The 56,592-nt window shown below is 61.5% G+C and carries 55 protein-coding genes, 4 pseudogenes and 1 riboswitch (2 of these 60 only partly in view); of the genes and pseudogenes, 31 read left to right on the forward strand and 28 right to left on the reverse strand.

Going from position 1 to position 56,592, the window contains the following annotated elements; translation table 11 throughout:
* From ACZ1G0_RS12485 to ACZ1G0_RS12505, 5 genes are all read left to right on the forward strand, one after another.
* A protein-coding gene (locus tag ACZ1G0_RS12485) for a YeeE/YedE family protein (RefSeq protein WP_472737234.1) crosses the window boundary here: on the forward strand, positions 1–44 show its 3' end. It extends 379 nt beyond the left edge of the window; only the last 44 of its 423 coding nucleotides appear in the window; its start codon lies beyond the left edge, outside the window; the stop codon is at positions 42–44.
* The gene (locus ACZ1G0_RS12490; RefSeq protein ID WP_472737235.1) at positions 44–499 is read left to right on the forward strand and encodes a DUF6691 family protein; all 456 of its coding nucleotides are present in this window, start codon (positions 44–46) and stop codon (positions 497–499) included. Before ACZ1G0_RS12485 ends, ACZ1G0_RS12490 begins: the two co-directional genes overlap by 1 nt.
* Positions 490–918 carry a protein tyrosine phosphatase family protein gene (locus ACZ1G0_RS12495; RefSeq protein ID WP_472737236.1) on the forward strand — a complete coding sequence of 143 codons (429 nt, stop codon included), beginning with the start codon at positions 490–492 and terminating at the stop codon, positions 916–918. The genes ACZ1G0_RS12490 and ACZ1G0_RS12495 overlap by 10 nt, the downstream gene beginning before the upstream one ends.
* Positions 919–1,019: 101 nt before the next feature.
* Entirely contained in the window at positions 1,020–1,325 is a 306-nt protein-coding gene (locus ACZ1G0_RS12500; protein WP_472737237.1) for a ScnB-like protein, read from the forward strand.
* Complete coding sequence (locus tag ACZ1G0_RS12505; protein ID WP_472737238.1) at positions 1,303–1,581, forward strand: SH3-like domain-containing protein; 279 nt, start codon at positions 1,303–1,305, stop codon at positions 1,579–1,581. The genes ACZ1G0_RS12500 and ACZ1G0_RS12505 overlap by 23 nt, the downstream gene beginning before the upstream one ends.
* A 63-nt stretch (positions 1,582–1,644) precedes the next feature.
* On the opposite strand, the gene ACZ1G0_RS12510 is transcribed toward ACZ1G0_RS12505, so the two are convergent.
* The 5 genes from ACZ1G0_RS12510 to metZ form a co-directional block, all read right to left on the reverse strand.
* Positions 1,645–3,210, reverse strand: a complete 1,566-nt coding sequence (locus ACZ1G0_RS12510; RefSeq protein ID WP_472737239.1) for a thiamine pyrophosphate-binding protein — start codon at positions 3,208–3,210, stop codon at positions 1,645–1,647.
* A gap of 2 nt (positions 3,211–3,212) precedes the next feature.
* The gene (locus ACZ1G0_RS12515; RefSeq protein ID WP_472737240.1) at positions 3,213–4,658 is read right to left on the reverse strand and encodes a TrkH family potassium uptake protein; all 1,446 of its coding nucleotides are present in this window, start codon (positions 4,656–4,658) and stop codon (positions 3,213–3,215) included.
* Between the two features lie 32 nt (positions 4,659–4,690).
* Positions 4,691–5,914 carry a chromate efflux transporter gene (gene chrA / locus ACZ1G0_RS12520; protein WP_472737241.1) on the reverse strand — a complete coding sequence of 408 codons (1,224 nt, stop codon included), beginning with the start codon at positions 5,912–5,914 and terminating at the stop codon, positions 4,691–4,693.
* A 129-nt stretch (positions 5,915–6,043) separates the two neighbouring features.
* On the reverse strand, positions 6,044–7,141 hold the full coding sequence (folE2, locus tag ACZ1G0_RS12525) for a GTP cyclohydrolase FolE2 (RefSeq protein WP_472737242.1): 1,098 nt from the start codon (positions 7,139–7,141) through the stop codon (positions 6,044–6,046).
* A gap of 219 nt (positions 7,142–7,360) precedes the next feature.
* On the reverse strand, positions 7,361–8,557 hold the full coding sequence (metZ, locus tag ACZ1G0_RS12530) for an O-succinylhomoserine sulfhydrylase (RefSeq protein WP_472737243.1): 1,197 nt from the start codon (positions 8,555–8,557) through the stop codon (positions 7,361–7,363).
* Between the two features lie 53 nt (positions 8,558–8,610).
* Positions 8,611–8,686, reverse strand: a riboswitch (SAM riboswitch).
* A gap of 261 nt (positions 8,687–8,947) precedes the next feature.
* On the opposite strand from metZ, the gene ACZ1G0_RS12535 reads away from it, so the two are divergent.
* The 9 genes from ACZ1G0_RS12535 to speD all read left to right on the forward strand — a co-directional run bounded on the left by ACZ1G0_RS12535 (position 8,948) and on the right by speD (position 16,424).
* Positions 8,948–9,838, forward strand: a complete 891-nt coding sequence (locus ACZ1G0_RS12535) for a 5-bromo-4-chloroindolyl phosphate hydrolysis family protein (protein WP_472737244.1) — start codon at positions 8,948–8,950, stop codon at positions 9,836–9,838.
* Entirely contained in the window at positions 9,835–11,019 is a 1,185-nt protein-coding gene (locus ACZ1G0_RS12540) for a toxic anion resistance protein (RefSeq protein ID WP_472737245.1), read from the forward strand. The genes ACZ1G0_RS12535 and ACZ1G0_RS12540 overlap by 4 nt, the downstream gene beginning before the upstream one ends.
* 5 nt (positions 11,020–11,024) lie before the next feature.
* Positions 11,025–11,981, forward strand: coding sequence for a DUF2927 domain-containing protein (locus ACZ1G0_RS12545; protein WP_472737246.1), 957 nt, complete (start codon positions 11,025–11,027; stop codon positions 11,979–11,981).
* 15 nt (positions 11,982–11,996) lie between these two features.
* Positions 11,997–13,106 carry an SPFH domain-containing protein gene (locus ACZ1G0_RS12550; protein ID WP_472737247.1) on the forward strand — a complete coding sequence of 370 codons (1,110 nt, stop codon included), beginning with the start codon at positions 11,997–11,999 and terminating at the stop codon, positions 13,104–13,106.
* 75 nt (positions 13,107–13,181) lie between these two features.
* The gene (locus tag ACZ1G0_RS12555) at positions 13,182–13,652 is read left to right on the forward strand and encodes a hypothetical protein (protein WP_472737248.1); all 471 of its coding nucleotides are present in this window, start codon (positions 13,182–13,184) and stop codon (positions 13,650–13,652) included.
* On the forward strand, positions 13,649–14,737 hold the full coding sequence (locus tag ACZ1G0_RS12560; protein ID WP_472737249.1) for a TFIIB-type zinc ribbon-containing protein: 1,089 nt from the start codon (positions 13,649–13,651) through the stop codon (positions 14,735–14,737). The genes ACZ1G0_RS12555 and ACZ1G0_RS12560 overlap by 4 nt, the downstream gene beginning before the upstream one ends.
* 3 nt (positions 14,738–14,740) lie before the next feature.
* Positions 14,741–15,640, forward strand: a complete 900-nt coding sequence (locus ACZ1G0_RS12565) for a carbohydrate kinase family protein (protein WP_472737250.1) — start codon at positions 14,741–14,743, stop codon at positions 15,638–15,640.
* Positions 15,637–16,074, forward strand: a complete 438-nt coding sequence (dtd, locus tag ACZ1G0_RS12570) for a D-aminoacyl-tRNA deacylase (protein ID WP_472737251.1) — start codon at positions 15,637–15,639, stop codon at positions 16,072–16,074. Before ACZ1G0_RS12565 ends, dtd begins: the two co-directional genes overlap by 4 nt.
* Positions 16,071–16,424: an adenosylmethionine decarboxylase gene (gene speD / locus ACZ1G0_RS12575; RefSeq protein WP_472737252.1), complete on the forward strand. Its 354-nt coding sequence runs from the start codon at positions 16,071–16,073 to the stop codon at positions 16,422–16,424. The genes dtd and speD overlap by 4 nt, the downstream gene beginning before the upstream one ends.
* 41 nt (positions 16,425–16,465) lie before the next feature.
* Here speD and ACZ1G0_RS12580 read toward each other — a convergent pair whose 3' ends face one another.
* The 13 genes from ACZ1G0_RS12580 to ACZ1G0_RS12640 form a co-directional block, all read right to left on the reverse strand.
* Positions 16,466–18,001 carry a polyamine aminopropyltransferase gene (locus tag ACZ1G0_RS12580; protein ID WP_472737253.1) on the reverse strand — a complete coding sequence of 512 codons (1,536 nt, stop codon included), beginning with the start codon at positions 17,999–18,001 and terminating at the stop codon, positions 16,466–16,468.
* A 1-nt stretch (position 18,002) separates the two neighbouring features.
* On the reverse strand, positions 18,003–18,227 hold the full coding sequence (locus ACZ1G0_RS12585) for a DUF350 domain-containing protein (protein WP_472737254.1): 225 nt from the start codon (positions 18,225–18,227) through the stop codon (positions 18,003–18,005).
* Between the two features lie 22 nt (positions 18,228–18,249).
* Positions 18,250–18,420 carry a hypothetical protein gene (locus ACZ1G0_RS12590; protein ID WP_472737255.1) on the reverse strand — a complete coding sequence of 57 codons (171 nt, stop codon included), beginning with the start codon at positions 18,418–18,420 and terminating at the stop codon, positions 18,250–18,252.
* Positions 18,420–19,682: a DUF4178 domain-containing protein gene (locus ACZ1G0_RS12595; RefSeq protein ID WP_472737256.1), complete on the reverse strand. Its 1,263-nt coding sequence runs from the start codon at positions 19,680–19,682 to the stop codon at positions 18,420–18,422. Before ACZ1G0_RS12595 ends, ACZ1G0_RS12590 begins: the two co-directional genes overlap by 1 nt.
* The gene (locus tag ACZ1G0_RS12600) at positions 19,679–20,227 is read right to left on the reverse strand and encodes a DUF4178 domain-containing protein (protein WP_472737257.1); all 549 of its coding nucleotides are present in this window, start codon (positions 20,225–20,227) and stop codon (positions 19,679–19,681) included. The genes ACZ1G0_RS12595 and ACZ1G0_RS12600 overlap by 4 nt, the downstream gene beginning before the upstream one ends.
* Before the next feature lie 63 nt (positions 20,228–20,290).
* Positions 20,291–22,183, reverse strand: a complete 1,893-nt coding sequence (locus ACZ1G0_RS12605) for a glycosyltransferase family 2 protein (protein WP_472737258.1) — start codon at positions 22,181–22,183, stop codon at positions 20,291–20,293.
* Positions 22,184–22,187: 4 nt separating this feature from the next.
* Complete coding sequence (locus ACZ1G0_RS12610; RefSeq protein ID WP_472737259.1) at positions 22,188–24,419, reverse strand: hypothetical protein; 2,232 nt, start codon at positions 24,417–24,419, stop codon at positions 22,188–22,190.
* A gap of 78 nt (positions 24,420–24,497) precedes the next feature.
* The gene (locus ACZ1G0_RS12615; RefSeq protein WP_472737260.1) at positions 24,498–25,736 is read right to left on the reverse strand and encodes an NAD-dependent epimerase/dehydratase family protein; all 1,239 of its coding nucleotides are present in this window, start codon (positions 25,734–25,736) and stop codon (positions 24,498–24,500) included.
* 206 nt (positions 25,737–25,942) lie between these two features.
* A complete protein-coding gene (gene otnC, locus ACZ1G0_RS12620) occupies positions 25,943–26,587 on the reverse strand; it encodes a 3-oxo-tetronate 4-phosphate decarboxylase (RefSeq protein ID WP_472737261.1) in 645 nt (214 codons plus the stop codon).
* A complete protein-coding gene (gene otnK, locus ACZ1G0_RS12625; RefSeq protein WP_472737262.1) occupies positions 26,584–27,849 on the reverse strand; it encodes a 3-oxo-tetronate kinase in 1,266 nt (421 codons plus the stop codon). The genes otnC and otnK overlap by 4 nt, the downstream gene beginning before the upstream one ends.
* A gap of 125 nt (positions 27,850–27,974) precedes the next feature.
* A complete protein-coding gene (gene phaR, locus ACZ1G0_RS12630) occupies positions 27,975–28,541 on the reverse strand; it encodes a polyhydroxyalkanoate synthesis repressor PhaR (RefSeq protein ID WP_472737263.1) in 567 nt (188 codons plus the stop codon).
* Between the two features lie 145 nt (positions 28,542–28,686).
* A complete protein-coding gene (locus tag ACZ1G0_RS12635) occupies positions 28,687–29,133 on the reverse strand; it encodes a phasin family protein (RefSeq protein WP_472737264.1) in 447 nt (148 codons plus the stop codon).
* A gap of 135 nt (positions 29,134–29,268) precedes the next feature.
* Positions 29,269–31,065 (reverse strand): PHA/PHB synthase family protein, encoded by a 1,797-nt coding sequence (locus tag ACZ1G0_RS12640; RefSeq protein WP_472737265.1) that lies wholly within the window; start codon positions 31,063–31,065, stop codon positions 29,269–29,271.
* A 146-nt stretch (positions 31,066–31,211) separates the two neighbouring features.
* On the opposite strand from ACZ1G0_RS12640, the gene phaZ reads away from it, so the two are divergent.
* Both phaZ and ACZ1G0_RS12650 read left to right on the forward strand, forming a co-directional pair.
* Positions 31,212–32,480, forward strand: coding sequence for a polyhydroxyalkanoate depolymerase (gene phaZ / locus ACZ1G0_RS12645; protein WP_472737811.1), 1,269 nt, complete (start codon positions 31,212–31,214; stop codon positions 32,478–32,480).
* A 2-nt stretch (positions 32,481–32,482) separates the two neighbouring features.
* Positions 32,483–33,061: a DUF6151 family protein gene (locus ACZ1G0_RS12650; RefSeq protein ID WP_472737266.1), complete on the forward strand. Its 579-nt coding sequence runs from the start codon at positions 32,483–32,485 to the stop codon at positions 33,059–33,061.
* Here ACZ1G0_RS12650 and ACZ1G0_RS12655 read toward each other — a convergent pair.
* A complete protein-coding gene (locus ACZ1G0_RS12655) occupies positions 33,047–33,805 on the reverse strand; it encodes an EcsC family protein (protein ID WP_472737267.1) in 759 nt (252 codons plus the stop codon). The two genes, ACZ1G0_RS12650 and ACZ1G0_RS12655, sit on opposite strands and share 15 nt — an antisense overlap.
* The gene (locus tag ACZ1G0_RS12660) at positions 33,802–34,314 is read right to left on the reverse strand and encodes a GNAT family N-acetyltransferase (RefSeq protein ID WP_472737813.1); all 513 of its coding nucleotides are present in this window, start codon (positions 34,312–34,314) and stop codon (positions 33,802–33,804) included. Before ACZ1G0_RS12660 ends, ACZ1G0_RS12655 begins: the two co-directional genes overlap by 4 nt.
* Before the next feature lie 68 nt (positions 34,315–34,382).
* Between ACZ1G0_RS12660 and ACZ1G0_RS12665 the strand changes: the two genes are divergently transcribed.
* Positions 34,383–34,988, forward strand: coding sequence for a flavin reductase family protein (locus ACZ1G0_RS12665; RefSeq protein WP_472737268.1), 606 nt, complete (start codon positions 34,383–34,385; stop codon positions 34,986–34,988).
* On the opposite strand, the gene dprA is transcribed toward ACZ1G0_RS12665, so the two are convergent.
* Together dprA and tldD are read right to left on the reverse strand one after the other, a co-directional pair.
* A complete protein-coding gene (gene dprA / locus ACZ1G0_RS12670; RefSeq protein WP_472737269.1) occupies positions 34,985–36,145 on the reverse strand; it encodes a DNA-processing protein DprA in 1,161 nt (386 codons plus the stop codon). The genes ACZ1G0_RS12665 and dprA overlap by 4 nt on opposite strands.
* A gap of 35 nt (positions 36,146–36,180) precedes the next feature.
* Complete coding sequence (gene tldD, locus ACZ1G0_RS12675; RefSeq protein WP_472737270.1) at positions 36,181–37,611, reverse strand: metalloprotease TldD; 1,431 nt, start codon at positions 37,609–37,611, stop codon at positions 36,181–36,183.
* 167 nt (positions 37,612–37,778) lie between these two features.
* Between tldD and coxB the strand changes: the two genes are divergently transcribed.
* From coxB to ACZ1G0_RS12725, 10 genes and pseudogenes are all read left to right on the forward strand, one after another.
* Positions 37,779–38,645: a cytochrome c oxidase subunit II gene (gene coxB / locus ACZ1G0_RS12680; protein WP_472737271.1), complete on the forward strand. Its 867-nt coding sequence runs from the start codon at positions 37,779–37,781 to the stop codon at positions 38,643–38,645.
* Between the two features lie 182 nt (positions 38,646–38,827).
* Positions 38,828–39,843 (forward strand): annotated as a pseudogene (gene cyoE / locus ACZ1G0_RS12685) (heme o synthase).
* On the forward strand, positions 39,840–40,436 hold the full coding sequence (locus ACZ1G0_RS12690; RefSeq protein WP_472737272.1) for a cytochrome c oxidase assembly protein: 597 nt from the start codon (positions 39,840–39,842) through the stop codon (positions 40,434–40,436). The pseudogene cyoE and the gene ACZ1G0_RS12690 overlap by 4 nt, the downstream one beginning before the upstream one ends.
* A gap of 13 nt (positions 40,437–40,449) precedes the next feature.
* Positions 40,450–41,265: a cytochrome c oxidase subunit 3 gene (locus ACZ1G0_RS12695; protein WP_472737273.1), complete on the forward strand. Its 816-nt coding sequence runs from the start codon at positions 40,450–40,452 to the stop codon at positions 41,263–41,265.
* A gap of 69 nt (positions 41,266–41,334) precedes the next feature.
* The gene (locus ACZ1G0_RS12700; RefSeq protein WP_472737274.1) at positions 41,335–42,018 is read left to right on the forward strand and encodes an SURF1 family protein; all 684 of its coding nucleotides are present in this window, start codon (positions 41,335–41,337) and stop codon (positions 42,016–42,018) included.
* 1 nt (position 42,019) lies between these two features.
* Positions 42,020–43,405, forward strand: a complete 1,386-nt coding sequence (gene thrC, locus ACZ1G0_RS12705; protein WP_472737275.1) for a threonine synthase — start codon at positions 42,020–42,022, stop codon at positions 43,403–43,405.
* Positions 43,402–44,662: pseudogene (locus ACZ1G0_RS12710) on the forward strand (M16 family metallopeptidase). The gene thrC and the pseudogene ACZ1G0_RS12710 overlap by 4 nt, the downstream one beginning before the upstream one ends.
* The gene (locus ACZ1G0_RS12715; protein WP_472737276.1) at positions 44,662–45,246 is read left to right on the forward strand and encodes a GNAT family N-acetyltransferase; all 585 of its coding nucleotides are present in this window, start codon (positions 44,662–44,664) and stop codon (positions 45,244–45,246) included. Before ACZ1G0_RS12710 ends, ACZ1G0_RS12715 begins: the two are co-directional and overlap by 1 nt.
* A 64-nt stretch (positions 45,247–45,310) precedes the next feature.
* A complete protein-coding gene (locus ACZ1G0_RS12720) occupies positions 45,311–46,144 on the forward strand; it encodes an MBL fold metallo-hydrolase (RefSeq protein ID WP_472737277.1) in 834 nt (277 codons plus the stop codon).
* Between the two features lie 34 nt (positions 46,145–46,178).
* Positions 46,179–47,582, forward strand: a complete 1,404-nt coding sequence (locus ACZ1G0_RS12725; protein WP_472737278.1) for an FAD-binding oxidoreductase — start codon at positions 46,179–46,181, stop codon at positions 47,580–47,582.
* Positions 47,583–47,632: 50 nt separating this feature from the next.
* Here ACZ1G0_RS12725 and ACZ1G0_RS12730 read toward each other — a convergent pair whose 3' ends face one another.
* The 3 genes from ACZ1G0_RS12730 to ACZ1G0_RS12740 all read right to left on the reverse strand — a co-directional run bounded on the left by ACZ1G0_RS12730 (position 47,633) and on the right by ACZ1G0_RS12740 (position 49,712).
* Positions 47,633–48,172 carry an adenine phosphoribosyltransferase gene (locus ACZ1G0_RS12730; protein ID WP_472737279.1) on the reverse strand — a complete coding sequence of 180 codons (540 nt, stop codon included), beginning with the start codon at positions 48,170–48,172 and terminating at the stop codon, positions 47,633–47,635.
* Between the two features lie 12 nt (positions 48,173–48,184).
* Positions 48,185–48,655, reverse strand: a complete 471-nt coding sequence (locus tag ACZ1G0_RS12735) for a DUF2927 domain-containing protein (protein WP_472737280.1) — start codon at positions 48,653–48,655, stop codon at positions 48,185–48,187.
* A gap of 184 nt (positions 48,656–48,839) precedes the next feature.
* The gene (locus ACZ1G0_RS12740) at positions 48,840–49,712 is read right to left on the reverse strand and encodes an S-methyl-5'-thioadenosine phosphorylase (RefSeq protein ID WP_472737281.1); all 873 of its coding nucleotides are present in this window, start codon (positions 49,710–49,712) and stop codon (positions 48,840–48,842) included.
* 166 nt (positions 49,713–49,878) lie between these two features.
* On the opposite strand from ACZ1G0_RS12740, the pseudogene ACZ1G0_RS12745 reads away from it, so the two are divergent.
* Positions 49,879–51,470 (forward strand): annotated as a pseudogene (locus tag ACZ1G0_RS12745) (SulP family inorganic anion transporter).
* 217 nt (positions 51,471–51,687) lie between these two features.
* Positions 51,688–54,309: pseudogene (gene topA / locus ACZ1G0_RS12750) on the forward strand (type I DNA topoisomerase).
* Positions 54,310–54,312: 3 nt separating this feature from the next.
* Here topA and ACZ1G0_RS12755 read toward each other — a convergent pair.
* The gene (locus ACZ1G0_RS12755) at positions 54,313–54,816 is read right to left on the reverse strand and encodes a hypothetical protein (protein ID WP_472737282.1); all 504 of its coding nucleotides are present in this window, start codon (positions 54,814–54,816) and stop codon (positions 54,313–54,315) included.
* A 136-nt stretch (positions 54,817–54,952) separates the two neighbouring features.
* Between ACZ1G0_RS12755 and ACZ1G0_RS12760 the strand changes: the two genes are divergently transcribed.
* Complete coding sequence (locus ACZ1G0_RS12760; protein WP_472737283.1) at positions 54,953–55,543, forward strand: nitroreductase family protein; 591 nt, start codon at positions 54,953–54,955, stop codon at positions 55,541–55,543.
* A complete protein-coding gene (locus ACZ1G0_RS12765; RefSeq protein ID WP_472737284.1) occupies positions 55,540–56,235 on the forward strand; it encodes an EI24 domain-containing protein in 696 nt (231 codons plus the stop codon). The genes ACZ1G0_RS12760 and ACZ1G0_RS12765 overlap by 4 nt, the downstream gene beginning before the upstream one ends.
* Here the strand turns inward: ACZ1G0_RS12765 and ACZ1G0_RS12770 are convergent.
* Positions 56,205–56,483, reverse strand: coding sequence for a DUF1467 family protein (locus tag ACZ1G0_RS12770; protein ID WP_472737285.1), 279 nt, complete (start codon positions 56,481–56,483; stop codon positions 56,205–56,207). The genes ACZ1G0_RS12765 and ACZ1G0_RS12770 overlap by 31 nt on opposite strands.
* On the reverse strand, positions 56,483–56,592 hold the 3' end of the coding sequence (mce, locus tag ACZ1G0_RS12775; RefSeq protein ID WP_472737286.1) for a methylmalonyl-CoA epimerase. The gene runs 295 nt beyond the window's last position; the window shows 110 of its 405 coding nt (coding positions 296–405); its start codon lies beyond the right edge, outside the window; it ends in the stop codon at positions 56,483–56,485. The genes ACZ1G0_RS12770 and mce overlap by 1 nt, the downstream gene beginning before the upstream one ends.

The raw sequence follows: 56,592 nt of genomic DNA on the forward strand, positions 1-56,592 counted from the left end.
CTGCCATGATGCTGGCCGCGCGCCACGGGCTGGGGATCATATGATGGGCCGCCTTGTTGTGGCCCTTCTGTCGGGCGGGTTGTTCGGCGTCGGACTTGTGGTGTCGGGCATGACCGACACGCGCAAGGTGCAAGGCTGGCTGGATGTGTTCGGCGCATGGGATCCGACGCTGGCCTTTGTGCTGGGCGGTGCCATCCTGCCCATGGCGGTGGCGTGGCAGATCGCGCGCAGACGCGCGGCGGCGGGCGCTGGCCCCACCATGGGCGGCAGCTTTCCGGCCCGTCCTGACCCGCGCATAGACCCCAAGCTGGCCACGGGATCGGTCCTGTTCGGCGCAGGCTGGGCATTGGCGGGGCTGTGCCCCGGCCCGGCCCTCGCATCGCTGTCTTTTGGCGGCTGGGGCGGTTTGATCTTTTTCGCCAGCATGGCGGCGGGCATGATCGCCACGCCCCATCTGCGCGCCCGTATCTGGAACAAGGAAGACCCTGAATGGACCTAAGACCGATCACCGACGGCTTTGCCGCCGCCCCGCAGCTGGAACCGGGGGACATGGCCACGCTCGCGGCCCAAGGGATCACGACCGTGATCTGCAATCGCCCCGAGATGGAGGTGCCCCCGCCCCTGCAAGCCCAAGCCATGCAAGCCGCCGCAGAGGCGGCAGGGCTGTCGTTCGTCTTCAACCCCGTGAACGGCGCCGCCATGACCATGGACAATGTCGAAGAACAAGCCGAGGCAATTGCCGGCAGCGAAGGCGGAGTGGTCGCCTACTGCGCGTCGGGCACACGCTCGGCGGTCATGTGGGCGCTGGCCATGGCCGGAGAGATGGAGACCGACGCGATCCTGGAGGCCACGGCAAAGGCGGGTTATCCGCTGGACGGGTTCCGGGGCCAGATCGACGCCCTGGCCGCTCAGAAATGACCGGGAAACGCGGGCCAGATGCCCCTCCCGCGCGCCGTTGGCACGGGTCTTCGCCGGCGCGCCGTTGGCACGGGTCTTCGCCGGCGCGCCGTTGGCACGACATGGGCGGCACCGCAGCAGGCGCGATCCCAGATACAGAGCATGACTTCGCCCTTTGGGAAAAGCGGGTGGACGCCCTGATGATCCTGGGATCCGGGGCGGGGCATTTCACCGTGGACGGGCTGCGCCGCGCCCTTGAGGATATGGGTGAGCAGGCCTTTGAGGACATGTCCTACTACGAACGCTGGATCGCCGCGATCAACCAAAACCTGTTGGAGGCGGGTGTCTACTCGGTCGAGGAGCTTGCCGCCAAGATGGACGAGGTCGCCGCCCGCGGGCAGACCTATGGCGACGCACAAGATGGCTGAGCGGGTCCGCGTGCGTTGCTGGGCCCCACCGGGCCACGTGCGCTGCCCTTGGTATCTGCGCGGCAAGGTCGGCGAGATCGAACGGTCCTTGGGGTCATTCCCGAACCCGGAACAACTCGCCTACGCCCTGCCCGCCCCCGCAAAAGATCTGCACCGCGTGCGCTTTACCATGGCAGAGGTTTGGGGGCCGCAGGCAGAGGCCCCGGGCGATGTGATCGAAGCCGAGATTTACGCGCACTGGTTGGAACCGGCCTAGGGGGCGCTGCCCCCGCGCCTGCCCCCCGAGGGTATCTTTCGCCCAAAGACGCCGGGGCCTGTCCTACAGGATATCCGGCGTGATGTGGATCACCGTGGGGCCAGGATGGTCCAGCGCCTGTGCCACAGCATCGCGCAGGGCGGCGAGCGTTGCCGGGGTGACAGCGGCGGCCCCGTAAGCCCGCGCGAGGGCTGTGAAATCGGGGTTGCGGGCGACCACGGCATTGGGCGGAATTTGGGCGGCGATCATGCTGTCCTCAATCTCGGCCAGTTTGGCGTTGTCCCACAGCAGGATCGGCAAGGGGCGGGCCAGTTCCACGGCCGTGCCCAATTCCTGCACCGTATACTGGATCCCGTAATCCCCGATCATCGCCACAACGGGCGTATCTGCCAGAGCCGCCTTGCCGCCAATCGCCGCCGGCAGCGCGTACCCCAGCGTGCCAAAGCCCGTGGGGTGGTGCCATTGCCCCGGCGCAGCCATGTCCCACGTGTCGCAGGCCGTATATGCAAACTGGGTCATGTCCGAGAAGATATGCGCCTCGTGCGGCAGGACGCCGTGTACAGTGTCAAGGATGGGTTGGATGCCCGGACGCTCTGCCATGGCTTCGGCCCTGTTGGCGGCGCGGGTGGCCGTGGCCTCGGCCGGGGTCCAGTCGGTGGTGCCCTTTGCGATCCTTGCCAGCGCCGTCAGGGCCATGGCCGCATCCGCTTGGATCGTGAGGTCTGCGCGCTGCAAATCGCCCAACACAGACGGATCAATGTCAATACGGATCAGGGGGCAGGTATGGCCAAGGTGGGTGCGCCAAAGCTCCGCCTCGCCCAGTTCCGTGCCCACGGCGATCACAAGATCCGCCTGTGCAATCACCCGCTGCGTGGCACTGCGCCCTAGGCTGCTGCCAAAGTACAGCGCGTCGTCTGGCGCGGCAATGCCCTTGCCGGCAAAGGTGGTCAGGCTGGCCGCCCCCGTCTGGGACAGGATGGCGCGTGCCGCCTGCGCCCCGCGCGCCGCACCGCCGCCAAAGATGAACAGCGGGCGTTTGGCTTGGGCCAGATGCTCGGCCACTGGGGTCATGTCGGGCGTGCCTGGCTGCGTCGCAGACCTGGGGGGCGGTGCGGCCTCCGCCATGGCGCCAAGCGTGGCAATGGGGACGGTGATGTGTTTGGGGCGCGGACGACCTGCGTTGAACTCCGCAAACGCACAGTCGATCAGGCCATAGGCCGCCGTGGCATCCGTGGCCCGGGCCGACCAGTCACAGACCGTGGCCGCAGCGCCCACCTGATCCCGCATCTGGTGCAACTGACCGCGCCGCGCCGCGTCCTCGTCCAGACACGAGGTCACGGCCAGCACCGGCACGCTGTCCGAATAGGCCTGCCCAAGTGGCGTCAGCATGTTGGTCAGCCCGGGGCCAGAGATGCCGTAGCACACGCCGACGCGCCCGCTGGCCCGGGCATAGCCGTCGGCCATGAAGCCCGCGCCCTGTTCGTGGCGCGCGAGGATATGGGTGATCCCTGCCTCGGCAATGCCGCGATACATCTCGACGTTGTGCACGCCGGGGATCCCAAAGATCGTCTCCACCCCACGCGCGGCGAGGGCATGAGAAATTTGAGCGCCGAGGGGGCGTTGCACCATGATCAGGTCCTCCAGAAGCGGGCGGTAAACAGAACGTAGACAACCAACAGTTCCAGCCGCCCGATCAGCATACCTGCGGCCAACAACCACTTGGCGGTATCATTCAGCGCACCGAAGTTGCCTGCGGGGCCGATTTGATCCCCCAGCCCCGGCCCTACGTTGGCCAGCGCAGTTGCGGCGCCCGACAGGGCGGTGATGAAGTCGAGCCCCGTCAGGGCCAGCAGGACCGACAGCACGCCCACGGACACCACGAACAGCACAAAGAACGCCATGACCGAAGACAACACATCGTCCGACACGCGTCGCCCCTCGAACCGCACAAAGAATATCCCGCGCGGAGAGTGGATGCGCCGCACATGAACCGCGATGGCGGCCAGCAGGATCTGGTAGCGGAATATCTTGATCGAACAGGCAGTGGACCCGGCGCAGCCCCCGATCAGCCCCGCGAAGAAGAGGGCGACAACCGCCAGCGCCCCCCATTGCATGTAGTCCGCGCTGGCGTAGCCGGTGCCTGTCAGGATCGACACGGAGTTGAAAAGGGCTGCGCGAAAGGCACCCTCGCCGCCCCCGTCCGTCAGCCACAAAAGGGCGGTCATGGCGGTCACCAGCACGGCGGCCACGCAGAAAAAGGCGCGCACCTGGCTGTCGTGCAACAAGGGCTGCGCCGTGCCCGCCGCCAGCTGAACGAAGCGTACGAACGGCAGGGCGGCCAGCATCATGAACACCACCGCCACGTATTGCACCGCCGGACCGAACGCCCCAAACGACGCGTCGCTGTTGGCGAAACCGCCCGTCGCAACGGTGGTCATGGCATGGATGATCGCATCAAAGGGCTGCATCCCGGCGGCAAGGTAGGCAAAAGCGCAGGCGGCGGTGATCGCCAGATAGATTGACGAGATGGAGGCCGAGATTTCCGTGGCCCGGGGCAGGATCTTGCCAAAGGTGTCGAACCCTTCGGACCGGAAAATCTGCATCCCCCCGATGCGCAGTTCGGGCAGGAACACCATGGCGACCACGATGACCCCGATGCCGCCAAACCATTGCAACATGCCCCGCCACAGCAACAGGCCCTCTGGCAGGTCCTGCAAACCGCTGAACACCGTTGACCCGGTGGTGGTCAGGCCCGACATCGCCTCGAAAAAGGCGTCCACGGCCCGGGCCTCTGTCGCCCCAAAGGCAAAGGGGAGCGCGGCGAAGATCGGTAGGGACAGCCAGACGCCCACGGTCAGCAAAAAGGTTTGTTGCAGGGTCAGGCGCGTGCGGTCGGCATTGGCGCAGGACAGGGTCAGGGCAAGACCGGTCAGGATGGAGATCGCGGCACTTTCGGCAAAGGCGAACCAGTGCCCGTTGCCCGCCCACAGGTCCAGGGTCATTGGCACCGCCATGGCGACCCCAAAGGCTGCGACCAACAGGCCGATCACATATCCAACGGGACGCACATCCAACATGCCCGCAGGTTTGGGCGCGCGCGGGGGCAAAGTCAAGCGAGCAGGCCGTACCCCAAACTCGCGCCGGCCGCGACACCGAGGGTTGCGCCAAGACCAGCCCGGGGCAGCAGGACGGCAGCCAACGCCACCAAAGCAAGGATGTGCCATTGGACGGCGTTCCAGATCGGGACCTCCAACGCCCATGGCCCGGGGCGGGTTTCGTCAAAAGTAACGTGGACCGAAAACCACAGGCCAAGGTTGGCAATCACCCCCACCACCGCCGCCGTAATCCCCGCAAGCGCCGCCGAGACGCGCGGCATGGACCCCAATCGGTCAACGTAAGGCGCGCCCACGAATACGAACAGGAAACACGGGGCAAAGGTCGCCCACAGCGTCACGACGCCTGCAGCCACCGCCAGCGCGGGCGGTACGGCGGTCATCCCGACAAACTGCGTGACAAGGATCAGGGGGCCGGGGGTGGTTTCGGCCAGTCCCAACCCGTCGATCATCTGCTGCGGCGTCAGCCAGCCGCGCCCCTCCACCACGACTTGGGCCATATAGGCCAACAGGGCGTAGGCCCCGCCAAAGCTAACCACGGCCAACCACGAGAAAAACTTGGCCAGATCGCCCAATACGGTCGGGGCAAAGGCTATGACCGCGCACAAAGGCACCCACCATACCGCAGTCCACAGGGCGGCGGTGCGCAAGGTTGTGCGCAAGGAAATCGGGGCAGCGGCAGGCTCTGCCTGCGCCACAGGCATGCACGTCCACCCGCACAGGGCCGCGACAGCCAGAACAACCGGAAACGGCACCCCTGCCACGAACAGTGCGACAAAGGCCGCGATTGCAAGGCCGATCGCCACGCCCCCGACCAACACCCGCCGCCCCAGCCGCCAGATCGCGAGGGCAACCAACACAAGCACAGTGGCCTTGACGCCGTCAAAGGCGCTTTGCACCAAGGGATGCGCCCCGAATGAACCGTAAAGCAGCGCCAACAGCCCGACCACGATCGCCCCGGGCAGTACGAACAATCCGCCCGCGATCAATCCACCGGGCACGCCGCGCAACCGCCAGCCTGCGTAGGTGGCCAGCTGCATCGCCTCTGGCCCGGGCAACAGGGTGCAGAAGCCAAGGGCGCGCACGAACTCCGGCGCGGACAGCCAGTCGCGCCGGGCGACCAACTCATCCTCCATCAGGGCAATCTGTGCTGCAGGCCCCCCGAAGGACATAACGCCAATGCGTCCGAACACACGTAACAGTTTCGAATAGCTGACCATGCCCTGCCCTACCCGGAAGAAGACCCTTGATGCAAAGCAACAAAGTTCTTTCTTCTTTGGGCGTGAAATACCCCGGAGGGGGTCTGGGGAGGCAACGCCTCCCCAGCGGGTCGCCGTCAGGCGAAACACCTAACCTGTGTGGAACAAAGTCTGGAACAGGCGCGGGTCCAGGGATTGGGCCGCAAAGGTCGGCCCTTCGGTCAGGACCGAAATGGCATCATGGCTGTGCAGGCTTTCCTGATGGCTGGCCACCACGCGGAAATCGCCCACACGTCCGTCTGCCTTCAGCTGCGCGCAGAACGACCGGGCTGCGTCTTCGACAAAAATCGGGTTGGCGGCGTTGAGTTCCGCAAAGGCTTGCTCGTCTTCGCGTTTGACCATGACTTGCGTCTCGGTGGGCACGGCAGCGCGGCACAGCTCAATAAGGTCCTCGAACCAAAGCACGTCCGCGCCGACGACTTCGACCGACACACGGGCGACGGAACGTTGGGAATGCGGCGTGGCCAACTGTCCCCGGGTCATGCGGGCATGTTCGGACAGTTCCAAAGAACACGGACAAGTCGACGAATAGACATAGTCGAGATGCACGAACTTCTGGCGCACACCGCCACTGTCCACGACCTCTAGGGCCAAATCGTAGTACTGGAACCCAGACAGGCCCGACCGTAGGCTTGCGACTTTCATGGGAAACGAGAAGCGCATCTGGATACGGGCGTCGAAGCTGCCGAGGTCCGATTTGTAGTCGTCCAGCGTCGCCTCGATGACACCGAAGCTGAACGTTTCCTCGGCACGGCGGTAGAACGTGCGCATGATCCGGGACATGTTGATGCCCTTTTTCTCGGCCTCAAGGCTGACGGACCCGGTCACCGAGGTCTCTAGGGTCAGATCTCCGTTGTCGCGCGTGTGGTACTGGATCGGCAGGCGGAAGTTCGAAATCCCCACATGCTGGATCAGTTGCTTTTCGCCCCGTATCAGGCTGGAGGGCCCGTTCTGAAGATCAGGCAAACTGTCTTTGTAGGCACCATCCACCGCGAAGTCTTCGGGGTAGGCGCGGGCAAGATTTGGATAATCGGCAGCTGGCCCGGGCAACAGGCGCGCCACGGCGGGGTCCAACGCCTCGACCTGTGCGTCGCTGGCCACGGTAAGCCAGCGTTTCAGTGTTGCGAGGGCGGCTTCGGCCTCTGCTTCGTTCGGTTGGCGGTCAATTTCCGGTGCGTGGATGTTCATTTCATCCCTCCCTAACGGTTCGCGCAATCTTTGATATGGGGCCAAGTCCGCCATATTCCAATTACCTACGGTATACGGCCTCCAAGCGGGGCCGGTTCACAAATTGTTCAGGAAATGTGCAAAAAACGACATCGCCGGGCGGATCGTCCCAACAATATCATGGTTTCACAGTGTTTTACAGCGCTGCCCACGCAAAGTGTCAGACAAGTCTGACAGCCCTTATGCCGCGTCTAATGCGCCTAGAACATCTGCGATCAGATCGTCTGTACCCTCCAGCCCGACCGAAAAGCGGATCAGGCCGTCCGTGATCCCAAGGTCGGCCTTTTGATCATCGGGCAGGCGTTGGTGCGTCGTGGTGGCGGGGTGGGTGGCAATAGACTTCGCGTCCCCGAGGTTGTTGGAAATCACCGCAATCTCAAGCGCATTGAGAAACCGGAACGCCGCCTCTTTGCCGCCCTTTACATCCAGCGCAATCACAGTGCCGCCCTTGTCCATCTGACCCATGGCAAGCGTGTGGTGCGGGTGACTGGGCAGGCCGGGATAAAGCACGCGATTCACCTTGGCGTGCCCCTCCAACGCGGCTGCAATGGCAAGTGCGCTATCGGCTTGGGCGTTCACTCGAAGGTGCAGGTGTTCGAGCCCTTTGACCATGACCCAGGCGTTGAACGGCGACATCGCCCCGCCGGTGTGTTTCAGGTAAGGCTCGACCGTTTTGCGGATGAAGTCCTGGGTGCCGCAGATTACGCCGCCCAGACAGCGCCCCTGCCCGTCGATATGTTTTGTGGTGGAATAGACCACGACGTCCGCGCCCTGTTCCACGGCGTGACTGAAGCACGGGGTGGCAAAGACGTTGTCCACGATCACAGTCGCCCCCACCGCGTGGGCCAGATCGGCCACGGCGCGCAGGTCAATGACCTCCAGGGTTGGGTTCGACACGGTTTCAAAAAACACGGCCTTGGTGTCGGGCCGGATGGCGGCGGCCCAGGCGTCGAGGTCCGTTCCGTCCACAAAGGTCACGTCGACGCCGTAGCGGGTCAGCACTTCCTCCAAAATATACAGGCACGACCCGAACAGCGCCCGGGCAGAGACGATGTGATCGCCCGCCTTGAGCATGGACACCAGCGCCCCATTGACCGCCGCCATGCCAGAGGCAGTGGCGAACGCGTCTTCGGTGCCTTCGATGCTGGCGATCCGATCCTCGAACATGGCCACGGTCGGGTTACCATAGCGGGCGTAGATGAAGTCTTCGCGGGAGGCATTGAGGAACCGTTCCTCGGCTGCCTCCGCCGTGGGGTAGACGAACCCTTGGGTCAAAAACATCGCCTCGGACACCTCGCCATATTGGCTGCGGCGCACCCCGGCGTGCACGGCACGGGTCTGGGGCGAGAGTGTACGGTTCGGGTTTTGGTCTTTCATCGCGTCGGTCCTTTGCATGCCATCCCCGTTTCGGGGGCCCCGGTCAAAGGGGCCAGGCATCTGGGCCGCCCTTTTTAGCGGTTTTTTTACCGAGGGCCGCAATCCGGTCAAATCCCCTCGGACTGCGAGCTATCCCCTTGGCACATAGCTGTCAACGCCAGCCGGTCGGGCATTACACCGCAGCCTATGCAAAGGGGGAAAAATTCGCCAATTGTATCAGAATTGACGTATGGACTCGCAAAGCGGCACAGGGCTGCATAGTCTAAAGGACAAATGTCGTTGACGGGTGGGAAACAAAGTGGGTCTCGAACAACTGCGCAAGTTTAGCTTTATCGCCTTGATGGTTCTGGTCGTCATGGCCTCTGTCGGTGCATTGGACGGGCGTATCTGATGGCGCAACGGTTTGGTGGGGCCCATAGCCCCGGCGCAAGCAAAGGCAGCGCAAGCCCTTTGGCTGGCAAGACCCCCCGACGATATCTGGCCCGGGTCAGGTTACTGTTCATTGTCCCCCTGCCCCTGTTGTTCATCGCGCTTGGCAAGGCGCCCGTTGCAATGGCCGTGGATATCATGGCCTGCGCCCTGCTGATCCTCGCGGCGTGGCTGCTGCAAGAGGGGATCCGCGCCGAAGACGCCTACAACGACCGCAAGGTGGCACGACGCCCCGCCATTCCGCGCAAGATCTTTGCCAGCGGTCTGACGGGTATCGGTGTCATGCTGGCCGCGATGGACGGAATATCGGGCCTGTTCAACGGGATTGGGTTCGGCGTGATCGCCGCTGCCCTGCACAGTTTTACCTTTGGGTTTGACCCGATGAAGAACAAGGGGATGGAAGGGATCGACACCTTTCAAACCGAACGTGTGGCCGAGGCGATCGAGAAGGCAGAGGCGCTTTTGGCCGAAATCGAGGACGCCGCCCTGCGCGCCCGAGACCGCAGTGTCATGGATCGCGTTGCGACCTTTCAGGCCACAGCCCGGGATATGTTCCGCACGGTCGAGGATGATCCGCGTGACCTGTCTGCCGCCCGCAAGTTTCTGGGCATCTACCTGCGCGCCGCACGGGACGCGACGGTCAAGTTTGTGGACATCTTTGCGGCCAGCCGAGACGAAAGCGCACGCGCTGACTACTACGCTCTGCTGGACGATCTGGAGGGCAGCTTTGCCGCCAAACGCGAACGCCTGATGCTGGCGGACAAACAGGATCTGGATATCGAAATCGAAGTACTGCGGGACCGTTTGAAACGAGATGGCCTGCTTATCAGGGACGAAGGGGATTTGTCATGAAAACGCAAACACACGAGGCGGCAAGCGCCTTGGTCGCAGAGGTTGAAGCCGTGGCAAATGCCACCCTGCCGGAACCCGCGAACGCGCTGGTCCCGCTGGCCGAGGCGGAGCCGCCCGTGGCCGAAGGCATCCGCAAGCGAATGAACGAGATCGACATCTCCAACACCGAGACGATCATCGCCTTCGGGTCCTCTGCCCAGGTGGAGTTGCAAGAGATCAGCCAAGCCATGCTGGCGGATGTCAAAAACAAGGATGTCGGTCCTGCGGGCGACAGCCTGCGGTCCATGGTCACCACGATCCGCGGCTTTTCGGTTACGGAACTGGACGTGCGGCGCAAGCGGTCTTGGTGGGAAAAACTGCTGGGCCGGGCCGCGCCCTTTGCCAATTTCATGGCACGCTACGAGGATGTGCAGGGCCAGATCGACAAGATCACCGACACGCTGGAAAGCCACGAACAGGTCCTGCTCAAAGACATCAAATCGCTGGATAAGCTCTACGAAAAGACCCTCGACTTCTATCACGAATTGGCCTTGTACATCACCGCCGGTGAAGAAAAGCTGGCTGAGTTGGACGCCACAGTGATCCCCGCCAAAGAAGCCGAGGTCGCCGCCGCACCACAGGATGATCAGGTCCTCAAGGCGCAAGAGTTGCGCGACATGCGCGCCGCCCGCGACGATCTGGAACGCCGGGTGCACGACCTGAAACTGACCCGTCAGGTGACGATGCAGTCGCTGCCCTCGATCCGGTTGGTGCAGGAAAACGACAAGTCGCTGGTGACCAAGATCAACTCGACCCTCGTAAACACCGTGCCCCTTTGGGAAACGCAACTGGCGCAAGCGGTTACCATCCAACGCTCCCGCGAGGCAGCAGAGGCGGTGCGCGATGCCAATGATCTGACCAATGAATTGCTGACCTCGAACGCGGCCAACCTGCGCGAAACCAACAAGGTTATTCGCGAAGAGATGGAGCGCGGCGTGTTTGACATCGACGCCGTGCGTCAGGCGAACGAAGACCTTGTCGCCACCATCAACGAAAGCCTGCAAATCGCGGACGAAGGCAAGGCCCGCCGCGCCGCCGCCGAGGCCGAATTGCAGAAGATGGAAGGCGAGCTGCGCGATACGCTGGCCAGCGCCAAGGCCCGCAAGGACGGTGTCGGGTCCAACGTCGGCACATCGGCCTGATCTGAATGGTTGCAGCCCCTGGCAAAAAGCTTCTGCTGGCCCTGCCCTTTGTGGTGGGGCTGGCGGCCTGTACCCCGGCCCCGCCGCCCGTCGCACCAGCGCCACCGCCCCCGACGGAGGTGGCGATGCCTGCGCCCATGGAGCCGTCCCAGACCAGTGCCAGTGCGAAGCGATACTATCAGAACAACGAACGCCGTGGGTTGGCACGCGGTCTGCTGCGCCAAGACGGCGGTGGTGCCGATGCGCCATTCAACGCGGCGGACTTGGCCGCGAACTTCACCCGGGTGGCCCTGTTCAACGAATACGCACAGGTCAATGGGCGTTTTATCCAAGGGGCGAATGAGCGCGCCTTACGGCGCTGGACACAGCCCGTGCGCATGAAGATACACTTCGGCCCCTCTGCCACCGACGCCATGCGGGCCAAGGATACGGCCAACGTCAAACGCTATGCCGCACGCCTCGCGCGGCTGACGGGACACCCGATTTCGGTCACCAACGATGCGCGGGCGGCAAACTACCATATCTTCGTTGTATCGATGGACGAACAAGCGGCGCTCGGCCCTGCCATCCACGCTGTGGAACCCGCACTGTCCAAAAGCACGGTGCACGAAATCACCACCCTTGGCCGCAACAACTACTGCGCCGTTTTCGCAAGTTCTACGGCGGCGAACATCAACGTCTATGTTTCTGCCATCGCTTTAATCCGGACAGAACTGCCCGATCTGATGCGCCTGAGCTGTTATCACGAGGAATTGGCCCAGGGCCTTGGCCTGACCAACGACAGCCCCGCTGCGCGTCCGTCGATCTTTAACGACGACGAAGAATTCGCGCTGCTGACGACCCACGACGAGTACCTTTTGCGCATGCTCTACAGCCGTCGCCTAAGCCCCGGCATGACCAGCGCGCAAGCCTACCCCATCATCCAACAGCTGGCGCAGAGTTATCTGCCCGGTCGATCCTAACATCCGGAGGCCACCATGCCGATTTTCGACTTCCTCTCTGGCCAATTCATCGACGTCATCCACTGGACCGACGACAGCCGGGACACCATGGTCAGCCGCTTTGAACGTGAAGGGCACGAAATCAAGTATGGTGCCAAGCTGACCGTTCGCGAGGGTCAGGCCGCCGTGTTCATCCACGAGGGGCAGCTGGCCGACGTCTTTACCCCCGGGCTGTACATGTTGGAAACCAACAACATGCCAATCATGACCACCTTGCAGCACTGGGACCACGGCTTCAAATCGCCCTTCAAGTCCGAGATCTACTTTGTGAACACCAATCGGTTCACGGATTTGAAATGGGGCACCAAGAACCCGATCACCCTGCGCGACCCTGAATTTGGCCCTGTACGTCTGCGGGCCTTTGGGACCTACTCTGTCAAAGTCGCCGATGCTGCCAAGTTCCTGACGGAGATTGTGGGGACGGATGGGGATTTCACCACCGACGAGATCAGCTTCCAAATCCGCAACATCATCGTGCAAGAGGCATCCCGCGCTTTGGCCGCCAGCCGCATCCCCGTTCTGGACATGGCCGCAAACACCGGTGATCTGGGCAAGCTGATCGCCGCACAGATCAGCCAGACGATTGCCGATTACGGCCTGACCCTGCCAGAACTCTACATCGAAAACGTCAGCCTGCCCCCGGCGGTAGAAGAGGCGTTGGACAAGCGCACCTCTATGGGTGTGATTGGGGACTTGAACAAATACCAGCAATTCGCCACCGCCGAGGCCATGCAGGCCGCCGCAACCACGCCGAACTCTGGCATGGGGGCGGGGCTCGGTATGGGCATGGGGATGGGGATGGCCCAAGCCATGGCACAGCCCGGACCGTGGGGCGCACGCCCTGCCGCAGCGGCACCGCCCCCACCACCGCCGCCCGTCGAACACGTTTGGCACATCGCCGAAAACGGCGCGACCAAGGGTCCGTTCAGCAAGGCCGCACTGGGTCGTATGGTCACCGGGGGCGAGCTGACCCGAGACACAATGGTCTGGACCCAAGGCCAAGACGGCTGGATGAAGGCGGGCGATGTCACTGAACTGGCCCAACTGTTCACCGTCATGCCGCCCCCACCGCCCCCGGGCGTTTAGGCGTTGCATGGGCTTCGGGCGCGCTTGGCAAAGGTGCGCCCGCGCCTATCTTCTGCTCAAACAGGAGATCTCACGATGGCCAACGCCCTACCTCGTCATGCGCGCTCCGTGCGCCGCAACATCACAATGGTGCTGCACTGGACCTTGTTTCTGCTGGTCTGGACCATCGCGCTGGCCGGTCGCGCCACAACAAATCCGCCGCCTGAATGGTTGGGCCCCGCTTACGCTATTGTTGGCGGTCTGTTTGTTGGGCTGGCCGTGATCTTTGGCATGTTGAACAAACCGGGCCCCAAGCTGAAAGGTTGGATCAGACCGGCCCATGTCTGGGCTCACCGCGCGCTTTACGCTCTGGTCGCGTGGTCAGCGGCTGCTTACGCCGCCACATGGTATGGCACGCCCCTGCCCGGCTATACGGGGCGGGAGCTGATCCCGGCTGTTCTAGCCGCGACGATGCTGCACGCGGTCTACCATATGTGGCGGCACACCACCCTGCTGGATGGTGCCTTGCGCCTGATGACGCCCAAGGCGATACATAAAATACTATGACACCACTTGATCACCGCTTTCCCTGTGACGCCTGTGGCGCAGACCTGCGCTTTGACGCAAATGCCGAGCAGCTAAGCTGTGATCACTGCGGCAACACGCAAGCCATCCCGCGCGCAACCGCCCGCCCGATCCAAGAGATCGACATCCGCGAAGGCCTGCGCAGCAAGGACGTGGAAATCGAAGAAACGCGTGTTTCCAAATGCCCCAACTGCGCCGCGCAAGTTGAATTTGACCCAGACGTCCACGCCACCGAATGTCCCTTTTGCGCGACACCGGTCGTCACGGACACCGGCACACACAGGCACATCAAACCCGCCGGCCTTGTGCCCTTCGCCCTAGAGGAAGACACCGCGCGCGAAGCCATGAAAGACTGGCTGGGTGGGCTGTGGTTCGCGCCAAACGGGTTGCAGGCCTACGCCCGCAAAGGCCGCAAGATGCAGGGCATCTACGTGCCCTATTGGACCTATGACGCCCAGACACAGACCAGCTACACGGGGCAACGGGGCGATACCTACTACGAACGCCAAACGGTGATCCGCGACGGCAAGCGTGTGTCGATCCGCGTGGCCAAGATCCGCTGGCGGCCCGCGCGCGGGCGGGTGCAGCGGTTCTTTGACGATGTTCTAGTCCTCGGCTCTCGCAGTTTGCCGAAACGGTTCACCGATGCGCTGGCCCCTTGGGACCTATCGGGCCTGACACCTTACGCGCCCGCCTATCTGGCCGGGTTCCGGGCCGAGGGTTACACCGTTGATCTGGAGGATGGTCTGGACGAGGCGCAAACGATCATGGACGCCATCATAACCCGCGACATCCGCATGGATATCGGCGGCGACCACCAGCGGATTTCCAACGCTCAAACGCGCATGACCGACGTCACCTTCAAGCACATCCTGCTGCCGGTATGGCTGGCTGCCTATAAGTACCGAGGGCAGACCTACCGCTTTGTGGTCAATGGACAATCCGGGCGGGTACAGGGGGAGCGTCCATACTCCGCATGGAAAATCGGTTTTGCTGTGCTCGTCGGGCTGGTCTTAGCGGTCGCGCTTGGCTATATGTTTGCGCTAACAGAACCCGGGAATTTTTGAGCCATGATCCTCTGCGCGGGCGAAGCCCTTATTGATATGTTGCCACGGACCACGACCGAAGGGGGGACCGCCTTTGCCCCCCACTCTGGCGGGGCGGTGTTCAATACAGCCGTGGGATTGGGGCGCTTGGGCGAAGAGGTGGCGTTTTTCGCGGGCCTGTCAACGGATCTGTTCGGCACCCAACTGGAGGCCGACCTGACAGCCTCCAAAGTGCAATCACGCGCGGCGCGGTCTGATCGGCCCACCACCTTGGCCTTTGTGGAACTGGTGGACGGACACGCACGCTACGCGTTTTATGACGAGAACACTGCCGGACGTATGTTGACCGAGGCTGACTTGCCCGACATAACCGACTGCGACGCGCTGTTCTTTGGCGGCATCTCGTTGGTCGCGGAACCCGCAGCGGATGCCTATGCGGCCCTTTGTGCCCAAGCGTCCGACAAGCTGGTGATGATTGACCCCAACATCCGCCCCACTTTCATCAAGGAAGAGGCCCGCTATCGCACGCGATTGAACGGCATGTTGGCCCATGCTGATATCGTAAAGCTGTCTGACGAAGATCTGGACTGGCTGAACGGCGGTGATGTTGCGGCTGTTCTGGCGCAGGGGCCCAAGGTCGTCTGCATCACCGAAGGATCCAAAGGCGTCACGGCCCATACGGCGCGCGGCGCGGTCTTTGTGGCCGCGAACAAAGCGACCGTGGTCGACACAGTGGGCGCAGGCGACACGTTCAACGCAGGGTTTCTGGCGGGACTGTCGCGGGCGGGACTGCTGTCCAAGGCGGCCGTGGTTGACTTGAATGACGATGCGCTGCGTGCGGCGTTGTCGCTTGGCGCCAAGGTGGCCGCGATTGTCGTGGCGCGCGCCGGGGCCAACCCGCCTTGGGCAGACGAGCTGACGTGAAAGCGCTGATCCAAAGGGTTCGCGAGGCGCAGGTACATGTGGATGGCGCGCTAATCGGTCGAACCGGTGCAGGACTGCTGATCCTCGTCTGTGCGATGGACGGCGATACCGAAGCCAACGCAGAGGCGCTGGCTGCCAAGATCGCAAAACTGCGCGTATTCAAGGACGATGCAGGCAAGATGAACCGCAGCCTGTTGGACACGGGCGGGGGCGCATTGGTCGTGTCACAATTCACCCTGGCCGCCGACACATCGCGCGGCAACCGGCCCGGGTTTTCGGCAGCCGCGGCACCTGAATTGGGCGAGCGGCTGTATCAACACTTTGCCCTGTCCCTGCGCGATTTGGGTGTCACGGTCGAAACGGGTCAATTTGGGGCCGATATGGCCGTCAGCTTGATCAACGATGGCCCCGTGACCATGATGATCGAACGATGAGCGTCGGCACCCACGTCCTGTTGGATCACTGGGGCGGGCGGTTCTTGACAGATCTGCAAGAAATGGAAATGGCCCTGCGTGCCGCTGCCGAGGCGGCGCGCGCCTCGGTTCTGGGTGCGCATTTTCATCCGTTCGAGGGCGGTGGGCTGACGGGGGTGCTGCTGTTGGCCGAAAGTCACATCACCGTTCACACATGGCCCGAGCATGACTACGCAGCCCTCGACATCTTTATGTGCGGTAGGGCGAATATAGATACGGCGCTGGAAGTGCTGGAGGCGCGATTGCGTCCAGCAAAATCACGCATCACACGTGTAGAGCGCGGGGCGAAGGGGGCTCTACCGCCAGCCTAGCGACCTCCCCCTTGGGCATTTGGGGCCCAAAGACAATAGGGTCAATCGAACCATTCCGACCAGCCCGCTTGGTAAGCGGCAGCGAGAGCGTGGGATTGCAGCGTGTTGGGGAAGGCAGGTTGCGGCGCCATGTCTGCATCGAACCGCTGGGCCGTTTCCCAGACCTGCGGGGTCAGATACCGCAGTCCGTCCGGAAGGATCATGGGGCGGTCAGGCCGCGGTTCTGGCGTGGCAAGGACAAAGCCCCAAGGGCCGAAGCTGGGCAAGTAGGTCCAGTATGGCGTCACCTGCCACGGCGCGCCTGGTGACGCCGGATTGCGCGGGGCGGCGAGCGTTGCAGCGGTGATCGAGAAGGCCTCGGGCGCGAACATGGGGCTGCCTGCTTGGGTCACGAGCGTGCCGCCCATGGAAAGGCGGTCTGCGAGCAGGCCGTAGAACTCGACCGTGTAAAGCTTGGACAAGGCGAGGTTTTTCGGGTCTGGAAGGTCTGCAATCATCACATCGAAGCGGCTGTCCCCCGCGCGGGCCCATGCGAAGGCATCGGTGTTGATGATCTGTACGCGTGGGTCCGACAATGCGCCCTCGTTCAATGTGCGCATATGCGGATGCGACGAGAACAGTTCGGTCACACGCGGGTCAAGGTCCACAAGGGTGACGTGGGCCACGTCGGGCCAGCGCAAGACTTCGCGCGCGGCCATGCCATCACCACCGCCCAGGATCAGGACACGCCCGCGGGCGGCGGCTTGGGCCATGGCGGGGTGCACCAGCGCCTCGTGGTAGCGATGCTCGTCGCGGGTGTCGAACTGGATGGAGCCGTCGAGATACAGGCGCGTGCGATCCTGAAATCGGGTGACAAGGATCTGTTGGTAGGGCGTACGTTCGGAAAAGATGATCTCGTCTTGGTACAATTGCGCGTCCACGGTGCGCACCAGGGCAGGTGCGCCCACAAGACCGCTTAGGGTCACGCCAAGGCACAGCGCCCAAGCGGCCCAGGTGCCCCGCCCCAGCTGCGCGCGGAACAGCCACAGGGTGCCCCCGGCCACGACAAGGTTGAGGGTGCCAAAGGCAAAGCCTGCCGCGATCAGGGACAGGTGCGGGATGATCAGGATCGGAAAGGCCAGTGAGGCCACCAGCGCGCCAAGGTAGTCCACGGTCAGTACGTTTTCGAACCGAAACTTGGCTGCCCCGATCTGTTCGAGGATGCGGGCGAGCAACGGAATCTCCATGCCCGAAAGCACGCCCACAACAATCAAGGCCCCGTAAAGCGGCAGCGCCACGACGCCGGACCACGCATAGGCCAGAAAAGTGATCGCCGCCGCCGATCCCCCCACCACGCCCAGCACCAGTTGTGCGCGTACAAAGCCCGCGACTGCATCGCCCACAAAGCGGGACAGCCAGGCGCCAAGGCCCATCGCCGTCAGGAACACGCCGATGACAAAGCTGAACTGCCGGATCGAATCCCCGAGCAGGTAGCTGGAAACTGTGGCCGCGATCAGCTCGTAGATCAGGCCCGCGACCGCCACGACCAAAGTGGCGACCAGCAGCCAGACCTCTGCGGCCTTTGGTGGGGTGGTCACGTCAGCTGCGCACCACAGCGGCGATGATCAAGGCCAGCGCGATGAACACGGAGCCCATGAGCACAGCGATGGCCATGTTCTGATCCTCCTCCAACTCTTTGCGCAGGGAAAATGGCGTCAACCATTCCAGTATCATCCAGCAAGTGAACATCAGGCCAAACCCGAAAAAGGTGTAGAAAACCATCGAGAGGACTTCGGCCAAGTCGATACCGGAAAAGAGGCTCATGGGGATACTCCTGTTGTGGGGGTCATTTGACGCGCGTGCCCCCGATAAAGACGCCGCCCGCAGACCCGCTGCGCACGGAGGTGGTTTTGAGATCGGGCGACACGGCTCCGACCCCGTAATAACTCAGGTAGCTGGCACCACCCAAGACGCCGACCACAAGGATCAGGGCACCAATGCGGATAGGTGAGAACATCAGTCGTCCTCCTCGGTCCAGTCGGAACCGGACATGCGTTTTTTCTCGTGGACGATCTTGCCGGACATGGTCAGGCCAAAGGCAATCAGAAAGCCCACCATGGCAAAGACGAACCACCTGATGGCCGTGACCCCAGATTGCGCCGAGACCTGTACGGTGCGGTTTCGGTTTGCCCCTTCGGCGGCATCTAGCGTGACAGTGTACGTGCCGGGCACCGTGGGCTGGAAGGCGAGGCTGGCGCGGCGGGACCCTTCGGACCAGCTTTCACCACCCTCAGTGCCACTGTAGTAGCTGACGGTCCGACCCGTCTCGAACAGGGTGTTGCCTTGGGGATCCTCCACGTCGATTTCGAAATAGGTCCATTGGTTGGATAGGTTCGTGGACAGGAAAAGTTGTGCAGGGCGGTCAACCTCTGGCACTTCGAAGGATAGCGTTTGCGGCAGGTCGCCAAGGTCATAGGTGCCCAGGGTATTCACCGGACCGGTTTGCCCCCCGACCAACAGGATCAAGGCGACCGATGCCGCCGCCGCCCCACCCCAAAGCGTAAGCAAAAACTTACGGTGCGGGGACGGTGCGTAGGGTTGCAACGGATGCACGCGGCGAACGGTCGGGGCGTCCTTGCCGAAAGTCGTCCAAGTGTCGGTCGGCAAAAGGCGCGAGACTTCCACCTCCCTCTCCGATCCGGTGGCGGCATATGTGACCATCGTGTCGGGACCTACAAAGCTGACGGCAGTGCGGCGGCTGCCCATTTCGGGCAGGAAATTGAATTCCCCTTCGATGAAGGTGATCCGGGCTGTTGTCGTCTCGTAGTATCGATGGGTGAAACCCCGGTGCCAGATGCTGGGCCGGCTTTCCGCGCGCTCGACCGCTGCGGCTGAATACCAATCGGGCTGCGGCAAGTTGCGTTCCTTGCGGGTCCAGACAAGGTGCCCGTCTTCAACCGATAACCAGCCATAGCCGTGGGTGGACGAGAACACCTGATGCTCGGACCATTTCCAGGTGCGTCCGCCGTAGTCTTCGCGCATCCCCAGGGTACCAATGACTGTGACGTCGACACCGTCGATTTGCCCGCGATCCCCTAGGCGCAAGGGGCTACCTGGCCGGGACAGCCTCTCGTATTTGGCCAACACGGCATAATTGTCCTGTGCGTCCAACACCGCGCCGCAGTACCCGCAGGCATGGGACAGCACACGTCCGCCGCCCAGCACGTCCAGACCCGCCCCGCAACTGGTGCAGTTGATTGTCTTGAGTTTAGCGGTCATGGCGCGCGCACCTGCCATGGATCAATCCACGTCCCCGCAAACCAAGCAGAGCCGCCGGTCCAACGCTCCGCGCTCAGAATACGGCCATCGGGGCCGGACAAGTTGGCGAACATATGCACCTCGCCCACTTCGGGGCTTTCGGGCAATTGGCCGCGAAAGGCGCGGCAGGTGGCGTTTGCAACCTCGCCCGTGATGAAACGAGTGCCGCGATAGCGATACTCTGCTCCGAGCCGAAAGACCGAAGGGTCCATTCCCAGATCGAGGGGCACCTGCCAAACGACGTCCCCCTCGTCTACGGACACCCAGATCGGTTGGCCCTTCGCATCCTCGCCCCAGTATTCGTCCCAGACCCCACGCCCGTAGTCGTATTGAATGTGACCCCGCGCAATGAAGGTTTCATCGCCGACCCGTGCCCTCTGGCCCAAGGCGAACAGGCTGGGGGCGTCAAACACCTGCCCCGCCGTGCCTGCACTGCGCAGCACCTCATCCTCGCGCACCAAGGTCGTCCCGCAATAATCGCAGGCCTGCACACGTGCAGTTGCCATCAGCGGTGGAAGGGCGGCCCCGCAGTTGGGGCAAGTGTCGGCCATAGAGTGTCCTTGAACAGATCACCCCTTATCTAGTCGCTCAGGCTTGGCCTGCCCAGACCAAACACGGGTCATAAGTCCACGCGTGTCAATCAAAGGCGCAGCGTCCAACCGTTCTGCATGAGCCTTAATCGAGATCGACAACATGGATTCCAGCGTGAAATAGGCGCGCAGAATACGGAAAATCAGGTATTCGGGCAGGAAAAGCACCGCGCGCGGTTGTCCGTTCACAAGGGCTGCAAAGGTCGCAACGATGGCGGGGGCCCCCACCATCACGGCGATGACGGCCTGAAGCTCCAGCGGTTGCAGCGTGTGAAAGCCGCCAAAGTACTCGATGAAGCCAAACAGGATCAGGGGCACCACCATGGCACGACGGCCCGAGTTGATCAGCATATAGGGCAGCACCAACTTGCCGCGCACGGTTGGGCTGGACGAAAACAGCATTTCGCGGCAGCGCGACGAGATGTGATAGACGGAGCGAAACCACCGCATCCGCTGTTCACGCATGTGTTTGTAGGTGGCGGGCACCTCGGAGATGAAATGCACCTCTGGGTCTACAACGAGGGAATAGCCCAACTCGCCGATGCGCAGGGACATATCCGTGTCCTCGCCGTTCATCCCCTCGACAAAGCCGCCAAGGGATTTGGGCAAGTGGGACCGGTAGGCGGCCAACATGCCCGGCACACCGACCACTGAATTGATCGGCCCGAACGCAACAGAATAGAAGCCGTGTTTGACCAAAGCTTCCATAAATCGGGCGCGATCGAACAGGCCACCGCCGGGCGAAAAGGGCAGACCGCCGACCACGCCCACATGGGGGTCGGCGAAATGCCGCATAATGTTGGTCAGGGCATCTGGGCCCATGAGCGTGTCCGCATCGACGCGGATCATGAAGTCCGTCTCGATCGCCGCAACACAAGCGTTCAGAGCATTTGATTTTCCCGGTGTCGGAACGTCAAAAACAACGCCAGCCAAATGCTGGCACTGGTCCAAGGCCGCTTGCGCCACGTCAAAGGTGTTATCGGTCGAATTGTTGTTCGCGATCATCATGACCACTTGGCCATCGTAGCGGCTGGCGGCGATGTCGGCCGCCTCGATCACCTTGGCGATGATGTATTCTTCGTTGTGTGCCGGGGCAAAGATCGTCACAGCCGGGCTGAACTTGCGGCGTCGTGCCAAGATTTGCTGCGCAGTGCCATAGATGAACAGCGAAATGAAGACTGTGGGCAGGAATAGAAACACCCCTGGCCCGATCCCGCCCAGCAAGGCTACGGAGCGCAGACGTTCAACAAGTTCCAGGTCCAACTGCGAGACCCAAATCGAAAGCCCCGCCGCGAACAACGCAACCGAAAAGGCGGTCGTCATCGTTTCCCAGTTTCGGGTTGTGTCGATGGACATGGGGATGCGTGCGGGCATGCGGCCCCGTTCCAACAGTTTGAACGAATAAACCGTGAAGCCGATGATCCCGGACGCAATCGCCACAACATGCACATGCAAGGCCACGCCGAATTGATAGGCCATCATGGATGCGGCGGCGTCCAGCAAAAGGCAACACGCCATATACGTCAGGCACATGTCTGCCATCAGGCCAATCGCGTGCATGGGCCGGCGGTCCATGAACATACAGAATGATACGAAAAAGCACAGGATGAAGACACGGATCGAAACCGTGTAGTACCCCTGATAGCCGTCATAGAAATACAGATCGTGGTGCGGAAAGGTCTGCCGCAAGTATGGAAATGCGCCCAAGACCCATAGGGACGAAGCCGCGAGGACCGAAAACACCAGCAAAACGTAGATGGCCCGCAGTTGTGGCACGCGGTGGGAAAACTGCTTGGGCGCGCTGTCGACGGACCAGAATTCAACTTCGGCCCGTCCATCCGATTTAGGATTGGTGCTGGGGACTTGGGTCACAGGATCAACGCGGAGCTGTCTGATGGCTTAGCGTGACAATGCCGCTGATGCTGCCGTCCAGCAAAGAGGGCTGCGCCGTGCGTGCGCGGGCAAAGGCTTCGACCTGTGCAGGCCGGGCTATGGGGCGCTCCGAGACGATGAGATCCTGTGGATTTGACTCAATGGAAGCGCCACTCAGGTCCTGCAAGGTAATGGCCCGCAACAAGCGTCGCTTCTCTTCCGGTTGTGCTTCGACATGTGCGCCGGAGGGTTTGGCCGTCACAAAAGCAGGATGCACAGGCTCTAGATCAGCGATTGTGTCTGTTGAAGGCGCTTGCGGCAAGGCAGGGGTATCCATAGTCGTCACCACCTCGATCGGTTCCGGCAGCGCGGTCACGCCACTGCCGTCCAAAGGCGTCCCTAGAGTGCCGATGCTTTGCGCAACGGAAGTCGTGCCAGCGATCCCACCCGACGCGTCCAAGCTGGTTGGCTCGATGGATCCGGTGCGCAGGTCATCCTTAAGGGCGCCCGGGGCCGAGGTAAGATCGTCGATCTGCGGAGGCTGAGGCGCCATCGGCAACGATGCGTCACGTTCCAGTTTTAGATCCGTATCGGGTTGATCTGCGGAAGTGTTCAAAGGTGCCAACGCCTCGACCGGCAAGGACACCAATGCTGCAATCCGCGTCCCTTCGGTCAGGGGGAAGTGCGCGATCTCTTGCGGATCAATGATCTGTTGCAGACCATAGGGCGCGGCTAGATCATCGCGCAGCTTGGGCCAGACCAGCCAGATGGAGCGGTCCTGCTCTGCCAACATATCAGCGGCGGCCTCGACAATCTGGTTGCGCCACAACAGACGGACTGCGCCTTGGCTGTCGTTGGCCATGGTGTCCACAGGGTTCCACCGGACGTCATCCCCGAAAGCTTCGGCGAGGAAGGTCACAGCGGCGGTGGCCTCGGCGGCGTTCAGGTTGCCCGATACTTGCAAATCAAGGCTGCCGGGCAGTGCGTTGATGAATGCCGCTGGCTTGGGGTCGGCTGCATCCATACCGCCACGCAACTTGGTGCCGCGTTCCAACTGCGCCATCACCGGCACACCAGACAAACAATCAACGCCAGACCGCTCCTCGGAGTTGATCAACTTGACCTCGATCACGTTCGCAAAGCCCTGCAGATCAGCGGGCAAGGCGATGGTGCGGCGCACACGACCGATAGAGTCGGCCAGACGCTCTGTGTGAATAGAGCTTCCATTCAGGGTGACGGACAGCATCCACGCCTCTTCTGCGTTCAATCCGACCATGGACATATCCAGGTCAAAATGCGTGGGCAATTCCGCGCGCGGGGTGCTGCGCAGGTCATAGGGAATACGCCAATCGGTGGAAAATTCGAAATACCGCGCTTCGCCCAGCGGAGTGCGATGGGCCACTTCAAGGGGCCACGTCACCTCTTCTGGCAGGGGCGCACGGGCTGCGATGGCATCGGCCACATCAAGATCATCCGGGGACATGACAACGGCAAGCGGCCATGCCTTGCCTTCGGGCTGGAACTCCGCGCGGGTCCCGCGATGGGTTTGATCCGTGGCAAATCGCATCATGCGGCCCAGCGTTTTCGAGGACGCGGCGTCGTCGGACGGCCACGCGATTTGCACCGGGTTCCCCGTCGCACGCAGACGGTCTTCGAGGCTGACCAGAGCCTCGGATGTGGTCAGGTTGATCCGGCTGGTCGGCTCGATCCGGACGACCATACCGCCGTCCCAGTGGGCAGAGCAGGTCATCTGAGGAAAGCGACCTTCGGCGGCGAGGGACACTTCGAGCACCGACTTGGTTAAATCAGCTGGCAGCAGGTTCAAACGAACCGTATGCCGCGAGATACCCTCGGGCAAGATCAGCTCGCCGCGCCGTTCACCATTCACGTTAATCCGAAGACGGGCAATGCCCTCTTCTTGAAGCTGCGCGGACAAGTCCAACAGCAACATGCCATCTTCAACGCGCACGTCCTTGGGCAGGTTGAAGCTGGCTTTTTGATATCCGGGCGATCCCGCAAGCGCGGTCCAAGTGTCACTTTCGCGCACAATAAAGGTGTATTCACTGGGATCTTGACGGCTGCCCGCAGTGGGCGGCGCGTTAGAAATCAGATCATGCAGCGTGCGATCATCGCGCAGGCGCGTCATCAATTCATTTGTTTCACGATCTTTGACGACGACGAACTGTATCAGCCCCATCACCAACATCACGAACAATGCCAAACCCAAAAGTCTCATCCGCGTGCTCCTTGCCCTAAGCTGCGGTTATTGTGGAGCGGGGCCGTGTATTCACGTGCCCCACCAGTGCCCTATGGCTTATTCCGCTGCAAACTTGCGGATCGGCGTCGCATCAGTCACAACGCCTGCCCTTTGATCCCCTGTCCAAGTGGACACACAAGCGACGCTGTCCGGGATGTAACGGTTCTTGTACTTCTGAGCGATTTCCACGGTTTCGCGCAGAATGCCCTGCTTCAACGTGATCGGGTTCAAACCCAATTTGAGGAAGCTATCGTTGCGCACGACCAAGTCGTTCTCAGCCGCTTCTTTACGTGGATTGTCCACCATGGCGATTTTGGCGCCCGTCTGATCGGCAACCATCTGGGCCAAATCACGCACGCGGTGCTGTTCGGTGACCTGGTTCATGATCTTGACCGGCTCACCCCGCGCAGGGGGATTGGCGACGGCCAGCGCCAGACATTTCACCGTGTCTTGGATATTGATGAACGCACGGGTCTGGCCGCCCGTGCCATGCACGGTCAACGGGTGCCCAACAGCGGCCTGCATCAAGAACCGATTCAGCACCGTGCCATAGTCACCATCGTAGTCGAACCGGTTGATCAGCTTGTCGTGCATCCGCGTTTCTTCGGTCTGGGTGCCCCAGACAATGCCTTGGTGCAGATCCGTGATGCGGATACCATCGTTGCCGGCGTAGAATTGGAACAAGATCTGCTCCATCGACTTGGTCATGTGGTAAACCGAGCCGGGCTTGGTCGGATACAGGATGTCCCGGTCATGCCACTGACCATCGTCATTCTGCACTTTGACGGGCAGGTAGCCTTCGGGGATTGTGAACCCCTCCCCGGCGTAACCATAGACGCCCATGGTGCCCAAATGGACAATGTGCGTGTCCAGCTGAAGGCCCGCGACGGCGGTCATAAGGTTGTGTGTGCCGCGAATGTTGTTGTCGACTGTGTACCGCTTCGACGTCGTATCACGCATGGAGAACGGTGCCGCGCGCTGTTCGCCAAAGTGGATGACGGTGTCGGGCTTTTGCATGGCTAGCAAGCTTTCAAGACCTGCGTAGTCCTTGGCGACATCCAGCTTGAAGAACTCGATGCGTTTGCCGCTGACCTCTTCCCAGACACGCACGCGGTCTGAGATGTGAGCGATTGGCGTCAGGCTTTGTGCACCCAACTCGCGGTCAATGCGTCGGCGGGACATGTTATCAACAACGGTCACATGGTGACCGAGGTTGGACAGGTGCAGCGCTGTGGGCCAACCACAAAAACCATCACCGCCAATGATCAAGACATTCTTATTTTGCACATCTGCCATAACATTCACCCTTTACCGCGCGTTTTGCGTTATTGAAGGCGCGTCGCTCTGGTGCGGCGCGTTAACCTTAATGACAAAATCGCGGATGAATGGGGCCAAAGTTTGGCTCAAGTAGACGGGAAGCTGCCTTAGTTTGGCCTAATTTGGGCAACAGTTGCTATATTTTGTTGCGAGTGCAGAAACAGCCACAAGGGGCGCTATGGGCTCTAATCCCAAGATACATCAAATTTACGCACGAGCGCCTGAATCTGTCCTTCATCCAACCACTTAGGCTCCATGCCGCGGGTCAGAATGGCCAGTTTCGAGGTCTCTTCCAGCTCTTCCATAGCATAGACAGCAGCCTCGAGATCCTTGCCAGCAACGACTGGACCATGGTGCGCCAAGACCACTGCGCTGCGTTTGCCTGCAAGACCCCGGATGGCATCCCCCATAGCCGGATCGCCCGGCATATAGAACGGCAACAGTTTCACCTTGCCCAACCGCATGATCCCGTAGGCAGTCAAGGGCGGCAGCATGTTGTCTGGATCCGTATCGGGCAACAACGACAAGGCGACCGAATGTGTGGAATGCAAGTGCACAACCGCGCCCGTGGGCCGGGTGTCATAGAACGCAGTGTGTAGCGGGACTTCCTTGGTTGGCTTATCACCGGATAAATGCACCCCGGTTTCATCCAGTACGGACAACGTCGCGGGATCCAGGCGCCCAAAACAATGCCCTGTCGGAGTGACGATGAGCCGACCGTCCGACAGTCGCGCTGAAATGTTACCAGACGCACCAGAGGTCAGCCCACGCTCAAACATCGACGCCGCGAAGGTACAAATCTCTTCGCGCAGGCGGCTTTCTTCACTCATGATCGATCATATGTCTCGAAGGCATCGGGAAAGAACGTCTCGGTTCCGAAATTGCCAGATTTTAGGGCCAGTGCGACCGGTGTGCCATCGCTTGTACAGGTGGTCCAAGGCACGCCCGGTGCGATCTCAATACCGATGGACAGTCTATCCACATCCAGCGCACGCGTTATAGCACCCGATGTCTCGCCGCCGGCGGCCACGATGCGTGTCATGCCGTGGGCGACGGCATCGCGTGCAAGCTGCGCCAGCGCATCCTCGACCAGCACCCCTGCCCGAGCGACGCCAAGTTTTTCTTGGGCAGCTTTCACCGATGACGGTTCTGCCGTGGCATATATAATCTTGGGTTCCGCGGGGTCGCGCCCGGCCAGCCATTTGCGCGCGCCGTCCACGCCGTGTTCTACAAGATCCAAAGGATCCAAGCGATAGCCCGACGCGGTTTTGAGATACGTTCCCACTTGCGCACGGGTCATGGCAGAGCAGCTGCCGGAAAGCACGATTTGGCCCCCGTCCACCACGGGCATCTCGTAGCTGCCCTGAACCTCAGACAGCAGACCAGCTTCGCGGTACATCTGCGGCAAGGACTGCGCCACTGCGCTGCCTCCGGTCAGCAAAGTCATTCCGTGACAGGCCTGCGCAATGGTTTCCAAATCCGCATTATCAATTGCGTCCACGATCACGTGCGGCACGGCATCGGCTTTCAAACCGTCAAGCGCCGCACCTACGGCCTCTGGCCCCTTGCGGATTGTCGGCCAGGTGATCTGTCCCACATCCCGGCGCACTTGGGTGCCAAGAAGACGGCCAAGGTGGCTGTCCCGCATGGGGGTCAACGGGTGATCCTTCATCGGGCTTTCCGACAAAAGTTGATCTGCGACGTGCAGATAGCCGTTATACACTGTCCGTCCGTTCTCAGGAAAGGATGGGCAGTAGATTGTCTGAGACACGCCGAGGTCGGCCATCAAGGCTTCGGCGACCGGGCCGATGTTGCCGCGCGGCGTACTGTCGAAAGTCGAACAATACTTCCAAAAGACATGCTGCGCCCCAACGGCTCGCAACCACTTCAGCGCCGCCCGCGATTGCGCAACGGCATCTTCGACAGGCAAGGTTCGGGACTTAAGGGCAATCACCTCAAATGCGGCCGTGTCCGTGATATCGGTCGGAATCCCAATCCGCAGGTTTACCTGAACCCCTGCCCGGGCCAACATGGCCGCGAGGTCTGTTGCACCGGTAAAGTCATCCGCAATGGCGCCAAAGACGACGTTCATAGTATCATCCTCAAAGGTTCACCGTGGTTATCTTGCCCAACGTCAGGCATGGCAACCACAGAAGGCACCCGAAGCACAAGGCGGCGCGGAGTGATGCAGTTTTGCACTTTGCACAGATTACTTGTTCATCTTCGCCAACATTGCCTGCATATCAGCGAGCTGCTTTTTGATCGCGTCCAACTCCTGCTCGGCCGAGGCATCAGGTTTTGCTGCATCCGGTTCTTCATGATCCGGTGAAGGTCCAGTCCATCCCGGCGCAACACCCCCGTCATTGCTTTCAAAAACGCCTGTTGCTGCGCCTGCATCGCCTCGAACCCGGGCATTTTGGCCAATGGGTTCATAGCGTTCATGTTTTCGACGATCTTAGACTGACCCGATTGCAGCATTTCAAAACTGCTGGCCAGAAAATCAGGCACGACCGAGTGCGCCTGAGTTGTGTAGCTGCGCACAAGATCGGTGAGGACTGCAATCGGCAACACCGATTCACCCTTGCTCTCATGCTCTGCAACGATCTGCAAAAGGTACTGTCGGGTAAGGTCATCTCCGGATTTCAGATCAACGATCTGCACCTCACGGCCATCACGGATGAAGCCTGCGATGTCCTCTAGTGTCACGTAGTCGGATGTCTCGGTATTATACAGCCGGCGGCTGGCGTAGCGTTTGATAAGCAGTGCTTTGGTCTCTGGGGCCACGCTCAGACCTCCCTCATCACGTTGCGGTGCAGAAACGATACGCCGCACATGCGCAAAAGCCAAGCGCACAAAAACGGGCGGAGCCTTGCGGCCCCGCCCAACATTTCAACCCACAGGGAGGACGTGGGAGAAAATGTCTACGCGCTTACTTTGCAGTAGCAGCTTTCTTGGTCGCAGCAGTCGCTTCGGCAGTTGCTTTTTTCACAGCTGCGGTTGCGTCTTCTTGTGCTTCTTTGCCGGCGGCCAGCATCAGTTCAACAGTTTCCATCTGAACTTTTTTGGCAACTTCAGCGAACGCAGCCATGTTTTCAGCAGCAACTTCGGCGGAAGCAGATGCGAAATCGGTGACGGCTTTGGCGTAGTCAGCAGGCTCGTCTTTGGCGGCGGCCAGAGGAGACATCTTGTTCAGAGTTTCCATGGTCCACTTGTTGGAGATCTCTGCGGATTTCTCAGCAGCTTCCAGAGCCATGCCGGACATTTTTTCGACCATTGCAGCTTGCGATTTGAACGCGTCTGTCATGGCAGCTGTGTCAACGGGGAAGGAACCCATCATGTCGGTCATGTACTTGGTGAAGTCTTGTGTTTTAGCCATTGTGCTATCTCCGGGTTTGCGCGGGATGTCCCGGACTGCCCGGGGCTGTTTCTCTGCGCTTGAGACACAACTAAATGCTGCAGTGCGGCATTGCAAGCTTTTTCTGCACTGCAGCATTGTCAGATTGACGCAGGGTCAGCCCTGCTTTTTCACATAGGATCCGGGAGCGTCGGCGATGGCTGGAAAGTCACCCTGCCCAGGAACGCGCGCCGCGACCATCTTGCCGGATCGACCCGACAGCCATTCAGACCAACGGGGCCACCAGGAGCCTTGGTTAAATGTGGCCCCTTCCATCCATGCATCCGCATCGAGGGTCATATTGTCGTTGGTGTAGTGACCGTATTTCTTTTTGGACGGCGGGTTCACAATCCCTGCGATGTGACCCGACTCTGACACGATGAACGTCTTATCTTTGGATCCCATCTGGCTGACGCCGCTAAAGCTGGCCTTCCACGCAGCAATATGATCGGTTTCGCAGGCGATCGCGCACAAAGGCACCGACACATCCTCAAGGCTCAGTGTCTCTCCGAACATCTCGATGCCCCCGTCAGACAGTTTGTTGCCCACGCACAACCCACGCAGATATTCCACAACCATCTTGCCCGGCAGGTTGGTCCCATCGCCGTTCCAGTACAGCAGATCGAAGGCCGGCGGCTTATCCCCCAGCATGTAGCTGCGGATCGCCGGTTGATAGATCAGGTCATTGGCTCGCAGGTAGCTAAAGGTGCGCGACATGAAGAACTTGTCGAGATAGCCCTTGTTCGCAGCCTCGCGTTCAATACCGTCGACAAAATCATCTGTCAGGAACACGGCCATTTCACCCTGATCGGAGAAATCTGTCATAGTGGTAAAGAACGTGGCGGACTTGATCGATGTGTCGCCACGCTTTTTCATCAATGCCAGGGTCAGGGACAAAGTGGTTCCCGCGATGCAATAGCCGATGGCGTTGACCTGCTTTTGCCCTGTGATTTCTTTCACCACGTCCACGGCAGTCAGGTAGCCTTCGTCGACATACTGTTCCATCCCGACGTCTGCATAGGTTGCGTCAGGATTGACCCAGGATACAACGAACAGCGTATACCCCTGATCTACAATCCATTTGATCAGGCTGTTCTTCTCTTTCAGATCCAGCACGTAAAACTTGTTGATCCAAGGCGGGAACAGCACGACGGGCACCGCATGCACTTTCTCGGTGGTCGGTGCATACTGGATCAACTCGAACATGCGGTTGCGGAAAACCACCTTGCCGGGGGTCGCCGCCAAGTTGGTGCCAACCTCAAACGCCTCGTCATCTGCAAGAGAGACAAGCCAATCCCCTTGGTTGGCTTCAATATCATGGACCAAGTTTTCTAGGCCCTTCACAAGGCTGTCCCCTTCGGTCGCAACGGCGCGCTCCATGGCATCGGGGTTGGTCGCCAGAAAGTTGGTCGGCGAAAACATGTCGATGATCTGTTGGCTGAAGAACCCCAGCCTTGCCTTGTCGGTTTCGTCCAAACCTTCCAGATCGCCCATGGTTTCAGAAATTGCGCTCGCGCTGATCTGGTATTGCTGTTTGACAAAATTGAAATAGGGGTGCGTTTTCCACAAAGGATTAGAAAACCTACGATCCTCGGGCAGGTCGTCCTTGGGGGCCACGGGCTTCCCTTCGGCCAAAGCCGTTTGCGCCTCGACCGCATGTTTCAGGGATTGACCCCAAAAGTTCACCTGATGCTCGATGATCTTGCCGGGATTGCTGATCATTTCGGCCATGTAGGCAGCGGCCGCCTTTACATATAGATCTTGACCGGGCCCCGCGAGCCCTTGGTCAGCGCTTTTGCGCGCGGACAATGCTGTCACCAAACGCTTGGACAGCTCTTCCATTTTTCGAATGTTGCTATTGAGGCGGTCCAGCGGCTCATTTTCTTGCGCGGCTTTGGAATCGTCGGTTGTCATGGCTTGCTTTTCACCCTCATTTGCTGCATTTGCAAAGTAGCGGAGCCTAGGCGAGGGGGCAAAGCGACCAATTGAACCGGGTGCGGCCCCTTTGGGCTGACCGAATAGCTGGAGTGCCCCCTGTGAAATACCTGCTGCCCTATGAAATGATGGAAAATGTACGTGTCACCAACGCTTGGATGGGGGCCAGTGCGCGCGCGATGGCGTCATATCCAGCCTTCGCCATGGTGCCGAATCCTGCGGTTCAACTGATGGCAGCATGGGGCGAGGTCACGGAACGGACCTTTGACCGCATGGTGGTCAAGCCGGACTGGAACATTCCCAGCGTCGTTGGCACCGACAGCCGTGATCACCTCGTTGAGATTGAGACCGTGGTCGAAAAACCCTTTGGCGACCTGATTCATTTCGCGGTTCAAGGACGCGCGCCTATGAAACGCCGCGTTTTGCTGGTTGCGCCGATGTCCGGTCACTACGCAACGCTGCTGCGGTCCACGGTCGTGTCCCTGTTGCCCGATTGCGAAGTCTACATCACCGATTGGCACAACGCGCGCGACATCCCTGTCAGCGCCGGAAAGTTCGATATCGAGGATTATACCCTCTATCTTATGGAATTCATGAAGGCGTTGGGCAGCGACCTACACGTCATTGCCGTGTGCCAACCTGCCCCCCTGACCCTCGCCGCCACCGCCTATTTGGCCGAGGAAGACCCGGACGCGCAGCCCCAGACCTTGACCCTGATCGGCGGGCCCATCGACCCTGATGCCGCCGCTACGGATGTGACAGATTTCGGTCGTCGCGTCACAATGGGGCAGCTGGAGGAAAGCATGATCCAACGCGTCGGCTTCAAGTATCAGGGCGTGGGCCGCAAGGTATATCCCGGCCTGTTGCAACTGTCGTCGTTCATTTCGATGAACGGGGAAAAACACTCCAAGGCGTTTTACGAACAGATCATCAAAGTGTCCAAGGGTCAGGGCGCGGATCACGACAAGCACAACAAATTCTATGATGAATACCTTGCGGTCATGGACATGACCGCCGAGTTCTACCTGTCGACCGTCGAGCGTATTTTCAAAGGCCTTGAGATCGCGCAAAACAAGTTTGTCGTGGCCGGCAAGCAAGTCGATATCGGCAAGATCACCACAGTCGCCGTGAAAACCGTCGAGGGCGGGCACGACGATATCTCTGCGCCCGGTCAATGCGTGGCTGCGCTGGACCTTTTGACAGGACTGCCCGACTCCAAGAAGGCCAACTATCTGGAACCCGAGGCCGGGCACTACGGGATCTTTGCGGGCAAATCCTGGCGCAACAATATCCGGCCCTTGGTGCTGGAATTCATTGATGCAAACTCAGCACCCGCGGAAAAGCCCAAGGCCACAAAGCCACAAGCGCCCGAGGCAGCCACAGCGGCTGAATAGGCATGGCTGGCAAAACGCTCCACTTTGCCTGCGCCTGCGGCGAACTTGCCGGACGACTGGTTGACGTAGACGCGCGCAGCGGCACCCATATCAAGTGCCACTGCAACGATTGCCTCGCCAATTTCCGCGCCCTTGGGCACAGCGATGTCGCCGCAGACGGCATTGATATCTTTCAGACAACGCCGGACCACGTGCGCATCGATAAGGGCGGTGAAAACCTGCACATCCTGCGCCTTGGCCCGAATGGGCTGTTGCGGTGGTACGCTGAGTGCTGCTCTACCCCTTTGTTCAACACGATGAAAACGGCTGGATTGCCGTTCGTCGGTGTGTTGAGCCAGAACATGGATGATCCAGCGGCGTTGGGCCCGATCCGGGCCGAAGGGTACGTGCCCCAAAAGGGCAGCGGCACCAAACACAAAAACGCGATGGGGATGATGGCCGGGATTATGGGGCGCGCCGCCAAGGCGCGTCTGACGGGCCGCCACAAGCAAACTCCGTTTTTCGACGAAAGCGGCACGCCGACCGCAGGCGAGCGTGTGCTGACCCGGGCCGAACGTGCAGCGGCCCTAACGCAGGGCTGAGGCAGAGGCTCGGGCCTCAAACTCTGCGGTCGCCTGATCAAACGGTATCCCGTGACGGCGCGACATGCCCAGCAGGCCAAAGTGCACGCGCGCCATGTCTTGGTAATAGCTTGTAAACACATAATTCGTGGCGGCCCCTGCCGCAGCGCCCAAAACAGGTACGGTCTGCGCCGCAAGCTTTTGCCCCAGCACGATTGAAACGCGGGGTGCCACGCGCGCGATCAAGCCATGGACCGTGGCACCCGTCAACGTCAGCCGCGCGGTCAAAAGACCGGTATCGGTGCCATCATCCTCGCTCAGGGGTCCTGCACTGGCAAAAACATGCAGACAGGCCGCTCTGCCCTCCGGTGTGTTGGGGTCAATCCCATGCTCGCGCGCGATATCCTGGATCCCCCGCAGCAGGATCGTCACAGTCACCGGCAATTCCGCCAACGCAGACGGCAGCCCTCCGGCACCACCGACAGCACCCGTGCCCATCGTAAGAGCACGCTTTAACCAATCGTTGCCCAAGGAGACCTTGCCGTGACTTGCCGATGCGGCGTCAAAGGCTGCGCGCAAGGCTGTTTCAGTGGCTTGACCCAGCCCGGCCTGAACACTTGCGGGAAGCTTGTCCAGCAATCCCTCGGCCTTACCCCCAACGAACGAGACAAGCTGCATGCCGACACCGCGCGCCTTGCGATAGCGCGCCACAAGGGCGTCCATTTCGTCATCCAGCAAGGGCGGCAGTGCGATCAAATCTGTCATAAATTCGATATGGGGGCGGCGAGGTCCGTTGGCAACGTGCGGGCTGATTGGACCTGCCCCGCGATCCCGTCCCATGCGCCCAGTCCCAAGACACGGTCAGGGTTCGTGGGGGGCGGCATTTGCACGTCCTGCAACCGTTCAAATCCCAGTTTCCCGTAGTAGGCCGCGTCGCCGACCAGCAAAATCCGCCCATGGCCAAGGGCAAAGGCGCGTTCCAAGCTCTCTTGGATCAACCACGCCCCCAACCCCTCGCCTTGAAATGTCGGGTGCACCGCAACCGGCCCTAGCAAAAGCGCCGAATGGTGTCCGACACAGACGGGCCAATAGCGGATCGCGCCGCCCAGAATGTTGTCCTGATCCCGCGCGACAAGACATAACGCAGCCACGGGGGCCACGCCTTCGCGCAGACGGTATGACGACAATGCCCCGCGTCCGGGCGCAAAGCACAGGTCGTATAGGGCCTCGACCTCCCACCCATCATCCGGCTGCTCTTGGCGCAAATGCACGATGTCGGCCCCCTTGCCTGCTGGTCAACGGGCTACCATGCGACTAGCGTCATGGCAAAGGGAGTGCTGCAATGTTCTATGAACCCAAAGACGGCCACGGGCTGCCCCACAATCCTTTCAACGCGATTGTGTCACCCCGCCCAATCGGTTGGATTTCAACGCGAGACACGGGGGGCCATGACAACCTTGCGCCGTATTCGTTCTTTAACGCCGTGGCTTACGTCCCCCCACAGGTGATGTTTGCGTCGACATCCGCCAAGCCGGATCGCGAGGGCACAAAAGACAGCGTGGCGAACATCCGAGAGACGGGCGTGTTTTGCGTGAACATCGTCGAATTCAGCGCGCAAGATAAGATGAACCGCACTTCAGCTGCGGAAGATGCGGGCGCAAATGAATTTCTGCTGGCCGGTGTGGCGCCTGCGGACTGCCAGATGATTGCCTGCGCCCGCGTTGCCAATGCACCAGCAGGGTTGGAATGTCGCTTGACCCAGATCGTCCAATTGCCGGGTGATGCCAATTTTGCCGTGTTTGGCGAGGTTGTCGGAGTGCATATGCGCGACGACTGCATCGTGGACGGGCGGTTTGACGCCACCACCTTTCGACCCTTGGCCCGCATGGGATACCGGGACTACGCAGTCATCGAAAACGTCTTCGAGCTGATCCGTCCCGACGATTAGGCAGCCCGAGCGACCTGACCGCCGGGGGTGCGGGTCACCTCGCCCATGACCTCCAACTCGGCCAGAACTGCGGCAAGCTGCGCCTGTGGTACACCGAGATCGGATGCCAAATCCTCCTCGGCACTAGGGGCGAGGGCGAGGCGTGACAGGATCATGGTATGATCCATTGACTGCGACGCTTGAGCAGGCTGTGTTGCAGGTCTTGGTTCGGGTGGACGGGCAAGCGTGTGGCGTTCCAAAACCTCGACGATATCAGCTGCATTTCGGACCATCCCGGCCCCGTCGCGCAGCAACGTATTGCTGCCGGAGTTGCGCGTTTCCAAAGGATGCCCCGGCACCGCCATCACATCGCGCCCCTGATCCAGCGCGTTGCTGGCAGTGATCATGGACCCGGATCGCATTGCAGCCTCGACCACGACCAAAACGCGCGACAGGCCAGAAATGATCCGGTTGCGCCTTGGAAAGTCCTTGGCTTGGGGATGTAGCCCCATGGGCCGTTCGGAAATCACGAGGCCCTTTTCGACGACCTCGTCCATCAGGCCCGCGTTTTCGGCCGGATAGACAACATCAACACCCCCAAGCACCGCGAGCGTTCCGGTATCAAGACTGCCCAAATGCACGCCGCTATCGACCCCACGGGCCAGCCCAGACACACAGACATAGCCCGCTTGGCCCAAGTCATTGGCAAGTTGTCGGGCCATGCGCGTGCCCAGCGATGACGCATTGCGTGTACCCACCACTGATACCATAGCGCGAGATAGTAGGCTGCGATCCCCGCGCGCCCAAAAGGCTGGTGGGGCGTCATGGATTTCTGCCAAAGCCGACGGATACTCTGGGTCACCCAAACAGATCAGGCGCGCCCCGACACGCTGCGCCGCTTTGATCTCTGACCGGACCAAGGCTTCTGCACAGATTTGATACCCCTTTACGCCTGCAGCGCCGGCCAGATCGGGCAAGGCCTCAAGGGCTGCCCGCGCTGTCCCGTGTTCGGCCAGCAATCGGCGGTAGGTCACGGGCCCAACCCGCCGCGAACGGATAAGGCGCAAACGGTCGAACTTGTCGTCCACATCGCGCACGGGTTGCGCGACGAAGCCGGGGGCTGCATCTGCGAAGCCGTCGGACGTGCCGATGGTGAATTCGGGAATCTCGTACTGCATGGCCCTACGATGCCCGACTGCGGGTTAATGCATCGTTAAGCGGCAGAGCCCCCAACGGTCAGACCACCGATCATCAGCGTCGGCTGGCCCACCCCCACAGGCACCCATTGGCCCGCCTTGCCGCAGTTTCCCATGCCAGGGTCCAGCGCCATGTCGTTGCCGATCCCACGAATATGCTGCATCGCGGTCGCGCCGTCGCCGATCAGGGTCGCGCCTTTGACCGGCGCGCCGACGATACCGTCCTTCACGCGGTACGCTTCGGTACAACTGAACACGAACTTGCCGTTGGTGATATCCACCTGTCCGCCGCCAAAGCCAACAGCGTAGATCCCATCCTTCAGGTCCGCCACGATATCGCCCGGAGCCGTCGTGCCGCCCAACATATAAGTGTTGGTCATCCGCGGCATGGGGGCGTGGGCATAGCTTTCGCGCCGCCCGTTGCCCGTTGCCTCAACGCCCATCAGACGGGCGTTCTGGCGGTCTTGCATGTAGCCCACGAGGATACCGTCCTCGATCAGGACGTTCTTGCCCGAAGGCGTGCCCTCGTCATCGATGCTGATAGACCCGCGCCGATCCGGGATGGTGCCATCGTCCAGAACGGTGACGCCGGGGGCGGCAACCCGTTGTCCCATCAACCCTGCAAAGGCAGAGGTGCCCTTGCGGTTGAAGTCACCCTCCAACCCGTGGCCCACAGCCTCGTGCAGCAGGATCCCGGGCCAGCCAGACCCCAGGACAACATCCATCACACCCGCGGGTGCAGCCACGGCATCAAGGTTCACGATCGCAACGCGCAACGCTTCGCGCGCGACGTCGGCCCAATGATCACGCGAAATCAAACCGGTCAGGCCAATGCGTCCCCCGCCCCCGGCGCTGCCTTGTTCACGGCGGCCGCTTTGTTCCACGATCACACTGACGTTGATCCGCACCATGGGCCGCACATCGCGCAGGTGGGTGCCTTCGGGGCGCAGGATCTCGACCTCTTGGATCGAGGCCGCAACGCTGGCCGATACCTGTACGACACGCGGGTCCAGATCTCGGGCAAAGGCGTCAATTTCGCGCAGAGTGTCGACCTTTACGGAAAACGCGGCCCCCTCCATCGGGTTTTCGTCGCTGTAAAGACGGCGGTTGGTGGCTTGCGGTGTCGCGGCCAGCGTACCGCCCCCGTCCCCCACTGCCAGTCGCGCGGTTTCAGCGGCGCGGATCAACGCGGCCTCCGACACCTCGGAAGCATGGGCGTAGCCAATCGCCTCGCCCCGCACGGCGCGCAGACCGAACCCCTCGGACGCATCGTAGCTGGCGGTTTTCAGCCTGCCATCATCGAACGCCAGAACCTCGGACCGGCGGCGTTCGAGAAATAGCTCTCCGTCATCTGCGCCATCAAGGGTTTTGCGCAACAGGCTCAGGCTTTGACCCAGATCAAGTTGGCCTTCGAAGGGACGAAATGTCTCACTTTTTGCCGGTGCCATGTTTAACCCTTTGTTTTCGTTTCTATGATGCAAGCTGGGCAGTGTACACCACTGGGCACAAAGGCTTGCGATACCCCCCATGATATGATTTGTCCCACCGCAGGACGCAATGGGGAGATTCCGTGCATTTGACCTGCGCGCGAACCCACGACAACAGGACGAAAAGAATGACCGCTTTTGCCAAGACTTTGGCCGGCCTTTGGGCTGGCATCGGCGCGACACTGACGGCGACTGCCGTGTCTGCGCAAGAACTGCCGATCATCGGCCAACCCACGCAAGGCGGCATCGGCTTTCAGCCTGCTGCCACGGAACTGGCGTCTGACCTGCAATGGCTGGATGGCTTTTTGTTGGTGATCATCACGGCGATTACGCTGTTTGTGACGGCGCTGCTGGTGTGGATCATCGTACGCTACAACAAAAAGGCAAACCCGGAGCCTGCTACGTTCACTCACAACTCTCCACTTGAGGTCGCATGGACCCTGATCCCAGTGGCGATCCTTGTGGTCATCGGTGGCTTCTCGCTGCCCGTGTTGTTCAAACAGCAAACCATCCCCGAGGGTGACGTCTACATCAAAGTGACCGGCTACCAGTGGTACTGGGGCTACGAGTATGTGGACAGCGACGTGTCGTTTGAATCCTTCATGCTGGCGAAGGACGAGCTGGCTGAATACGGCTATGCCGAGGATCAATACCTGCTGGCCACTGATACCGCCGTTGTTGTGCCGACAGGCAAGACCGTGGTGATGCAAGTGACAGCTGCGGACGTGATCCACTCTTGGACGATCCCATCGTTTGGCGTGAAGCAAGACGGCATCCCGGGCCGCCTCGCCCAGTTGTGGTTTGAGGTCGAAGAAGGCATGGAAGGCATCTACTTTGGCCAATGCTCCGAACTATGCGGCAAGGACCACGCATATATGCCGATCACCGTGATGGCTGTGGACCAAGCGACCTACGACGCATGGCTGGCCCGCGCACAGGACGGTGATGTTTCCGCCCCCGCACGCGCAGCGCTACAATTGGCGGCTGCCGAATAATCACACACTCTGCGGGGCGCCCTATGGCGGGCGCTCCGAACGTTTGACCGACCGGAGACGTCATGAGCGACGCGAGTTTCAATTCCACGACCCTCGGCACCAACGAGGCGCAGTTTGGCGATTACTTCGCCCTGCTGAAACCGCGTGTGATGACGCTGGTGGTGTTCACTGCGTTTGTCGGCATGTTGGTGGCACCGGGCGGCATCCATCCCTTCGAAGGTTTCGTCGCGATCCTCTTCATCGCCATCGGCGGCGGGGCGTCCGGTGCCCTCAACATGTGGTATGATGCCGACATCGATCGCGTGATGAAGCGGACGGCCAAACGTCCGATCCCCGCTGGCAAAGTCACTGCGGACGAGGCATTGGCAATTGGCATTTTTCTGTCGGCGCTGTCCGTTGTGATGCTGGGCCTTGCCACCAACTGGCTGGCCGCTGGCCTTCTGGCCTTCACCATCTTTTTCTACGTGGCAGTCTATACCATGTGGCTGAAACGCTCGACCCCGCAGAACATCGTCATTGGTGGTGCGGCGGGTGCGTTTCCCCCATGATCGGCTGGGCCGCTGTAACGGGCGACATTTCGGTTGCTGCCGTGCTTCTGTTCATGCTGACCTTCATGTGGACGCCGCCCCACTTTTGGGCGCTGGCGCTGTTTATGAAATCCGACTACCACAAGGCGCAGGTGCCCATGCTGACCGTGACCCACGGCCGCAAGGAAACCCGCCGCCACATCTTGATCTACACCATCTTGTTGGCCCCTGTAGGGGTCGGCGCGGCGTTGACCGCTATTGGCGGGCCGACATCGTTGGCCGTTGCTGTCGTGCTGAACGGGATCTTCCTGAAAGGGGCATATGATATCTGGCGCCGGGACGAGACACAGGCCGAGGGCGACGCCTACCTGACCGAACGCAAGTTCTTCAAATTCTCGCTGCTGTATCTTTTTGCCCACTTTGGCGTGTTCATTGTCGAAGCCGTTCTGCGTAGCTTTAGCTTGGGGGCTGGTAACATGGCGTTTCATAAAGACCACGAACTGCACGAGCGGCGCATGGGCCGCAACCTTGGACTGCTTGCCGTCTTGGGCACGTTCGTGGCGATCATCTTTGGCCTCACGGTCGTAAAGGTAACCGAGGGCGAATTTGGCGAGGCCTTTGACCACGTCGCCCGCCCCCAGATGATCCCACTAGAGGAGACGACACAATGATCCGCTCTTGGTTTCACTCTTTGTCCCCGAACAAGCAGGTGGTGGCTGCGACCACCTCTGTTGCGCTGTCATTCGGGGCGCTCGGTTGGGCGGCCGTGCCTCTGTACGATCTGTTTTGCCGCGTGACCGGGTACGGTGGGACGACATCCGTATCGGACACCGCAAGCCTTGAGGTGCTGGACCAGACCATCAAAGTGCGCTTTGACGCTTCCAAAGCCCGGGACATGCCGTGGGAATTCACACCCCTGCAGCGCGAGATGGAAATTCGCATCGGCGAAACCGGGCTCGCGTTTTACGAGGCGACGAACCCCACGGACGCCCCTGTCGCAGGGACTGCAAGCTACAACGTAGCCCCCTATGCCGCCGGTCCGCATTTCGCAAAGATCGAATGCTTCTGTTTCGAAGAGCAGATCCTGCAGCCCGGCGAAAGCATGGTGATGCCAGTGACGTTTTACGTTGACCCCGATCTGGTCGACGACCCTGAGGCACGCGGCATTCCACAAATCACCCTGTCCTACACGTTCCACGTGATCGACTTGCCCGAAGACTATGCGAGCCTCGAACAGACCGATGCCGCAGTAACGACCAACTAAGAGGGACCGACCAATGGCCCAGGCTAAAAACCACGACTACCATATCCTTCCACCCTCCATCTGGCCGTTCTTCGGTTCCATATCCGGCTTTGTCATGCTGATCGGCGCAGTGGTTTGGATGTCGCCCAACATCGACAACAACCACCCTTGGCTGTTCGCCATCGGTTTTGCCGGTGTGCTGTTCACCATGTTCGCGTGGTGGTCGGATGTGGTGCGCGAATCCAACGTGGGCGATCACACCCCGGTGGTCCGCATTGGCCTGCGTTATGGCTTCATCTTCTTCATCATGTCCGAAGTGATGTTCTTTGCCGCCTGGTTCTGGAGCTTTTTCAAACACGCGCTTTACCCAATGGATGAATACGTTGGCTCCACATACGTGCAGCCCGAATTCTACCAGATGGACGTTTGGCACCTGCCCTTGATCAACACGCTGATCCTGCTGCTGTCGGGCTGCTTTGTCACCTGGGCACACCACGCGCTGGTCCACGGCGAGTCGCGCAAGGACGTGGAATGGGGCTTGCTGATTGCCGTCATACTCGGCGTGCTGTTCACCTGCTTGCAGATCTATGAATATCAGTACCTGCTGTTCACCCAAGACTGGACATTCAGCGGCGACAAGTTCTTTGCCAACTTCTTCATGGCCACAGGCTTTCACGGTGTGCACGTTGTGATCGGGACGATCTTCCTGTTCATCTGCTACCTGCGCGTGCGGGCCGGGCACTTCACCCCAGAGAAACACATCGGGTTCGAGGCAGCGGCTTGGTACTGGCACTTCGTCGATGTGGTGTGGCTGTTCCTGTTTGCAGCTGTCTACATCTGGGGCATGTAACGCCCGCGATCATGCACTATCTGATTGCAGCGCGAGGGGTCTCGCGCTGCTTTCGTTTTGAGGGTCACCATGACAAGATTGATCTTTCCCGCACTCCTTGGCCTACTGGGCACGGCCGTCCTGTTGTGGCTGGGGTTCTGGCAGGTAGAGCGGTTGGCCTGGAAGCAAGCCATTCTGGCCGATATCGACGCCCGAATTTACCAGAAGCCCGCTGACCTGCCGGCCAATCCGTCGATCACAGATCACGCCTATCTGTCCGTCATGGCCACAGGCACCCTGACCGGGCCAGAACTTCATGTTCTCGCTTCGGCCAAGGGCATCGGCGCGCGCTACAGGGTCATCCGCGCGATGGAGGTGGGCGACCGCCGTGTGTTGGTGGACCAAGGGTTCCTGCCGCTGGATCTAAAGGACACCGCGCGCCCGCCGCTGGCCACGACCCTGACCGGTAATCTGCACTGGCCGGACGAGGTCAACAGTTCCACCCCTGAAACGGACACCACCCGCGATATCTGGTTCGCCCGTGATGTGCCCGCGATGGCGGCGTCCCTGAACACCGAGCCAACCCTGATCGTCGCGCGGCAGATGGCGCCAAACGACCCCACGATCACTCCCTTCCCCGTGGACAGCAGTTCCATCCCCAATGACCACCTGCAATATGCCGTCACGTGGTTCCTGCTGGCTGCGACATGGTTTGGGATGACAGCCTACTGGATGTGGCGTATCAGGCGGCAACCCATGTCCAAGGACAGCTAAGATGCGCTATATCTCGACCCGTGGCCAAGCCCCCGCGCTGGCATTCGAAGACACCATGCTGACCGGCCTTGCCCGGGACGGCGGCCTTTATGTGCCCGAAACGATCCCGACCCTGTCCCACGGCGATATCGCCGCCATGGCGGGCCTGTCTTACGAGGAGATCGCCTTTCGCGTCATGCGCCCCTTTGTGGGCGATGCCTTTGACGATGACACCTTTGCGGAGTTGATTGCCAAGGCCTATGCGGGCTTCGGCCACGACGCCCGCGCGCCCTTGAAACAATTGGACGGCAACCACTTCCTGCTGGAGCTGTTCCACGGTCCCACGCTGGCCTTCAAAGACTTCGCCATGCAGCTGATCGGCCAGATGTTCCAACACACGCTGGCCAAGCGCGGCGACCGGGTCACTATCGTAGGGGCGACGTCCGGCGACACCGGGTCCGCCGCGATCGAGGCGTTCCGGGGCCTGTCCAACGTGGATGTGTTCATCCTGTATCCCCACGGTCGTGTGTCAGAGGTACAGCGCCGCCAGATGACGACCCCGACCGAGGCGAACGTGCGCGCCCTTGCCCTGACCGGGCACTTCGACGATTGCCAAGCGCGCCTCAAAGACATGTTCAACGATTTCGAGTTCCGTGACGGCGTCAAACTGGCTGGGGTGAACTCGATCAACTGGGCACGGGTGCTGGCACAGGTTGTCTATTACTTCTCCTCCGCCGTCAGCCTTGGCGCGCCTTACCGCGAGATCAGCTTTACCGTCCCCACGGGCAACTTCGGTGACATCTTTGCAGGCTACATCGCGCGCCGCATGGGCCTGCCCATCGACAAACTGGTGGTGGCCACAAACCAGAACGATATCCTGCACCGCTGCCTGACCACGGGCGGCTATGTCACGGATCAGGTGATCCCCTCCATCAGCCCATCCATGGATATCCAGGTCAGCTCCAACTTCGAGCGTGCGCTGTTCGATGCCTACGACCGCGACGGCAGCGCGGTGGCACAATTGATGGGCGAGTTGAAAGAGGGCGGCTTTCACGTGTCCCAGGGCGCGCTGGAAACCTTGCGCGAAATCTACGCCTCTGGCCGCGTGTCCGAAGAGGAGACGACCGCTCAGATCAAAGCCACCTTGGCTCATGGCGCAGAGCTTCTTTGCCCCCACTCTGCCATCGGGGTGAAAGTGGCCAACGACCACCAAGGGGCCACGCCCATGGTCACGCTGGCCACGGCCCACCCTGCCAAATTCCCGGCGGCGGTCGAGGCCGCAACGGGCATCCACCCTGCCCTGCCCCCGCGCATGGCCGACCTGTTTGACCGGCCCGAACGGGTCACCCGGGTCGAGAACGATCTTACACAACTGACGGATCTGATCCGGGCCGAGGTGATGGCATGACCACGCAAATCCACCGCTTGTCCAACGGCTTGCGCGTTGTGACGGAACATATGCCCGGGCTGCAATCAGCCTCCGTGGGGCTGTGGATCAGCGCGGGTGGGCGACACGAAAGCCTGCAGCAAAACGGCATCGCGCACTTTCTTGAACATATGGCGTTCAAGGGCACCGCGCGCCGCACCGCCCTGCAAATCGCCGAAGAAATCGAAGACGTCGGCGGCTATATCAACGCCTACACCAGCCGCGAAGTCACCGCCTATTACGCCCGCGTCTTGCAAGGGGACGTGCCACTGGCCGTGGACCTGCTTGCCGATATCGTCCTCAACCCCAGCTTTGACCCACGCGAGATCGAGGTCGAACGGGGTGTGATCTTGCAAGAGATCGGGCAGTCGCTGGACACCCCTGACGACATTATCTTCGATTGGCTACAAGAGGCCGCCTATCCGGAACAACCCATGGGCCGCACCATCCTTGGTCCCGCCGAACGGGTGCAGTCCTTTGGCCGCAGCGATTTGTCGGACTTCGTCGCCGCGCACTATGGCCCCGAACAGATTATCCTCGCAGCGGCGGGCGGCGTGGATCACGACACCCTTGTGCGTCAAGCGGAGGACCTGTTTGGCCACCTGACCCCGGGCACCGCACAACCCACCCAAGCGGGCGTGTTCATGGGCGGCGAGACTCAGACGATCAAAACGCTGGAACAGGCCCATGTGGCATTGGCGTTTGAACAACCGGCCTACAAAGACCCTGCGATCTACACCGCGCAAGTGTTCAGCGGCATCTTGGGCGGCGGCATGTCCTCGCGCCTGTTTCAGGAAATCCGCGAAAAGCGCGGCCTGTGTTATTCGATCTTTGCGCAAGTCGGGGCCTACAACGACACCGGCATGCTGACGATATACGCAGGCACCGGCGAGGAAAGCGTGGCCGACTTGGCGACCCTGACCGTGGACGAATTGCGCCGGGTCACAGAGGATCTGACCGTGGCCGAGGTGGACCGTGCCCGTGCCCAGATGAAGGCCGGCATGTTGATGGGCCTCGAAAGCCCTTCGTCGCGCGCCGAACGTCTGGCGCGTCTGGTGGCGATCTGGGACCGTATCCCCCCTTGAGGAAACCGTCGCAATGATCGACGCAGTGGACGTGGCCGCCGTGCGTGCCCATGCCCAAGCCCTGTGCGAGGCGCGGACCATGGCCGTCGCCAGCTATGGCCCTGTGGCACACCTGCCCGACCGCGCGGCGCTGGAGGCACGGCTATCGGCCTGATGTTCAACCGTACCCCCAAGATCCGCATCCAGACCGAACGCCTTGTTCTGCGTCTGCCCACACATGCGGATTTTCGGTCTTGGACTGCCCTGCGCGACCATTCACGCGCCTTCCTCCAACCGTGGGAGCCGTCTTGGGCCACGGACCATCTGACCCGGCGCGCCTTTACCAACCGCGTCTATTGGGGTCAGCGCAGCTGTGCCAACGGGTCCGCCCTCGCCCTGTTTCTGGAACGCCGCGAGGACGAAGCGCTGGTGGGGGCGCTGACCCTCGACAACATTCGGCGCGGCCCCGCGCAATCGGGCACCCTGGGCTATTGGATCGGCGCGCCCTATGCCCGCCATGGCTATATGTCCGAGGCGATCCGCGCTGTCACCCACCACGCCTTTCACGCCATGGACCTCAGCCGGTTGGAGGCCGCCTGCCTGCCGGAAAACGCCGCCTCGCGCGCTGTGTTGGAACGCTGCGGGTTCAAATACGAAGGTGTGGCGCAAAGCTATCTTCAGATTGACGGGCGGTGGCGCACCCATGTCCTGTACGCCAACCTGCGCCACGATCGCCGGGGCCGCACGGACACGGGCTAGGACCTGCGCCGTTGATGTGGCGATGTGCGTCAACTGCGCTATCATCAGGTCAGGAGGTTCCATCATGCGCATTCTTCTGGCTCTGATCCTTGCCCTTGTCCCCGCCTTGGCCACCGCCCAAGACACACGACGGCCCAGCCACTGCATCGCCATCGCGGACGCCGCACCCGGGTTGCAGTATGTCCATAAGGCCAGCTTCGGCGCGCCGTTGCCCGACGAATTCACGGTCCGGCTCAGCTTTATCGACCACGCCATGTGGATGATCGAGACCCCGGGCGGCTTGCGCGCGGTCACCGACTACGTGGGCTACACCGGCACAGCGGGTGTGGTGCCCGATGTCGTCACGATGAACAACGCCCATTCCAGCCACTTTACCGACTTCCCCCAAGACGGGATTGACCACGTCCTGCGCGGTTGGGCGGTCGGCGGCGTTGCAGCGGATCACCATCTGGATCTGGGCGAGATGCTGGTGCGCAACGTGCCCACAGACGTCCGCAGCCGATTCGAGAGCACGTCGCGCTCCGCTGGCAATTCCATCTTTATCTTCGAGGTTGGGGGCCTTTGCATCGGCCACCTTGGGCACCTGCACCACATCCCCAGTGATCGACAATTCGCGGCCATCGGGCGGCTGGACGTGGTCATGGCTCCGGTGGATGGCGGGCTGACCCTGCCGATTGACGACATGATCGCGGTTCTGACACGCCTGCGATCGTCGCTGGTGCTGCCCATGCACTGGTGGGGACGCGGATCTTTGGATCGGTTCATGGAAGGCATGGCAGAGGGCGGCTTTGCCGTGACGGAGCGGGACCAGAACTGGGTCGAAGTCTCTTTGCGCAGTTTGCCCAGCCAACCCACGGTCATGGTCCTGCCACCGCAATTCCTGATGGCCCCACAGTGACAGCGCACGACAGCCGTGGCACATGGGGTTCATGATGCTTGACCAGAGTTTTGAAACCCGCCTGCAAACGGTGCTGCCACCCGCAGCCTTCCGCGACCTGACCGATGCCTACACCGCTGAACGCCGGGGGCGGTATACGGGCCAAGGTGGTATCGTTGTCGCACCGCACACAGTGCAGGACGTGGCCGCAGTCGTCCGACTTGCCGCCGAATATCGTGTGCCCGTCATCCCCTTTGGCGGCGGCACGGGGCTGGTCGGGGGACAAGTGTCCCCAGACACCCCCGCCGTGATCCTATCCCTTGAGCGTATGACCGCGATCCGCAGCGTTGATCCGCAAGGCAATGCACTGGTGGCCGAGGCTGGTGCGATCCTGTCAGACGTCCAAGACGCCGCTGCCGATGTAAACCGGCTGTTCCCCCTGTCGCTGGCCGCCCAAGGGTCGGCCCGGATCGGCGGCAACCTTGCCACCAACGCAGGCGGTGTGAACGTGTTGCGCTACGGCAATGCGCGGGACCTGTGTCTGGGGCTGGAGGCGGTGCTGCCCGACGGATCCATCCACCACGGCCTGTCGCCCCTGCGCAAGAACAACACGGGCTACGACCTGCGTCACCTGTTGATCGGCGCCGAGGGCACCCTAGGCGTGATCACCGCCGCCACCCTGAAACTGGTGCCCCGCCCCGCGTCCGAGGCGGCGGCCTTCATGGTCGTCCCCTCGCCCGAGGCGGCCTTGTCGCTGCTGTCCCTCGCCCGCGATGTATTGGGTGAAGGTGTCTCGGCGTTTGAGCTGATCCACCGGGTCAGCTTTGACTTTCTGGCCGAAACCTGTCCGGACACGCGCCTGCCCTTCACCACAGCGCCCAAATGGTGCGTCTTGATCGACGTGGGCTTGTCCGGTGCCGCCAACGCCACAGATGCGCTTGAGGCGCTGTTCGCAGCGGCCTCGGAGGCTGATCTTGTGACCGATGGGCTGATCAGCCAGTCCGAAGGCCAGCGCGCCGCATTCTGGGCCGTGCGCGAAACAATACCCGAGGCGAACCGCAGGATCGGGGCGGTGTCGTCCCATGACATCAGCGTCCCCATTGCCGCCATCCCGCAGTTCATCGCCACAGCCCCCGGGCGTCTGGCGCGACTGGGGGACTGGCGGATCAATTGTTTTGGCCATGTGGGCGACGGCAACCTGCACTACAACGTGTTCCCCATGCCCGGGCGCACCCGTGCGGACTATGAGAACCAGCGCGACGCCATCAAGACCTGTGTGCATGATCTGGTGCACGAGCTTGGCGGTTCCGTCAGTGCCGAACACGGGATTGGCCGGTTGAAGGTCGGGGACCTTGAACGCTACGGCGATCCGGCGAAACTGGCGGTCATGCGCGCGATCAAAGCCGCGCTGGACCCCCTTGGGATTATGAACCCCGGCGCAGTCCTGCGCCGCCTATAATCGTGCGCAGTCCTGCGCCGCCTATAATCGTGCGCAGTCCTGCGGGGGCCCTAGGCGCCCTCGAACTCGCACACGGTGTGGACATAAAGCCCCATGTCCCGCAGGCGCTTTGCCCCGCCCAACTCCGGCAGGTCGACGACGAAGGAACAGCCGATCACCTCGGCCCCCAGCCGTTCCACCAGCTTCACGCCAGCCGCCGCCGTGCCCCCCGTGGCCAGCAGGTCGTCGATCAACAGCACCTTATCGCCCGGGCGCAGAGCGTCTGTGTGCACCTCGACCGTTTCGGAGCCATATTCCAACTCATAGTCTTCGGAAAAGGTCTCGCCGGGCAGTTTGCCCTTTTTGCGGATCGGGACGAAGCCTGTGCCCAACTGGTGCGCCACGGCCCCGCCAAGGATGAAGCCGCGCGCCTCCAGGCCCACCACCGCGTTGATGCGCTGCCCTGCGAAAGGGTGCAACAGTTGATCAATCGCCAACCGCAGGCCGCGCGGGTCCGCGAACAGGGTGGTTACGTCGCGGAACAGGATCCCCTCTTTGGGGAAATCGGGGATGGTGCGGATGTAATTCGCGACGGTCTTGGTGGAGGGCATGGGTGCAGTCCTTTATAAAGGGGGATAATGTCGGCGAATGACCATGGCGTCCTGGCCGGTCAGGCGGGTGCCGGAATTACTGTCTTCCGAAAACACCGACCGCCGATAGGCGGGCGAGCGGATGTCGGTCATCAGGCCAAGCGCCTGCACCAATTCTTCCAGCACCACCGAGGCAATGGCCCGACGATTGGCGCGGTAGCTGATGGCGATCACGGCCTGCTGGATCACGCCCCCGCGCGACCGCACGGCCACACGCCCCAGCGGCAGGCTTTGCCCATCCAGCAGATCAACGCCAGTGAATTGCATCGTGCCGCCCGGCTCGGTGGCCACCACGTGCAGCTCTATGTCGTGGGGGGGATCGGTCTGGATCAGGCGGATGCCCGCATTCAGGCCGTTCACCTCTTGCACCGTGGCGGCAAGCGCGGCTTGGTAGAGGCGGCGCTGGTAGGGTTGCAGGGCTTGTGTCGCGCTGGTCAGGCCCACGCGCAGACCCTGGCGCTTGTCCTCGGGCCAGAACAGGTAGTCCCGGCGGCAATCGCGATTGGGGGGGCCGCGCAGGCGATCAGATTGTAGAACGCATCATCATCCAGCGGGCCGTCCGCCACGATGAAATCCTGCGCAGCCGCAGTCCCGCACCACAGCGCGGCCAGAACACACACGGCCCGTGTCACAGAACGCGGCCCCCCACGGCGTCCAACCTTGCCAGCAGGGCGGGGTCGCGCCTGTCGGGGGCGGTCATGATGGCGTGTTCCAGCGCCCGGTCACAGCCGTGTGGGCAAAGGGCCCGGTCAGGTCCCAAAAGGGCAGGCAAACGCGCCACCAGATCCCGGGCGTGTGCCGCATTGCCCTGCAAGGTCTTGATGATATCGGTCACGGCCACTTCGCCGTGATCCGGGTGCCAACTGTCGTAGTCAGTAATCATCGCCACCGACGCATAGCACAGCTCCGCCTCGCGGGCCAATTTCGCCTCGGGCATGTTGGTCATGCCGATCACATCAGCGCCCCAGCCTTCCCGGTACATCTTCGACTCGGCCAGGGTCGAGAACTGCGGCCCCTCCATCGCCAGATAGGTACCGCCGTCGTGCATGGTCACGCCCGTGGCCTGGCCTGCGGTCAGACAGGCCGCCCCAAGGCGGGGACAGGTGGGGTGAGCCACGGACACATGGGCCACGCAGCCCGCGCCAAAGAACGACTTTTCCCGGGCAAAGGTGCGGTCGATGAACTGATCCACAATGACGAAATCCCCCGGGGCCATCTCCTCGCGGAAGGACCCACAGGCGCTGACGCTGATCACATCCGTGACGCCCAGCCGTTTCAGGGCGTCAATGTTGGCGCGGTAGGGCACCGTGGTCGGAGAGTGCACATGGCCCCGCCCGTGGCGCGGCAGGAAGGCCATGGGAACACCATCGAGTGTACCCGTCAGAATGGCATCGGACGGGGTGCCCCAAGGGGTGTCCATGGTGGTCCAATTGGCATCGACCAGCCCGTCGATGTCGTAAAGGCCAGAGCCGCCGATCACGCCGATCATGGTTTGGGTCATGTGCGCCTCCGTTCACGTTACGCGCAGCATAGCCATCACGGCCCGGTTTGGAAGCCGCATAGGACGCCATGCCGCGCCTATCAGGTAGAAAGCCCGTGACAATCAAGCCCCCCGGCGCTATGCGAAGGGCAACCACATACCCCACCCCCGCATTTTGGATATTCCCATGCCCCGCACCCTTTTGGCGGCCTTTGCCAACCGTTTCGATGTTTCCCGCATGGCGGGCCCTGCGCCCCTGACGCCTGCACAGATCCGCACCGACCTGCTATCAGGGCTGACCGTTGCCCTTGCCCTTGTGCCAGAGGCCGTGGCCTTTGCCTTCGTCGCCGGTGTGAACCCGCTGGTGGGTCTGTATGCGGCGTTCATGGTCGGGCTGATCACGGCGATTTTTGGCGGACGACCCGGCATGATCTCGGGCGCCACGGGCGCGCTGGCGGTTGTGATGGTGGCCCTAGTGGCGGATCATGGGGTCGAATACCTATTCGCAACGGTGGTGCTGATGGGCATCTTGCAGGTGCTGGCAGGTGTCCTGCGGTGGGGCAAATATATTCGCATGGTCCCACACCCGGTTATGCTGGGGTTCGTGAACGGTCTGGCCATCGTGATTTTCCTCGCTCAACTGACCCAGTTCAAGACCGCCGATGGCGCGTGGATGGAGGGCGGCCAGCTGGCCATGATGCTGGTTCTGGTCGTGGCCACCATGGCGATCATCTGGGGGATGCCCAAGATCACATCCGTGATCCCGGCCCCCTTGCGGGCATTGGGATCATCGCGGCTGTGGTGATCGGGTTCGGCATTGACGTGCCACGGGTGGGCGATCTGGCCAGCATTGCGGGGGGTCTGCCGACCTTCCACATCCCGATGGTGCCGCTGAACATGGAAACCTTGCTGATCATCCTGCCTTACGCGGTGATCCTTGCGGCCATTGGCCTGATCGAAAGCCTTCTGACCCTGAACCTTGTGGGTGAGATGACCGGCCAACGCGGCGGGGCCAGCCAAGAGTGTCTTGCCCAGGGGGCGGCCAACATCGCCACCGGGTTCTTTGGGGGCATGGGCGGTTGCGCAATGATCGGGCAATCCATGATCAACGTGAAATCCGGGGGGCGCACCCGGATCTCGGGCATCTTTGCGGCCCTGTGCCTGCTGGCCTTCATCGTCATCGCCTCCCCGGCGATCGAACAGATCCCGCTGGCCGCACTGGTCGGCGTGATGTTCATGGTGGTGATCGGGACCTTCGCTTGGAACTCCCTCAAGATCCTGCGTAAGGTGCCACTTACGGACGCTTTCGTGATCTTTCTGGTGACCGGTGTCACGGTGGCCTTTGACCTGGCCATCGCCGTGGTGGTCGGCGTGATCGTATCCGCGCTGGCCTATGCATGGGAAAACGCGCGCCGCATCCATGCCGAGACATCGGACACCGCCGAGGGCGCACGTATCTACAAGATTGAAGGGCCTTTGTTCTTTGGCTCCGCCACCGGGTTCGTCGAATTATTTGACGTCAAGAATGACCCCGATGCCGTTGTGATCGACTTTGCGGGCAGCCGTGTGGCTGACCAATCCGCGCTGGAAGCCATCGAGAATGTTGCCGCCAAATATGAGGCGGCGGGCAAGCGTATCCAGTTGCGTCACCTGACCCGGGACTGCCATGCCCTGTTGACCAAGGCAGGCCACCTGATGGTCGACAGTGACGATGACCCCGATTACGCCATCGCTGCTGACTACGAGGTGCGCACGGGGATCCTGGGCGGCGGTCACTAAGCGGGGGCTGCGCCACGCGATGCTTTGGAGTTCAGGGGGCTGTCTGCCCCCTCGGGCCTGCGGCCCTCACCCCCGAGGGGTATTTGCAACCCAATGAAGGGGGAGGGTGCCACGTTGGGACTGTCGCGCGGCGGCCTGTTGACTTCACCCCGCCCCCGCCACATGTTGCGCGGCTACGGGGACCTAGCCCCGAAGGTGTTACAGTAGGATCAGCCCCATGCCCGTTGTTGTTGTCGAATCCCCGGCGAAAGCCAAAACCATCAACGGATATCTGGGTAAGGATTACACGGTCTTGGCCAGCTACGGCCATGTCCGTGACCTGCCGCCCAAGGACGGCAGTGTGAAGCCGGACGAGGGGTTCGACATGCTGTGGGAGGTCGCCTCTGACAGCAAGAAACACGTCAAGGCCATTGCCGACGCCCTGAAAGACGACAACGAATTGATCCTGGCCACCGACCCCGACCGCGAGGGGGAGGCGATCAGCTGGCACCTGCAAGAGGCGCTGACCAAGCGTAAGTCCATCAAAAAGGACACCAAGGTCAGCCGTGTGGTGTTCAACGCCATCACCAAGACCGCTGTCACCGAGGCGATGCAGAACCCGCGTCAGGTGGACCAACCTTTGGTGGATGCCTATCTCGCGCGCCGAGCATTGGATTATCTTGTGGGCTTCAACCTGTCCCCGGTTCTGTGGCGCAAGCTGCCCGGGTCACGCTCTGCGGGACGGGTGCAATCGGTGTGCCTGCGCATCATCGTGGAGCGGGAGATGGAGATCGAGGTCTTCAACCCGCAGGAATACTGGACCGTGAAATCCACCCTCGTGTCCCCACGGGGACAGTCCTACGAGGCGCGGCTGGTGGGCTATGCCGGAAAGAAACTGGACAAGTTCGATTTGAAAGACAGCACCGCAGCCGAATTGGCCGTGCAAGCCATCAAATCGCGCGATTTGACCGTCAAATCCGTGGAGGCCAAGCCTGCCAGCCGCAACCCCTCGCCCCCTTCATGACCTCGACCCTGCAGCAAGAGGCCAGCCGCAAGTTCGGCTTTGGCGCGCGCCAGACCATGTCCACGGCGCAGCGGCTGTACGAGGCGGGCCTGATCACATACATGCGGACCGACGGCATCGACATGGCGCCCGAGGCTGTGGCCGAGGCCCGCGATGCAATCAGCGACCGCTACGGCAAGGACTATGTCCCCGGGTCCCCGCGCATCTACAAGAACAAAGCCAAGAACGCCCAAGAGGCGCACGAGTGTATCCGCCCCACGGACATGACCCGCAGCGCGGACGACATCAAAGTGTCCGAAGCCGACCAGCGCAAGCTGTATGATCTGATCTGGAAGCGCACCCTGGCCAGCCAGATGGAGAGCGCCCGGATGGAGCGGACCACCGCCATGATCACCAGCGCCGATGGTCAGGTGGAACTGCGCGCCAGCGGTCAGGTGATGCTGTTTGACGGGTTCCTGCGCGTCTACGAGGAAGGCCGCGACGACGACGTCACCGATGACGACGACAAGCGCCTGCCCGCCCTGTCCCAAGGGGAACCGCAGGCCAAGGAGGCCATCACGCCCGAGCAACACTTCACCCAGCCGCCCCCCGCTACACCGAGGCAACCCTTGTGAAGCGGATGGAGGAGCTTGGGATCGGGCGACCCTCGACCTACGCCAGCATCGTCACGACCATTCAGGATCGCGGCTATGTGGTCAAAGACAAGAACCGCCTGATCCCCGAGGACAAGGGGCGCTTGGTCACGGTGTTCCTGTCCAACTATTTCCGCAAATACGTGGGCTACGATTTCACCGCCCAGATGGAGCAGGAGCTGGACGAGGTCAGCGCAGGCGACCGCGCGTGGAAGGACGTGCTGGACCGTTTCTGGCGCGATTTCAAAGCCGCGATTGATGAAACGGCGGAACTGCGCATCACTGAAGTCTTGGAAAAGATTAACGAGGTGCTGGAACCGCATCTGTTCCCCGACCAAGGCGACGGCAAGAACCCGCGCCTGTGCCCCAATTGCGAGATTGGCCGCCTGTCCATGCGCACGGCCCGGTCCGGCGGCGCGTTCATCGGCTGTTCCGAATATCCCAACTGCCGCTACACCCGCCCCTTCGGCCCCCCCGGCATGGAGGAGGAAAGCGCAATTCCACCCGAGGGCAAGAACCTGGGCCAGGACGGCGGCGACAACATCTGGGTCCACAAGGGTCGCTTTGGCCCCTACGTGCAGCGCGGCGAGGTCAGCGACGACAACAAAAAGCCCCCCGTCAGTCCGTTCCCAAGGAATGGGCCCCCGAGGATGTCACGCTGGAGGAGGCCGTCAAGCTGCTGGCCCTGCCCCGTCCCCTTGGGGAACACCCCGAGGATGGCGTGATGGTCTGGGCCAATATCGGGCGCTATGGTCCCTACCTGAAACACGCGGGGTCGACCTCGCACCGGGGCGGCACCAACGCCAACCTCGAAAGCATCGACGAGGTCTGGACCGTGGGCATGAACCGCGCCGTGCAGCTGTTGGCCGAAAAGGTCGCCAGTCGCGGCGGGCGCGGGGCGGCGGCCAAGCCCATCAAAGAGCTGGGCGAACACCCCCGCGCCACCGGTCCCATCGGCATCTACAAGGGCAAGTACGGGCCTTATGTGAAATGGGAAAAGGTCAATGCGACCATCCCCGACACCATCGAACCCGATGATTTGACCGTGGATCAGGCGGTGGAGTTGATCGACGAGCGGCTGGCCAAGCAGGGTAAGAAACCAGCCGCCAAAAAGGCGGCCCCCAAAAAGAAAGCCGCCCCCAAGAAAACCGCTGCGAAAAAGCCCGCGGCCAAAAAATCGGTCGCGAAGAAGAAGGAAGGCTAGGGCTTAGCCTTTCTTCTCGCCTGGGGCTTTGGCCGGGAATTTTGCGTTATACTCGGCCAGGGCATCCTCATAAGACGCCATGAGTTTATCATACTCTTCGGGCTTCACTTGCAGGTTTCTGCCCGCGGCCAAGGCTTGTGACAGGTGTACCTTTGCGGCAGCCTGCGCGCTTGGATCATCTGGACCTGCAGAAATCGCGTCACGCGCCGTGGCCAGCGAGGACTCGAAGCTCTCGGTGACGCCATTTGGATTTTTGATCAGGAACGCCCACGCCTCATCGTATGCGGCTTGATCAAGGATCGAAGCCCTGCTGAAGGTATCTCCAAAGGACGTGACGATGGTCGATTTCTTCATCTCGCCCGAAATGTCCGTGGACAGATCTTGTACGCCAGACGACACGACAGACATCGTGGCCAGCCCCAATCCGACCAGAGCGGCAGTCAAGACAACCCAATCGACGGTGACAGCGCCGGTATCGTCCGTGGCGAATTTATAAAGGTGGTGCATTTGTTGGCCTTCGTAGCTTTGAGCCCTGCACCAGCGCCTAAAATCTAATCACGGCCAAACTACGACAAGACTTGGGCATTTACCTTGACGCAAAGGCAAAGCACACCGACATCTAGGGCAACTGAAAGGACACAACATGTCTGACCTGCCTCGCCTGACCCCCCGCCCCGATGTGTTGGAGTTTCTTGCCACCCGGCGATCCCGCCCGGCCAAGACCCTGAACACGCCCGTCCCCGGACGCGCGGAAGTCGAGGCGCTGCTGGAACTGGCCGCCCGCACGCCCGACCATGGCAAGTTGGAGCCGTGGCGGTTTCTGGTCCATGACCGCGCCGCCTGCCTGACCATGGCCGACAGTGTGCGCCGCGTTGGGGCGGAACAGGGGCGCGACCCCGACAAGATCGAAAAGGCCGCCGGCAGCTGGGACAAGGCGCATTTGGTTGTCACCGTGGTGGCCAGCCCAAAACCGTCCGACAAGATCCCCGAGGTGGAACAAACCCTGTCCGCAGGTGCTGCCTGTCAGAACCTGCTGATCGCGGCATTGGCGGCGGGCTGGGGATGTAACTGGCTGTCGGCGTGGCCCGCCACAGATCGCGCGGCGCTGGATGCACTGGGCCTCGCACCCCACGAATGGGTCGCAGGCTTCATGCATCTGGGCACCGAAGGGGCGATCCCGCCCGAACGCCCGCGCCCCGATTTGGCGGCCTTGACCACGTGGGTTGGCCAATGATCCAAGATATCCTGCGCGCCCTTGGCCAATTGGGGGATGCTCGGTTTCGCGGCGTCGTCCTGATGGGCGTGGGTCTTGCGGTCGGCTTGCTTGCACTGTTTTCCGTGGGTGTGATTTGGCTGGTGCAACTGTTGATCGGCCCGTCCCTGACCCTGCCATGGTTCGGCGAGGTCACGTGGCTGGACAACGTTGCAAGCTTGGCCCTAATCCCCGTGATGATAGGCCTGTCCGTGGTCTTGATGATCCCCGTCGCATCGGCGTTTACGGGGGTGTTTCTGGACCGGATCGCAGACGCGGTCGAGGCGCGTCACTACCCCACAATGGGCCCGGCACGGGGGCAAAGCATGGCAAGTGCCCTGCGCGACTCGGTGGGCTTTCTCGGGGTGATGCTGGTGGCCAACCTCTTTGCGTTGGTCATCTATCTGCTGGTCGCTCCGCTCGCCCCGGTGATCTTCTGGATCGTGAACGGCGCGTTGCTGGGGCGTGAATATGGACAGATGGTCGCCATGCGCCGCATGTCGCGTACGGACGCACACGCATGGCGCAAGGCGAACCGGGGCACCCTGTGGGTCATGGGCATCGCCATGGCCATCCCCCTGACAGTGCCCATTCTAAACCTGCTTGTGCCGGTGATCGGCGTGGCCGCCTTTACCCATGCCTATCACAGACTGCCGGGGCCGAAGCGGTCATAAAGGTTGATCATGTCCAGGGTCAAAACCCCCGACGAGATCGCCCAGACCAAGGGCACCCATAGAACGACCGTGATGCCCGTGGTGATCCGCAACCGCTTGCGGATCTGAGGGTTCGCGGGGGCACCGGCGTGTGTCCCCATCACCACCGCGCCATCATCCGCCTGACTGGGCTGCCGGATCACCAGCACGCAAAGCAGGGTGATGAACCAGATCATTGCAAAACATACGAGGGCCGAGAATATCGCCATCAGACCTGCTCCAACTCGACCAGAGTGCCGGTGAAGTCTTTGGGGTGCAGGAACAGCACGGGCTTGCCATGGGCGCCGATCTTGGGCTCTCCGCTGCCCAGCACCCGCG

This window comes from Thalassobacter sp. HA4-2 (assembly GCF_055693705.1).

Coding starts and splice junctions, on each gene's coding strand:
- ACZ1G0_RS12490 (WP_472737235.1), top strand. CDS start 44: ATGGGCCGCCTTGTTGTGGCCCTTCTGTCGGGCGGGTTGTTCGGCGTC.
- ACZ1G0_RS12495 (WP_472737236.1), top strand. CDS start 490: ATGGACCTAAGACCGATCACCGACGGCTTTGCCGCCGCCCCGCAGCTG.
- ACZ1G0_RS12500 (WP_472737237.1), top strand. CDS start 1,020: ATGGGCGGCACCGCAGCAGGCGCGATCCCAGATACAGAGCATGACTTC.
- ACZ1G0_RS12505 (WP_472737238.1), top strand. CDS start 1,303: ATGGCGACGCACAAGATGGCTGAGCGGGTCCGCGTGCGTTGCTGGGCC.
- ACZ1G0_RS12510 (WP_472737239.1), bottom strand. CDS start 3,210: ATGGTGCAACGCCCCCTCGGCGCTCAAATTTCTCATGCCCTCGCCGCG.
- ACZ1G0_RS12515 (WP_472737240.1), bottom strand. CDS start 4,658: ATGTTGGATGTGCGTCCCGTTGGATATGTGATCGGCCTGTTGGTCGCA.
- chrA (WP_472737241.1), bottom strand. CDS start 5,914: ATGGTCAGCTATTCGAAACTGTTACGTGTGTTCGGACGCATTGGCGTT.
- folE2 (WP_472737242.1), bottom strand. CDS start 7,141: ATGAACATCCACGCACCGGAAATTGACCGCCAACCGAACGAAGCAGAG.
- metZ (WP_472737243.1), bottom strand. CDS start 8,557: ATGAAAGACCAAAACCCGAACCGTACACTCTCGCCCCAGACCCGTGCC.
- ACZ1G0_RS12535 (WP_472737244.1), top strand. CDS start 8,948: ATGGCGCAACGGTTTGGTGGGGCCCATAGCCCCGGCGCAAGCAAAGGC.
- ACZ1G0_RS12540 (WP_472737245.1), top strand. CDS start 9,835: ATGAAAACGCAAACACACGAGGCGGCAAGCGCCTTGGTCGCAGAGGTT.
- ACZ1G0_RS12545 (WP_472737246.1), top strand. CDS start 11,025: ATGGTTGCAGCCCCTGGCAAAAAGCTTCTGCTGGCCCTGCCCTTTGTG.
- ACZ1G0_RS12550 (WP_472737247.1), top strand. CDS start 11,997: ATGCCGATTTTCGACTTCCTCTCTGGCCAATTCATCGACGTCATCCAC.
- ACZ1G0_RS12555 (WP_472737248.1), top strand. CDS start 13,182: ATGGCCAACGCCCTACCTCGTCATGCGCGCTCCGTGCGCCGCAACATC.
- ACZ1G0_RS12560 (WP_472737249.1), top strand. CDS start 13,649: ATGACACCACTTGATCACCGCTTTCCCTGTGACGCCTGTGGCGCAGAC.
- ACZ1G0_RS12565 (WP_472737250.1), top strand. CDS start 14,741: ATGATCCTCTGCGCGGGCGAAGCCCTTATTGATATGTTGCCACGGACC.
- speD (WP_472737252.1), top strand. CDS start 16,071: ATGAGCGTCGGCACCCACGTCCTGTTGGATCACTGGGGCGGGCGGTTC.
- ACZ1G0_RS12585 (WP_472737254.1), bottom strand. CDS start 18,227: ATGAGCCTCTTTTCCGGTATCGACTTGGCCGAAGTCCTCTCGATGGTT.
- ACZ1G0_RS12590 (WP_472737255.1), bottom strand. CDS start 18,420: ATGTTCTCACCTATCCGCATTGGTGCCCTGATCCTTGTGGTCGGCGTC.
- ACZ1G0_RS12595 (WP_472737256.1), bottom strand. CDS start 19,682: ATGACCGCTAAACTCAAGACAATCAACTGCACCAGTTGCGGGGCGGGT.
- ACZ1G0_RS12600 (WP_472737257.1), bottom strand. CDS start 20,227: ATGGCAACTGCACGTGTGCAGGCCTGCGATTATTGCGGGACGACCTTG.
- ACZ1G0_RS12610 (WP_472737259.1), bottom strand. CDS start 24,419: ATGAGACTTTTGGGTTTGGCATTGTTCGTGATGTTGGTGATGGGGCTG.
- ACZ1G0_RS12615 (WP_472737260.1), bottom strand. CDS start 25,736: ATGGCAGATGTGCAAAATAAGAATGTCTTGATCATTGGCGGTGATGGT.
- otnC (WP_472737261.1), bottom strand. CDS start 26,587: ATGAGTGAAGAAAGCCGCCTGCGCGAAGAGATTTGTACCTTCGCGGCG.
- otnK (WP_472737262.1), bottom strand. CDS start 27,849: ATGAACGTCGTCTTTGGCGCCATTGCGGATGACTTTACCGGTGCAACA.
- ACZ1G0_RS12635 (WP_472737264.1), bottom strand. CDS start 29,133: ATGGCTAAAACACAAGACTTCACCAAGTACATGACCGACATGATGGGT.
- ACZ1G0_RS12640 (WP_472737265.1), bottom strand. CDS start 31,065: ATGACAACCGACGATTCCAAAGCCGCGCAAGAAAATGAGCCGCTGGAC.
- phaZ (WP_472737811.1), top strand. CDS start 31,212: ATGATGGAAAATGTACGTGTCACCAACGCTTGGATGGGGGCCAGTGCG.
- ACZ1G0_RS12650 (WP_472737266.1), top strand. CDS start 32,483: ATGGCTGGCAAAACGCTCCACTTTGCCTGCGCCTGCGGCGAACTTGCC.
- ACZ1G0_RS12655 (WP_472737267.1), bottom strand. CDS start 33,805: ATGACAGATTTGATCGCACTGCCGCCCTTGCTGGATGACGAAATGGAC.
- ACZ1G0_RS12665 (WP_472737268.1), top strand. CDS start 34,383: ATGTTCTATGAACCCAAAGACGGCCACGGGCTGCCCCACAATCCTTTC.
- dprA (WP_472737269.1), bottom strand. CDS start 36,145: ATGCAGTACGAGATTCCCGAATTCACCATCGGCACGTCCGACGGCTTC.
- tldD (WP_472737270.1), bottom strand. CDS start 37,611: ATGGCACCGGCAAAAAGTGAGACATTTCGTCCCTTCGAAGGCCAACTT.
- coxB (WP_472737271.1), top strand. CDS start 37,779: ATGACCGCTTTTGCCAAGACTTTGGCCGGCCTTTGGGCTGGCATCGGC.
- ACZ1G0_RS12690 (WP_472737272.1), top strand. CDS start 39,840: ATGATCCGCTCTTGGTTTCACTCTTTGTCCCCGAACAAGCAGGTGGTG.
- ACZ1G0_RS12695 (WP_472737273.1), top strand. CDS start 40,450: ATGGCCCAGGCTAAAAACCACGACTACCATATCCTTCCACCCTCCATC.
- ACZ1G0_RS12700 (WP_472737274.1), top strand. CDS start 41,335: ATGACAAGATTGATCTTTCCCGCACTCCTTGGCCTACTGGGCACGGCC.
- thrC (WP_472737275.1), top strand. CDS start 42,020: ATGCGCTATATCTCGACCCGTGGCCAAGCCCCCGCGCTGGCATTCGAA.
- ACZ1G0_RS12715 (WP_472737276.1), top strand. CDS start 44,662: ATGTTCAACCGTACCCCCAAGATCCGCATCCAGACCGAACGCCTTGTT.
- ACZ1G0_RS12720 (WP_472737277.1), top strand. CDS start 45,311: ATGCGCATTCTTCTGGCTCTGATCCTTGCCCTTGTCCCCGCCTTGGCC.
- ACZ1G0_RS12725 (WP_472737278.1), top strand. CDS start 46,179: ATGCTTGACCAGAGTTTTGAAACCCGCCTGCAAACGGTGCTGCCACCC.
- ACZ1G0_RS12730 (WP_472737279.1), bottom strand. CDS start 48,172: ATGCCCTCCACCAAGACCGTCGCGAATTACATCCGCACCATCCCCGAT.
- ACZ1G0_RS12740 (WP_472737281.1), bottom strand. CDS start 49,712: ATGACCCAAACCATGATCGGCGTGATCGGCGGCTCTGGCCTTTACGAC.
- ACZ1G0_RS12755 (WP_472737282.1), bottom strand. CDS start 54,816: ATGCACCACCTTTATAAATTCGCCACGGACGATACCGGCGCTGTCACC.
- ACZ1G0_RS12760 (WP_472737283.1), top strand. CDS start 54,953: ATGTCTGACCTGCCTCGCCTGACCCCCCGCCCCGATGTGTTGGAGTTT.
- ACZ1G0_RS12765 (WP_472737284.1), top strand. CDS start 55,540: ATGATCCAAGATATCCTGCGCGCCCTTGGCCAATTGGGGGATGCTCGG.
- ACZ1G0_RS12770 (WP_472737285.1), bottom strand. CDS start 56,483: ATGGCGATATTCTCGGCCCTCGTATGTTTTGCAATGATCTGGTTCATC.